Raw genomic sequence first — 56,680 nt, 5'->3', positions numbered from 1 at the left:
GGGTAATGCACTGAACAGCCCCGCTACGTGCGGGGCTGTCGTTGATTGCGTATCAGCTCAGGTTCATCGCCAGGAAGGCGGCGCCGGTGGCAGCGGCGAACAGGCCGCCGGTGCTGCGGGTAAGTCTCTGGGCGCGCTGCGAATGCTGCGCGATCATCGACAGGCCCTTGACGGCGGCAGCGATGATGGCGAACTGGATCAATGCGAAGCCGGCCAGATACGCCAGCAGCGGCGTCTGCTCGGCACCGACGATCGATTCGCCGTAGGCGTAACCGTGGAACACGCCGATTACGGCGAACAAGGCCCCCATCAGCAGTGCCGACACGCTGTGTTTGAGCAACACGGCGACGCCGCCGAGCAATACCGACAGGGCGATGACGGTCTCGACCAAGGGCAGGTCGGCTGCGGTCAGGTGGTACAGGGTGCCGGCCACGGTGGCGCCGACAAATGCCAGCGGTACCAGGTAACGGGCCTTGCCGTTCAACGTGAAGGCCATCAAGGCGGCGACCACCAGAAACGCAAAGTGGTCGACGCCGATCACTGGGTGGGCGAGTCCGGACAGAAAGCCCTCGAACAAGTTGGTGGGGGTGGCGCCATCCATCGCGTGGTGCGCCTGTGCGACAGGTGCTGTCAGCGCGATGCCTGCAAGCGCGATCAGGCTGTTGCGACGGGTAGTTGCGGAAATACGGTCGGCATTATGGGTCATCTCGATTACCTCGATGTCGTAGGTGCGTTCGGTGATTGCGGGCTTACCAGGATTTGTACGGGAGGAACTTCCCGTTCATCGTCACGACGACGCGGTCACCGGCGGGGTTCTCTTCCTTGTCGATGTGCATCGAGAAGTCGATGGCCGACATGATGCCGTCACCGAACTTCTCGTGAATGATCTCTTTGATGGTGTCGCCATACACACCGACGATCTCGTACAGGCGATAGATCACCGGGTCGGTAGGCACCAGCTTGTCCCAGCTCTTGTGCGGAAACTCCTGCAGGGCAGCGCTCACGTCACCATCCAGCCCCAACGTCTCGGCGACCTTGTCGGCGAACTCAGGCTTAAGGCTGTTCATACCGAGACAGGCGCTGGTCAGAAAGACCGGTGCCAGGCCGACCTTCTCAGACAGTCCTTCCCAGCTCAGGTCCAGCTTCTTGCGCGCGGCCAGAATGGCCATGGTCATATCGTCTTTAGTCAACGTGTGCCTCCTCGTCTGGCGACGTCGTGGAAGTAGGGGGATTGGCGCGGTTGCGATCGACCAGGTGCAGGGCACCGCCGGTATCGCCGACCGCCAGCACGAGGCTGTCGTTGCGCCATCCCAGGGTAGAGATCTCGTGGTCGAGCTTCTGGCTGAACACCGGGTCGCCTTCGCTGTCCCAGATACACAGCCGCCCGGCGCGGTCGCCGGAAGCCAATAGCGTGCCGTCGGGCGACCAGGTGATTGCGGTCACGGTGCTTTGATGGTGACGCAGGGGGTTGCCCTTGGTGCCCTTGTGGGTGAGTTGCCACAGCACCACGTCAGGTCCGCCGGCGGTCGCGATCGTGGTCGTTGTCGGGTGCCAGGCAAGGCAGTTCACCTTGCCGGGATAGCCCCGCATCGTAAGCTGCTTGGCCGACTCATTGCGTTTACCGCCGGCATTGTCGGCCGGACGCCAAATCTGCAGAAAGCCATCCTGGGTACCGACGGCCAGCGCCTTGCTGTTGGGTTGCCAGGCGAGTGAGACCGGCGCACCCGGAAAGCTCAGCAGCTGCATCGGTTCGGAACTGTCGTTGCCGGCATCCTGCATGCGCCACAGGTAGAGACCTTTGTTGGCGGCAGTTGCGAGGCGCTTGCCGTCGGGTGCCCAGGCCATCGCCAACACCTGGCGACGTGCGTCGTACCACATGCCCAGCGACTCAGCGCCACGCCACAGCGAGATGGTCTTACGCGCGGCCGCAGCCAGCACGTTGCCGTCGGGCGTCCAGTCGAGGTGCTCGATCCAGTCGCTTTCGTTGATCAAGGTTGACTGTTCACTGCCGTCGGTGCTGTTCCACAGCACCACGCGGCCATCTTCGCCGGCGCTTGCCAGCACGTCGGGATGGTTGGGTTGCAAACGCAAACGGGTGACCCCGCCCTGGTGTGCCTGCCATTGGGTCAGCAGCTTGCCTTCAGTGTCCAGGTATTGAATCTCGCCGGCTGCACTGGCGGCGTACAGTTTGTCGTTCAGCGGTGACCACAGGAGATCGGTCACTTCGTCGCTCAACATGCGTGGTTCGCGCATGGAGAACAACATCGGGGTTTCGATGGCCGCTAGACCAGGCACGCCCGCAGTCCTTCGGTGAGTTCGGTTCGGTCGAGGTCGCGGCCGATGAACACCAGCTGGCTCTCTCGCGCGACGCCTTCTTCCCACGCTCGTCCCGGTTGGCCGTCAAACAGCATATGCACGCCTTGAAAGACGAAACGCTTGGCGTCGCCGGCCAGGCTCAACACGCCTTTGGTGCGGAAGATGTCGGTGCCGCGACGACGCAGCAGGTCGACCATCCAGGTCTCGAAGCGATTCGGATCGAGGTCGCCCGCCAGGTTGATACCGACCGAGCCGACGCTGTCGTCATGTTCGTGCGGGCTGGCGTATTCGAAGGCTTCAACCGGCTGTTCGATATCACCTTCGCGCACCAACTGCAGATCGAATTCCTCGGGAAGATGCTGGGTGAACAACACGTAGCGTCCGGCGACCTCGATGTCGATCTCGACTGCGGCGCCGGTTTGTTCATCGACAGGGAGTCGGTACAAGGTGTCGCCCGGCGTCATCGGCGTTGCCGCATTGACGAATGTCGGATCACTCGAATACAGCACGATGCTGTTGCGTTTCCAGGCATCGAAGATTGCATTGTCTTCGAGGCCGGGGCCTCCGAGCACCAGGTCGATCGTTGGGTCCGGCCCGGGCTTGAGCTCAAGACGATAACGGCCGGGCGATAGTTCGTACTGGCCGGCCCATTCGAACGGCAGTTCTTCTTTCAGGAACTCGGGCATCTCGGCGGCGCGCGATTCGAGGTCGAACGCGTTCACGCCGAGCAACAGCTCGATGTCGAGTCCGCCCTGTACGGTGCGGTGGATGCCGGCCAGCTTGTTGATGCCGCGGATGTGATCTTCCAAGCCCACAAGCGCGCTGTCGTCGACCAGGTCGGACTTGTTCAGCAACACGATGTCGGCAAAGGCGATCTGCGCATGGCACTCGTCGCTGTCCATGTGGTGAACGACGTGCTTGGCATCGACCAGCGTGATGATCGCATCCAGTCGCAGCTTCTCTTTCATCTCCTCGTCCATGAAGAAGGTCTGCGCGACCGGGCCGGGATCGGCCATGCCGGTCGTTTCGATGATGATGTGATCGAACTTGTGCTTGCGCCGCATCAGGCGACCGAGGATGCGGATCAGGTCGCCGCGCACCGTGCAGCAGATGCAGCCGTTGTTCATCTCGAAGATTTCTTCATCCGACTGCACGACCAGTTCGTGGTCGATGCCGATCTCGCCGTACTCGTTTTCGATAACCGCGATGCGCTTGCCGTGTTCTTCGGTCAGGATGCGGTTGAGCAGCGTCGTCTTGCCCGACCCCAGAAATCCGGTCAGCACGGTGACCGGCACGCGACTGTCGGTGCTGCTGCTTTGCGGTGCTTGTTTGAGTTGACTGGTTTCTTGGGCACAGGCTGTCATAACGTTTCTCTCGACTGTCGGGTTGCGCACTCAGCCGGCGCTGGCTGACGTCATTGCTTCTTCGTTGCCGCCGGATGACTTGGCGGGGTTGACCTCGCGCGGGTAGCTCGCGGCATCATCCGGGTTGTTGTCACCGCTCGGTCCGCCGGCGAGTTCCTCGGAGCGACGCACGAGGAAATCAACCAGGTGGTTGCGGATGGGGTAGTACGCCGGGTCGTGAATGATCTGACCGCGCGTGCGCGGCTTTGGGATATCGACCAGCACCGACTCGGCGACACGCGCATAGGGGCCGTTGGTCATCAGCAGGATGCGGTCGGCCAGAAGGATCGCCTCGTCGACATCGTGGGTGATCATGAATACCGTTTGATGCGTTGCATCGCAGATCTTCAGCAACTCGTCCTGGATGGTGCCGCGGGTCAGCGCATCGAGGGCACCGAACGGTTCGTCGAGCAGCAGCAACTTGGGTTGAATGGCGAATGCGCGCGCGATGGATACGCGCTGACGCATACCGCCGGAGAGCTGCGCCGGTTTGCGCTGTTCGGCACCGCCGCCCAGGCCGACCATCTCCAGGTACTTGTAGCTGTGTTCGCGAACCTGTTCTTTGCTCCAGCCCGGCCAGCGCGAACGCACGGCGAAGGTGACGTTATGCAGCGCGCTGAGCCACGGCAGCAGGGAGTAGTTTTGGAATACCACGCCGCGGTCGAGACTCGGACCGGACACCTCGGTGCCGTCCATGAAGACGTTGCCGTCGGTCGGTGCATCGAGTCCGGCGAGCACGTTCATGATGGTCGATTTGCCGCAGCCCGAGTGTCCGATGATGCAGACGAACTCGCCCTTTTCGATGCCGAAGTTGGCGTTCTCGAATACCGTCAGTTCACCTTCCTTCGAAGGGAAGCGGCGCGCGAGGTTTTCGATTTGCAGAAATTGATTTTGCTTCATGGCGTAGGTTTTATTCTTCGTACTGCACGAGTCGGGTGGCCGCCGACAGGGCGAGGTCGAGCAACATGCCGACCACGCCGATCATCAGGATGGAGAAGATCACGCTGGTGAGATCGAGGTTGTTCCACTCGTTCCACACGTAGTAACCGATGCCGGTACCGCCGACGAGCATCTCGGCCGCGACGATCACCAGCCAGGCGATGCCGATGGAGATGCGCATGCCGGTCAGAATGGTTGGTGCGGCCGCCGGCAGGATCACGGTCATGGCAGTACGCAGTGCAGAGAGTTCGTGTGTGCGCGCCACGTTCACCCAGTCTTTGCGCACGCCGGCGACGCCGAAGGCGGTGTTGATCAGCATCGGCCAGATCGAACAGATGAAGATGACGAAGATCGATGAGGTCTCCGAATCCTTGATGATGAACAGCGCCAAGGGCATCCAGGCGAGCGGCGATATCGGTCGCAGCACCTGGATGAAGGGATTGAGCGCCTTGTACATCAACGGCGACATGCCGATCAGAAAACCGATCGGTATCGCGATCAGCGCGGCCAGGAAGAATCCGGTCAGCACGCGGTAGATGGAGTAGGCGAGTTGGATGCCGATGCCCTTGTCGTTGGGCCCGGCGTCGTAGAACGGGTTCGACAGTTCGTCGATAGCGAGGCGGATGACGTCGGACGGCGGCGGAACACGCGCCTCCTGGTCGGCACCGCCCATCAGTATCTCGTACTCGGTGAGCGCTTCACTGGTCTCGGGGGGGCGGTTGAGCAACTCCCAGACACCGAGCAACACGACCAGTAACCCGATCGAGACCAGTGCAGCGCGCAGATTGAGTGATTGCAACATCGGTAACGTGTTCCATTGCGGGAGCAGGCCAAAGCCCGCTCCCGCCTTCTTGGGTTAAGTCCGCTTGATCGCGAAGCTGTTGACGTATTCCTCGGCCTTGTCCGGGTCGAACTCCTTACCCATGATCGTGTACTTCTCATAGGTGTGATCCGGTGCGGCGTAACCCAGATCCGTCATGATCTTGGTGGCATCCGCGGCCAGGTAGACCTCTTCAGCGATCTTCTTGTAATCGATGTCGCCCTTGATGTAGCCCCAACGCTTCATCTGCGTGAGGATCCAGACACCCATCGAGTGCCAGGGGAAGGGATCGAAATCGATACGCTTCGGATCGTTCATGACATTGCCCAGGCCGTCGGCATACTTGCCGGTGAGCACCTGCGCGATAACCGCTTCGGGTTGGTTGAGATAGTTCTTCGGCGCGATGGCCTTGGAGATCTCCAAGCGGTTTTCCGCCTTTTGCGAATAGGCCGTCGCATCCACGATGGCCTTCATCAAGGCGCCGTAGGTGTTGGGCAACTCTGTCGTGAACTTCTCCGAGCAGGCGAATGCACAGCACGGATGACCTTCCCAGATGTCCTTGGTCAAAGTGTGCAAGAAGCCGACCTTTTCCCAGACCGCGCGTTGGTTGAACGGGTCGGGCGACAGGTAACCGTCGAGGTTGCCGGCACGCAGGTTGGCGACCATCTCCGGCGGCGGCACGACACGGATCTGGATGTCCTTGTCCGGATCGAGCCCATGCTCGGCCACGTAGTAGCGCAACAGGAAGTTGTGCATCGAGTAATCGAATGGCACACCGAATTTGAAGCCCTTCCACATCTTCGGGTCGCGCTTGTCCTTGTGCTTGACGTGCAACACGATCGCCTGGCCGTTGATGTTCTCAACCAGTGGCATGCGGAACGGCATCGCCGTTGACCCGGCGCCCATCGACATTGCCAACGGCATCGGCGTGAGCATGTGCGAGGCGTCGTATTCGCCCGACAGCGACTTGTCGCGTGCCACGGCCCAACCGGCCGTCTTGATCACGTCGACGTCGAGGCCGTACTTGTCGTAGAACCCCATCGGGTGCGACATGATGATCGGTGTGGCACAGGTGATCGGTACGAAGCCGATCTTCAGTTTGGTTTTTTCCGGTTTACCGAGGCTGTCTTTGATGGCCGCCTTGGCGGCATCCAGCGGGAACATGGTGGCCAGGATGCCGGCTACGGTGCCGCCACCGACCATGCGCATGAACTGACGACGGCTCGGTTCGTGATGGCCGAACATCGAACGCACGATCGCGCTCTCGATGACCCGGTCCATGACGTCTTCGGAGTTGTCGAGACTGTTCGGATCTTCCACCGAGGTCTGCTTGGTCTCGACTGGCTGCATCGACAGATCGGCCTGCGGCTGATCCGGGCCCTCGAATACGGCCTTTTCGAGCTTGGCGGTCAACTCGGTTTCGGAGCACTCGTATTCGGCTTGCGCCTGTTCTCGCGCGAACACACAAATGGGACACGAACAACCCGGGCCATGGGTTAGGTCCGATTCCCCGTCGAAGGGATTTCCCAGACTTTTAAAGGACATTGCTTTCCCCTAATCGATCGTTACAAGACGTGAATCGCGGCCAGTGACGACACCGGTCGGCCCCGTATTGGCACGACCCCTGCTCGTAATCCCTCCGGCGTGCACATCCGCGTGTGTATGGCGCCCCGACGGATCGATAACGGCGCAAGGAAGCGCCACACGCTGCGATGTCTGCACCACGAAGGTGCGTCCAGGCGACCAGAGCGTCGTCGCTTGCAACGAACAACAACCGGTCACCAGGGATAGAGCAGGCTGCGTGCCAATGCGGTGACAACGAAATAACGTGCTGAAATGTCGAAAGAAAATGCCTTTACCCCTGCGCACTGTGGCATTACGCAAATGCGTAACTTACGCAGATGCGTAGTGCCCATTACGCAGTTGCGTAGCCAGTCGATGGCGGTGCGTTGCTGATGGATCGCCTGGATTATGCGATTGCCGCCTCGGTCGACCGCTTTGCAACGGCGGCGCCGGCAGGTGACGATCTATTTGAACTGGCGCCCGAGGCGCAGGTGGTGATCGATCCTTTTGCGGACCGCTTGTTGGCGGCGAACGCCGCGTTTCGCCGGATGATGGGTTTCTCCACCGATGAGGTGTGCGAGGTGGTGCCCAGTCACTGGCTCGGTGAAGCCATCGCGGATCTCATCGTATTCACCCAGGCGGTGATCGAAACGGGCAGCGGCTGGACGAACAGCCTGCGTTGCCGAGACTGTCATGGACGCAGTCGGCGCATGGAATGCCATGCGGTACGCATCGGCACCGCAGACGCGCCGGCGATGCTGGCGACCCTCCGCGATCTGCGCGCTTTGCACAACCAGGAGGCCGAGTCGCAGGCCAACGAGTTCGTACGTCGCGGCCTGTCTGAATGGCGGCGGGTCGAGACCCTGTTCGAAGAGATCGAGCAAGAGAACAAGCTCATCCTGCAGGCGGCAGGCGAGGGCATCTATGGCGTCAATGCCGAAGGCGCGACCACCTTTGTGAACCCGGCGGCCGAACGCATGCTTGGTTATTCGGCCGACGAGCTGGTCGGTAAGAACATGCATAGCCTGTTGCACCATTCCCACCCCGACGGCAGTCACTATGCCGCATGTGACTGCCCGATCTATGCCGCCTTCAAGGACGGTGCGGTACACCAGGTGACCGACGAGGTCTTCTGGCGTAAGGACGGCGGTGCGTTCCCGGTGGAATACACCAGCACGCCGATCCGTGAGAAGGGCAGGTTGGTGGGAGCTGTGGTGGTGTTTCGTGACGTCAGCGAACGCAAGGAAACCGAACAGAAGCTACATCAGGCGCTCGAGGAACTGGAGCGCCTCAAACAGCGCCTCGAACTCGAGAACGCCTACCTGCAGGAAGAGATCCGCGAAGAATACAACTATCAGGAGATCGTCGGTCGCAGCGACGCGCTGCGCAAGACGATCCAGAAGATCGAGATGGTCGCACCGACCGATGCAGCGGTGTTGATCACCGGCGAATCGGGTACCGGCAAGGAGCTGATTGCGCGTGCTATCCATCAGAGCAGTGCGCGTTGTGACCGGCCACTGATCCGCGTGAACTGTGCCGCGGTACCGCGTGAGTTGTTCGAGAGCGAATTCTTCGGCCATGTGAAAGGTGCCTATACCGGCGCCGTGCGCGATCGTGCCGGACGCTTCGAACTCGCCGATGGTGGCACGCTGTTTCTTGATGAAGTGGGCGAGATCCCGCTCGAGTTACAGAGCAAGTTGTTGCGCGTGCTGCAGGAGGGTCAATGCGAACGGGTCGGCAGCGATCGAACGATTACGGTCGATGTGCGCATCATTGCCGCGACCAATCGTGATCTGAGCGAGGAGGTGGCCGAAGGCCGTTTCCGTGAAGACTTGTTCTTCCGACTGAATGTGTTCCCGATCGAATCGGCACCGTTGCGCGAACGCCCTGAAGATATTCCCTTGTTGGCCTCGCACTTTCTGGCCAACGCCTGCCGACGCTTCGGTCGCGAGGGTCTGCGACTCTCCGGGGCCGATGTACAGCGCCTACAGGCTTATGACTGGCCGGGCAACGTGCGCGAACTCGAGAACGTGCTCGAACGTGCCGTCATCATCTCGCGCAACAATCAGCTGCGTCTCGAACTGCCCGATGTCGAACGGCCGGCGAGCAAGCCGATGGCGCCGTCGCCGGAGATCAACGACGGCCTGATGACCGAGCAGCAGAAGCGCGAGCGCGACCGGCGCATGATCATGCAGGCGCTCGAGGCCAGTGGCGGCAAGATATTCGGTGCGGGCGGGGCGGCCGAACTGCTCGGCGTGAAACCGACGACGCTGGCGTCGCGCATCAAGCGTTGGGGTATCGACAAGAAACCAAGATCGGGCTGACGCCGGGGATTACTCCTGGCGGGCCAGCAGCTGGTCGGCGTTGTCGATGATCAGGGGTTCGCCCTGAGTGGTCGCTCCCTGGCGCAACCACAATACGAGATTCTGCCAGTCGATCTGCGACAACCGCGACAGCGTCGGCATGCTGACCTGGACATAATTGCCGCTGCCGTCGATCTGCACACTGCTGTTGGTGTCCGCTGAGATCGGCCGGTTCGCCATCAGGTTCCAGTCAATCGAATAACCGCTTGACCGGGTCTTTTGCAGTGCGGCGATCAGGTGCTCGAGATCAAGCGCTGCGCCGTGGCAGGTCTGTGCCTTTTTCAAGCGGTCGAGCAGGGTCTCGAACTCGCAACGTACCAGCTTGTTGACTTCGTATGCAGGGCGGTGGTGCTGCCGAAACACCCAGTTGCCGCCTTCCGGCGTCTCCCAGCCATTCGCGCTTTGCGTACCCTGGTTGAGGAAGCTGCAGTCGTGGTAGGCGCAGAACTGGCTCAGCGTATAGCGTTCGAGTTCGCGTTCGGCATCCGGGTGGGGACCGGAGATCGAGATCGTTTCGCCGCCTACGACCAACAGCACCTGGTTCTGTCCGTCGACGAACAAGGTAAACGGCGAGCCCTCGCTGAGTTGTGTACGCAGCCCCTCGATCTGTTCCATCAGGCTTGCCGTGGCCTTCTGCCAACGCGCCAGCTTGCGCTTTTGGCGAGTCGTTTCGGCACGGTCATCCTTGGCTGCTCGCAGCTCAATAGAGTACATGTGCAGCAGTGCATCGAGTACGACCGCAGCGAACTCAGATTGCTGAGTCGCATCCCCGCGCAATACCGAGCGCGCCAGTTGGGCGATACGCGGCGGCTCCAGTTCGACCTGGTCCACTACCGGCTCTTCGGGTGCTGCAAGGCAGGTTGCCGCGAACAGACTCAGTATCAGGGTGCAGGCGAGGTGTCGGATTCGGATCGGGTCGAGAAACATGAAATGAAATGCGCAACAGCGGGTGCGGGCATTCTACCCTGCCTCGGCGTCGATTGCTGCAACTGCACTGCCCAAAATGTGCGCCGATGCCGCCCGGGCACGGTCTCTACCCGAAGCGGGTTATGTCGCACATGGCGCGGCGGTTCGTCGTCGGCGGGAATGCTATGCTCAAGCGTTGAGACCGAAGCCGGCTCGGTACGCGGCAAGGCATTCGGCGCCAAGGGGAGAATCACACGTTTTGAGCATTCAACCGCATGCCTTCGTGGCCATGCCGTCGGGTTTGCGCACCTGTCCGGACGGAGATGCGATCGATTTTGAACGCATCTACCGGGAACTGATCAGACCGGCCCTGGAAGACGCGGGTATGCACATCGTGCGCGGTAGCGCCGGGTTTCCCGGCGGCGAGAGCGGCCGTGCCGATCTGCAGTCACTGGTGATAGCCGACTTGGTGCTGTTCGATCTGAGCACCGACGATCCTGACGTGTGGTACCAGCTGGGTATTCGCCATGCCCTGCGTCCGCGGGGTGTTGTCCTGGTCAGCGGCGGTCGCCCGCTCGATGCCTTCACGCACTATACCGACCGAACATTGATCTATCGTCTGCGCGACGCCGTGCCCGATGCCATGCGGGTGCGTGCAGATCGCGAACGCCTGTGCGACATGGTCGAGGCCACCCGGGAATCGTGGCACGGTCACAAAGGCAGCCCGGTTTTCCACCTGATGCCGCATCTGCCTGAATCCGGGCTCGAAGAGTTGCGGGTGGACGCTGCGGGCGAGTTCTGGGAACAGCACGGACGTTGGCAGCAACGGCTTGACCACGCGTGTCGACATGGACGGGTGGGGGACCTGCTGGTGTTGGCCGATGAAGCACCGGTGGCGGGGTTTCGTGCCGCTGCCTGGATCCGCGCAGGCGAGGTGCTGCGTCGCCAGCAGTGCTGCTCCTTCGCCTTGGAGCAACTGGAAAAGGGTTTGGCGATAACGCCGCACGACCCGAAGGGGTTGCATGAAAAAGGCCGCTGCCTGCACCAGCTGGCACTGGATCCGGATACGACTCTGGATTTCGACGCGGTGCGTTCGCACTTTCGCGCGATGCTGCAGCAGGCGCCGAGCGACGCCGATACCTGGTGGCTGCTCGGGCGCGTCGAGGAAGATGCGTGGCGCGCTGGATGGCAGAACGAAACCGACAATGCAGAACGCTGCCGTGAGCTGGCGCGTGCCGGCGACACGGTATTGCGCGCGGCCATCAATTGCTATGAGACCGCCTTTCGCGGCGACCACAAGCACTATCGCGCAGGCGCACGCGCCCTGTTGCTGATGCGATTGTACGAGCACCTGACGGGTGCGACCTTTTACCGAACCACGTTCGACGACATGCTGGGTGCCGTGCGCTTCGCGGCGCAATGTGAGAACGGCGCGGCGGCGCTGTACCAGGCACGGGCATGCCTGGCCGAGCTACAGATGTTGTCTGGATCCACATCCGCCAGCCAAAAGGCCTACGAGGGCGCGGCGGCGATTTGCGACAGCGACTGGCATGCCTTGGACGCGACCCGCTCGAGTCTGCAATTGCTGCGCACTATGGGCATCGAAGACGAGCGTATCGAAACCGGTATGACGGTATTGGACCGCTCCATGGAACGCCTTGCCCGTCCGCAACGTGATTGGCAGCCGCGCCAGGTGTTTCTGTTCGTCGGGCATCCTGCCGTCGAGGGGGCGGTGGCCGATGATGCCCACCTGCCGGCGGACAAGCTGGAGACGGCCAAGGCACAGATCACCGAACTACTGAGTGAACTTGGTGGCGGCGCAGACGACCTGGGGCTGACGCAGGGTGCCTGCGGGGGTGACCTGCTGTTCACCGAGGTCTGTCAGGCGCAGGGTATTCGGGTTTCGTGGTTACAGCCGCAGCGGGAAGCGGATTTCACCAGGCACATGGCTGCCGATCCCGATAGCAGCTGCCACGAGCGCTACCTGGAGGCGCGGCAGAAACTGGGTCGACCGATCCTGTCGATGCCGCAGGAACTCGGCGAGCTGCCGGCGGAGACCGACGACGACTACCGGCGCGAGCGCTGCAACCTATGGTTGTTGAACACCGCGCTGGCATGGGGACCGCAGAAAGTGCAGTTCATCTGCCTGTGGAACGGTTCGCCGAGCGACGGGCCGGGTGGCATGGCGCGCCTTTATGAAGAGATATCGCGACGTACCGGCCAGGTACACTGGATCGACACGCGAAATCTATAGGGCGTTCCTATCCTAGCCGGCAATCGGCAGGCACCCATCTGTCCGGTGATTCGATCGCATGCCGTCAGAGGTAACTGCGCGCTCCGACCAATTGCTCCCGCCAATAGGGATTGTCGAGCGACGCGCGACCCACGCGTTTGCCGGACGACGGCGCATGGATGAACAGGCCGTCGCCTTCGTAGATGCCGACATGCTGCGCCTTGCGGCTACCCAGGTCGAAGAACAAGAGATCGCCCGGCAACAGGTGCTGGCGCTGCAGCTCACGCCCATTGCGCCACTGCGACGTGGTCGTACGCGGCACACTGATGCCGATCTGGCGATGTGAGTATTGCACCAGGCCGCTGCAGTCGAAGCCGCGTCGCGTCGTGCCGCCATAGCGATACGGGGTACCGATCAGGTCGGCGGCAACGCGCACGACCTCATGGCGTTCCTGGGAAACCTGTTGCCCGGATGGTGGTGGCGCATAACGATACCGTTGCGGGGCACTGGAACAGGCGGCCAGCAGGATGATCAGGGCAACCAACAAGCCGAGCCGGGTTGCGCGCTTTTTGGCGTAAGTAACTGACATTGGATCGAGAAAGCGTTGCTATGTCGTTGAGTATAGGCGACTTTCGCAGTGATTTCTTTAGCCGCAAGGGAACTGCGGCAGACCGGGCGCTGCCGCAATCGCCATCTGCTCGGCTACTGGCGGATACCCTCAACGCCCAGCCACAGCTCCACCTCTTTCGACGCCGGCCCGAGGTTGTAGTCGATGCCGTAGTCGGCCAGCGTCAGCGTCGTGCGTCCCTCAAAGCCGCGACGGTAGCCGCCCCAGGGGTCGTCGCCCGCCCCGATGTGGGTGACGTCGATCGTGATTGGGCGCGTGACGCCGTGCAAGGTCAGGTCTCCCTTGAGTTCGCCTTTGCCATCGCCTAAGTCCTTGTAACCGGTGCTGACGAAGGTGGCCTGCGGAAATTTCTCGACATCGAGGAAATCGGCATTGCGCAGGTGTTTGTCACGTTCGGCATGATTGGAATCGATGCTCGCGGTATCGATGGTGACCGTAACCTTGGATGCCTCGGGCTTGGCTTCGTCGTAGCTGAATTCGCCGTTGAAGGTGTTGAAGCGGCCGACCAGCCAGCTATAGCCCAGATGCTTGATCTGAAATTGAACGAAGGCATGCGCGCCTTTCGTGTCGATCATGTAGTCGGCAGCGTGCGAAACGCTCGACAACATCAGCAGCAGGCCGGCTCCGAGGGTGTAGGTGACGGTGTTCTTCATGCTTGTTCCTTCCGTTTTTCGGGTTTCAACATACGAATCAGGGTGCGGTCGCCGCGTTTGAAGTGGTGGTACAGGGCGGCCGCCACGTGCACAACGACGATGGCGATCAACACCATCGCCAAGACGAAATGAATGTCTCCGGCGATGTCTTCCTGGCCTTCAACACCTTGCAGGGTGGCCGGAATCGCGAACCAGCCGAACACGTCGACCGCGCGGCCGTCGGCGGTCGAGATCAGGTAGCCGCTGATTACCAGCAGCAACGGTATCAGGTAAAGCAATGCGTGCGCGGTTCGAGCGGCAATCCGTTCCCGGCGCGACGTTGTCAATGCGCGAGGGCTGGGCTGCAGCGAACGCCAGGCGAGCCGGATCAGCAACAGGATGGCAAGCAAGACACCGATCGCCCGATGCAGGTCCGGTCCTTTCTTGTACCAGGGATCGTAGTAGTCGAGGCTGGTCATCCATAGGCCGAGCGGCAGCAGCCCCATGATCATCACTGCCATGAGCCAGTGCAGGGCGATGTGGACCCAACCGTAACCAAACTCGGAATTGTTCCAACTCATGTCATCGACTACCTGGTGAATCCTAACGATCAGGCGCTGTGCTCAGGTGCTTGACGCAACATCATTGTCAACATGGTCAGCACTCCCAGCAGGCAGAGCAACAGGATGACGAATGCCGTCCAGCCGACGTATTGGTAGAGAAAGCCGGGCAGATAGGATCCGAGCGCACCGCCTGCGTAGTACGCTGATACATACAGACCGTTGATCAGGCCCTTTCGTTCCGTTTCGAGGTGATTGAGGAAGGCCGACAACACGCTGTGTAAGGTGAACATGCCGGCGGCGAAGATCAGCATGCTGAAGTAAGCGAGTTCGTTGCTCGGCAGGGCGAAGGCTGCGGTGCCGACCAGGTAGACCAGGCTGCCGATGACCAGGGTGCGGCGTTCACCGCCGAACCAACGTACCAGGTGCAGCGAGGCCAACGCGATAGCAACGCCCACCAGATAGCCGGTGTACACCAGGGCGATGGCGCTCTGTGAAATGTCCGGGTTGTTGTCACGCATGTGGAACGGCAGAAAGTTCAACATCGCGGCAAAAACGAAGAACAACAAAAAGGCGCCGATTAATCCTTCCGCATACACCGGCCTGGCGGCGAGTGCGCGGATCTCCGCCAGCTTGATCTTGCCCAGTCGTAACCGCGGGTCGGAGTCGAGACGCAGCGTCAGCAAAGTGGCGATCAACGCGGCCACTGCCCAGAACAGGAAGGCGTGCTCCCAACTGAAGGCATCCGTCAGCAATCCGCTGAACACCCGCCCGCTGTAACCGCCCATGATGGTCGCAGCGATGTAGATGGTGATGTTGCGTCGCGTCTTGCTCGGCCCGCCGGCTGCCGAGCTGTAGGTCATCAAGGCAGTGAAGATCGCCGGCAGCATCAGGCCTTCGATCGTGCGCAGCAGGAAGAACACCGGATAGTCCGGGCCGAAACTGATGGCGAACTGCGCCAGGGTCAGTACGCTGAAGCCCGCAGTCAACATGTGCTTGGTCGAGATGTGTTCGAGGATATAACCGTACAACAGAGGGCCGAGTGCCAACGGCACCATGGTCGCCGTCGTCAGTAGCGCGGTATCGCCGATCGGCCGGTTCCATTGCGCAGCGAGCAGCGGCAGCAGAGGCTGGGTGGCGTACAGCACCGCAAAACCCACCACGGCGCAGTAGATGACAATCGCCAGATTGCGGAACCCCATTCGCCTCTCGAAGCAGTGCAGCAAATCCCAGAGTATAGGGCGGCAGCCTTCAGCATTGGCGGGTAAATATTTCAATCGTCATGTGCCGGAAATCAGCGCATGCTTATAATCTTCGCTGGTTTGTCATGGGAGAGGGTGGATGTCCGCGCTTCGGTTGCGTTTTCTCGGGGTCGGCAACGCGGCAGCCCATGCCTTGGGGAACGCTGCTGCGGTACTCGAGGGTGGTAAAGGCGCGCCGCTGCTGTTGATCGACTGCGGTCCGACCGTGTTGCCTGCCTACTGCGCGCGCTACCAGGCATTGCCGACCGCTATCTTCATCACCCACACGCATCTCGATCATTCTGGCGGACTGGAAGGCCTGTTCTATCGCCTGGCGTGTGAGCAGCCGAATGCACCGGCGGTGAGGCTGTATCTGCCGGCGGCGATCATCCAGCGCCTGCAACAGCAACTGGCAGAAGATCCCTACAAGCTCGCCGAGGGCGGTCTGAATTTCTGGGACCGCTTCCAGGTGATTCCGGTCGGCGATCATTTCTGGCACGCCGGGTATCTGTTCGACGTGTTCGCGGTGAGCCACCATGCCTACCGGGCGGCGTACGGCTTGGGTTTGCGCGACCGCTTCGTCTACACCGGCGACACCCGGCCGATTCCCGAGGCGCTGGCGCAGTTCGCGAACGGCGGCGAGACGGTGTTTCACGATTGCGCGCTGCACAGCAACCCGTCGCATACCGGCGTCGATGACCTGTCGATCCATTACCCGGACGAACTGCGCGCGCGACTCGTGCTGTATCACCACGAATCGGCCGACGCGGCGGCGACTTTGCGCGCCATGGGATACGACGTGGCCGATCCCGGAAGCCTGTACCACCTGCCGGCAGGGACTAAAGGTAGCGAGACCGAATTGCGCAGTGCCTGATCGCCCGCGGCCCGCCCGGTTTCCACCGGCGGCGCGCTTGGCGGATAATAGCCGGCTTTGGTCGTTCTGACGGAGCCTGCCGTGAAGTTTAGTGTCGAAGATTTCCGCAACTGGAAGCACAAGCGCATCACCCTGCTTGGAATGTCGGGCGTGGGTAAAACGCACATCTCGGCGCTGCTCCGCAAGCATCAGTGGTACCACTATTCCGGCGACTACCGCATCGGCACGCGCTATCTCGACGAAAGCATCCTCGACATGATCAAGACGCAGGCGATGCAGGTGCCGTTCCTCAGCGAGCTGCTGCGCAACGACTGGATCTATATCCGCAACAACATCAAGATCTCGGATCTGGGTCCGGTTCTGTCGTTCGTCGGTAAACTGGGTGATCCAGAGCAGGGAGGCGTGCCGCTGGAGGATTTCGAGCGCCGCCAGGCACAGTATCGCGACGCTGAAATCGCCGCGATGTACGACGTGCCGGCATTCATCGAGAAAGGTCAGGCGATCTACGGCTACCCGCATTTCATCAACGATGTGGGCGGTTCGCTGTGTGAACTGGATGAGCCGGGTGTGATCGATCTGCTGGTGAAACACACCCTGATGCTCTATATCCAGGTAACGGACCAGGAAGAAGAGCAGAAACTGATCACGCGCGCGCAGAGTGATCCGAAACCGCTTTATTACAGACCGGAGTTCCTGCGCGAGCATCTGGCGGTGTATCTTGAAGAGAACGGCCTGCAGTATGCGGCGGAAATGGATCCGGACGCATTCACCCGCTGGGTGTTTCCGCGCCTGTTCCACTCGCGGGTGCCGCGCTATGAAGAGATCGCCAAGCTCGGCTACACGGTAACGTCGCGCGAGATCGCACAAGTGCGCGATGAAAACGATTTTCTGAACCTATTGGAAACGGCTATCGCCAGAACGACCTAAACCCATGCCTATTGTCGCCCACAACAAACTGCCGACTTTCGAGCGCCTGCGCCAGGAAGGGCTGAACGTGCTGCCGCCCGATCGGGCGCTGCACCAGGATATCCGCGAGCTGCATATCGGTTTGTTGAACATGATGCCCGACAAGGCGTTGGCCGCGACGGAGCGCCAGTTCTTCCGCCTGGTGGGCGACAGTAATCCGATTGCGCAGTTCTATGTGCATCCGTTCACTTTGCCGGAACTCGACCGCGGGCCCGAGGCGCGTGCCCATATCGATCTCTACTACGACACCTTCGATCAGGTGCGTGAACAGGGACTGGATGCATTGATCATCACCGGCGCCAACGTTATCGGCCCGAGCCTGGCCGAACAGGCGTTCTGGAAGCCGTTGATCGACGTTATCGATTGGGCCTACGACAACGTGACCTCGACGCTCTGCAGTTGCCTTGCCACGCATGCGGTACTCGAGTTTCGCTACAAGCAGAAGCGCGTGCCGCGGCCCCACAAGACATGGGGCGTGTTCGCGCACCAGGTTGTCGAACGCACACACCCGCTGGTGTATGACGTGAACACCCGTTTCGATGTGCCGCATTCGCGTTGGAACGATGTCTCACGTGCCCAGTTCGATGCCGCAGGTCTGCATGTGTTGGCGCAGAGCGACGTTGGCGTTCACCTGGCAACCAGCCCCGATGGCTTCCGCTTCATATTCTTCCAGGGGCATCCCGAGTACGACACGATCTCGCTGCTGAAGGAATACAAGCGCGAGGTCATACGATATGCGACCGGCGAGACCCGGGTGTATCCACCGTTCGTCGACAATTACTTTTCGGAGCGCAACAAGGCGGTTCTCAATGAATACCGCTGGCGCCTGCAGTCGGCCAAGAAGACCGGGGAGGCCGCGCCGGCGTTTCCGGACGAATTGGTCATGGCCGATCTCGACAATACCTGGCGCGATACCGCGCATGCCGTGATCGGCAACTGGATGGGCCTGGTGTATCAGCTCACGCATAGCGATCGCACCAAACCCTTCATGGACGGTGTCGATCCGAACGATCCGTTGTGCCTGGGACTGACGCAGCGCTGATAGCAAACATGCGTCGCGCCCTTGCGGGCGCGACCTGAAGCGTAATCAGTCTGGACCGCAGTCAGTCACGAAAACGCTGTGCGATCCAGTAGTCGACGCTGACGTATTTGCCGGCGCCGATGAAGAACAGCACCAGCAGCATGATGAAGTAGGTGGTGGCGAACTCGATGCCATTGTTCAGCACGACGAACTCACCGGTTCCGGTAAGCCAGTCGTAGTTGCCGTGCTCTCGCAGCAGGCCGTTTGCCGCCGAAAGGCGCTCGGCCGATTCCGGCGTTTCCGCGATCGCCGCCCAGCCGTGTTGCCAGTGAACGGTGACGGCGGCGACGACCATCGTGATCATCAGCGGGATCGCAACCCAGCGGGTCGCCAAACCGATCAACAGCAGAATCGCCCCGCCGACCTCGGTCAAGGTGGCGGCCCATGCCATGAATTCCGGCATCGGCAGGCCCAGGCCCCAGTCCGGATTGCCGAACCAGGCGATGATGCTGTCCATGTCGTCGAGTTTCTTGGTGCCGGCCATCCAGAACACAGGAACCAGATACAGCCGCATCGCCAGCGGGCCGAGAAAATCCAGTGCACGCAGGCTGTCGAGTATGTCTTGCAGGCGGTTGAAAAGTCCGATCATTGCGGTCCCCGAATTGGTGTTGTTACTTCGGCCGCAACGATGTGCTCTTACAAGAACGGTGATCGAGTCGCGCTAGACGCGGGTACCCAGGATCACGTTGCGGCGGTGAAGATCGTTGAGGAGTTCAAGTCCTCCCGCAATCACGGCATCCGGTTGCGGGTGGCCAAGCTCGTCAGCAATCGTCTTCAGTACATCGAGACCGGTATGCTCCGGGTTTTCTTTCAATAGCTGCAGCAGGCGCTGCGTCACCGCGTTGATCTCGAGAAAGTGCATCTCGTCGAGACGGTCACGGTAGACGACCAGGTGGGTCGGTTCGGCCGGGAGTTCTTCCGGCAGGTATTCCGGGCCGATCTGGTGCACCGGCCATTGGTAACTGAGATTCCATGCCGTCGGGCCGACCAGGGGGCGCCCGTGCAGGAGGTCACCGTTCGGATCGTATTCGACCGCTTCTTCGTCGGCGGTGCTGATCGCCACCGCCAGCTCGACGTACTCGTAGTGCGCCAGTTCGACCATGAACGGCCAGTCGCCGGGTTGAGGCTCGCGTTCCTGCTGCAGGTACTCGATAAATTCCAGGCCAACTTCGGTGAACAGCGGGGTTGCTGCGCGATGCCGGATCATGAAATCGCGCACCATGGCATGCCAGCGCTCGTCGGCGGTGATTCGCCGCAGAACCGGGAAGTTTCCCGAGAGCTGGTCGTTGAAGTTGTTGAAAAACAACTCGGTATAGACGCCCATGCGGCGCGACGTAACGCCGTCGGGCAGCGGGTTGTTCTCGGGGTCGCGGATGTGCGCAGTGAACGCCATCTGTTGGCGTTGAAAGGTGTGCATCGGCGACTCAGGCGACGTCGACATCAGCGGACTCCTGCCAACGTTGCTGGCGGCTGACGATCTGATCGACCTCGCCGAGAAGTTCGTCGAGCGGCGGGATATTGAAATCGCGCTCGAGCAGGGTGGGGAACACGCCGTAGCGTTCATACGCCGTATCCAGCATGTCCCAGACCTCGGGCAGCACGTCTTCGCCGTGGGTGTCGACTCGCAGGTTGTCGGCCTCTTGGTAGTGCCCGGCAATATGCGCGTACATGATGCGTTCGGCCGGGATGCCGGCCAGATAGGCATACGGATCGAAACCGTGGTTGACGCTGTTGACGAAGATATTATTGATGTCGAGGTGCAATCCGCAGTCGGCCTCTTCGAGCACTGCGGTCAAGAAATCGAGTTCGGTCATCTCGCCCGTCGGCACGGCGTAGGTCGAGACGTTTTCCATGCCGATGCGTCGCTCGAGCACGTCCTGCACATGGCGGATGCGCGCAGCAACGTAGTGAACCGCCTCTTCGGAAAACGGAATCGGCATCAGGTCGTAGAGCTGGCCGCTGTCGCCGCAATACGACAGGTGTTCGGTGTAGACGCGCGCCTGGTTCACGTCGAGAAAATGCTTGAGGTCGTGCAGAAAGCCGTCATCAAGCGGTGCCGGACCTCCGATCGATAACGAAAGCCCGTGACAAACGAGCGGGTATTGCTCTGTCAGTTCACGTAGCGCCTTGCCGCGCGAGCCGCCGACCCGAATCCAGTTCTCCGGCGCGACTTCGAGAAAGTCGACCTGTTTCGGCGGATCGGTTCTGAACTGTTCGATCAGCTCAAAGCGCAAGCCCAGTCCGGCGCCGGTGACCGGGTATCGGGCATGGGTGTTTTTGTGCTTGGACATCGCGGATCCCATCGCATTGAATGACAGACCCCGTTGCCGGGGTCTGTCGGGATGCGGTCACGCGGCACGAACAGTGAGTTCTACCGCGATCACGCCGGCTGGTGTCGGATTACTTCGAGCCGCCGCACTTACCAGCGCCGCACTTGCCTTCGGCATCCTTCTTCGAGCCGCCGCACTTGCCGGCGCCACACTTGCCTTCAGCGTCTTTCGAGCCGCCGCACTTGCCAGCGCCGCACTTGCCTTCAGCGTCTTTCGAACCGCCGCACTTGCCTTCGGCGCCCTTGGAGCCGCCGCACTTACCGGCACCACACTTGCCTTCTTCGCCCTTCGAGCCGCCACACTTGCCTTCGTGGTTGTCGGCGATCTGGGTGTAGCCGCCGTTGAGCTCGTTCAACGAGAACGGGTTTGCGGCAGCGTTGGCAGCACCGGCCATCAGCATCGAACCTGCGAAAGCAGCACCAATAGCAGCAACAACCGGTTTCATGGTTTTCTTCGACATTTCACTCTCCTAATGAGTTGCAGTGGTCTGGGACGCCGGAAATTTTTGTGCCGGATGGTCGCCAGTTTTTCCAAACCGTGCGCTGCTGGTCTCCCGGCTGCGTCCGGCAAAAAGTTTCGTTTTTTGTACCCGTCGGGCGAGTCGTCACTGTTCGACGCGCTTTTGCGCCCTGGGTTCACCGCCTAAGACCGGGCTTGCTCCGGAGTTATTTCATTTCGACAGTTTTCTAAGACATTCGAGATAAGCCGCTTCGTCCGGCATGCTGCCGGCGCGCTGTGCCTCCCACAGCACCACGCCGAGACAGTCCATCATGGCGTGTTCGGCTGCGTGCTGGTCGGCGAACTGTTTCACCAATTGCTGATATTGCGTGCGGATGCCCGGCGGTCGATCGCTCGCCACCTGTTCGCCGAGGGTGATATGCATGCCCATGTGCAGCCAGGGGTTGGTCTCGCCGTCGTCGGGGGTGAAATCACGCTGCAACTGGCGTTCGTCGGCGAGATGCCGGTGGTATTCGGGATGCAGTTCGATCACCTGGGCCACGAGCTGTTCAAGCGGCTGTAGGGGGAGGCCCTGCGTGCGTTTCTCCCAGGCTTGGCGAAAGAAGCGACGCAACTCGTCGCGATTCTGTCCGAACATCGAGACCAAGGTATGTTATCGGCGATGCCGCATGGTGCCACAGCAACTGTCCCTGTGCGAAATCAAAGTGGTCAGGGCAAGCATAGACAGAGATGTGCGCGATGACACCCCGCGCGTTTTCGGCGTGCAGCGTTCAGGCGGTTTTGTGACGGTATTCGCACAGGTCCTCGATCAGGCAGGAGCCGCATCGCGGCTTGCGCGCCAGGCAGGTGTAACGGCCGTGCAGGATCAGCCAGTGGTGGGCATCGTGCAGGAATTCCTTGGGGATGAGTCGCAGCAGGCGTTTCTCGACCTGCAACACGGTCTTGCCAGGCGCGATACCGGTTCGGTTGGCGACGCGGAAGATGTGCGTATCGACCGCCATGGTGGGTTCGCCGAACGCCGTATTGAGGACCACGTTGGCGGTTTTGCGGCCGACACCCGGCAGGGCTTCGAGATCGGCGCGGTTGTCGGGCACCTCGCCGGCGTGTTGCTCGATCAGCGCCTGGCACGTCTTGATGACGTTCTCCGCCTTGCTGTTGTACAGGCCGATGGTCTTGATGTATTCCTTCAATCCATCGACACCGAGCGCATGGATCGTCTCAGGCGTGTTGGCGACCGGAAACAATTTGGCGGTCGCCTTGTTGACACCCTTGTCGGTCGCCTGGGCAGAGAGTATGACGGCGATCAGCAACTCAAACGGTGATGAATAAACCAGCTCGGTGGTCGGCGCGGGGTTGGCGGCTCTAAGTCTTTCGAAAATTTCCTGGCGCTTGGCCTTGTTCATGTGCTTTACCGGGGTACTGGCTCTGGTCGACGAAGGCGGTCACGCATCAGGTGTCCGCGGGTTGCTATCATCCTAGAACTGTTGCGCTAATGCCATGTATGGCGGTCCTTCCCGGGGTCGCTTCGGCGCGCCGCGCGTCTACCGCTTGCGGCGTGGCGAGCGACGTGGCAGGTTGTGCTCTTTTGCCGGCAAGGCGCTCAAGCCCCGATCACAACATGTCCGCTGGGGCAGCCGGGCTGGTTGACAATGACGTCTCCGGATCAGAGACAAAGAAAAAATTAACGGTAGTCGGGTCACGATGGGGAGGTGGCCGGCTGCGGCAGGGACAATCGATGCTTCGCATGCAAATACCCGCGCAGATACGTTCGTCGCAGGAGTTTCAGTCGGCGCTCGTGCGGCTGGCGATCTGGGTGTTCATGGTCACGATGGTGGGTATCGCTGGGTGGATCGGCAGCTACGACTTCACCTGGCAGCAGTATGCCTTGTTGTTCAGCATCCATTTCGTCTGGTTCGTCACCATCCTGATCAGTACGATCCTGCGGCCCGAAACGCTGCGCTGGCGTACCTACGCCAGCATTCTGGCTGATCTGAGCGGCACGACGGGGTCGATCTATCTCACCGGCGACGCGACCGGCCCTTACTATCTGCTGTACGCGGTATCGTTCCTGTCGCAGGGCATGCGTTACGGCAAGAACAACCTGCTGGTCGCCTCGGTCGGCAGCCTGATTTCATTTGCGGTCGTAGCCGCCTTGTTGGGTGACTGGCGAATGCAGCCGATCGAGGTGCTGTTCGTGTCGCTGGTGTTGGTGGTGTTGCCGGCCTACGAGTACACCCTGTTGCGCAAACTGCAGTCTGCCAAGCAGGCGGCGGAGGCTGCGAACCGGGCGCGCGGCGATTTTCTCGCCACCATGACCCACGAACTGCGCACGCCGCTGTCCGGTGTGATCGGTATGGCGGGGCTGCTCAAGCGCACCAAGCTCGACGACGAGCAACGCGAGTACCTCGATTCGATCAACACCTCGGCCGATGTGTTGCAGGCACTGATCGGCGACATTCTCGACCTGTCCAAGATCGATGCCGGCAAGCTCGAACTCAAGCCGGGCAAGTTCGTGATTCGCGATTCGATCAACGAGACCTGTTGGGCGTTGAGCAATCAGGCGGTCGAGAAAGGCGTCGAGCTGATCTGCCAGATTGCCCCCGACGTTCCTGAATATGTGTACGGTGACGAACTGCGTTTCCGCCAGATCCTGTTCAATCTGGTCGGCAATGCCGCCAAGTTCACCGATGAAGGTTTCATCGTCGTTTCGGCGCGCGTCATGCCTGCCGACGACGACATTGCCAAGCCCTATCTGCAGGTGGTTATCCGGGATACCGGTATCGGCATCTCCGCCGACCGTGTGCGGCACGTGTTCGACAGTTTCTGGCAAGGTGATCTGTCGTCGACACGCCGGCATGGCGGCACCGGTCTGGGCACGGCGATTGCGCGCGACCTGGCGCGCCTGATGGACGGCGCAATCGGTGTTGAGAGCGAGGAAGGCAAGGGCAGTACCTTCTGGGTGAAGCTGCCGTTCCTGCAGTCGTCCTCGTCGACGCCACCCAAGGCGCCCGGCGTATTGCGCGGTGTGCGGGTATTGATCTTCGAGCAGAACCGGGAGAGCGCCGACGCGATCGCCGAGACCTGCGAAGCCGCCGGCATGCATACCGAGATTGTCGGCAGCATCGATCAACTGGGTGCCTTGTCCGGCGAGAGCCAGGGTCCGGGGCGTCGCCTGGTGCTGGTCGTCGATGAACCGCGCGGCGTCGACCTCGATCGGGTCGGCAATCTGGTACACAAGGTGCTCGGCAGCGACGCGCCGATCGTTTACCTGCACTACCCCCGGCGTAAGCCGCCGATCGGCGGCATGATGTCCGGGCGCGCGTTCAAGCCGATCAATAGTGTGCAGTTGTGGCAGGCCATGGCCAGCGTCGTGGCGCCCGAGAGTGTCGAAGATTTTGCCGCCGATCTGACTGCGCCGATGCCGCAGATCACCGGTGTTGTCGGGCGCCTGCTGGTCGCCGAAGACGACGACATCAATGCCAAGCTGATCTACAGCCTGTTGCGCAAGGTAGGCTGCGACGTGACGCTGGTGCGCGACGGCAAGGCGGCATTCGAGGCGGCGAAGTCCGGAGACTTCGATCTGGCATTCATCGATCTGCGCATGCCCAAGATGGACGGTATCGACTTTACCCGCGCCTATCGCAAGCAGGAGGCTGTGGGCGACCACCTGCCGATCATTGCGCTGACCGCGAATGCCGCTGAAGACGCCAGATCGGAATGCATGCTGGCCGGCATGGACGACTTTCTGACCAAGCCGGTCGACCCGCATGTGCTGCAGGAGCTGATTCTGCGTTACGGTATTCCGTGCCGTTCCTAGGCCGCCGAGTGGGGCTCAACTCGAGGCGTGGTTGCTTGAGAAGCGTTGGTAGACCTGTTCGTCGACCGCGATGGGGTGTCTGCTGACGGCATCGATCGGCCGCCACAAGGTGCGCGCTCTGGCGAGTAGCTTGTTGTCGCGTTTGCGGATGATCTCGGTGTGGCGTTCGAACGTACGCTGATCGGCTTCGCCGACCCAGGTGCGGGCGATGACCACATCCGCGGCGGTCGCCGGTCGCTTGTAATCGATCTCATGGCGAACGACCACCCACAGCAACGCCGCTTTCTCTTCATCGTTGGCGGCCGCAACCCAGTGTGCAACTGCGGCGTCCTGAACCCAGCGTAGATAGATCACGTTGTTGACGTGGTCGAGCAGATCGATGTCATCCGGGCAGACGGCAATCTCGAGCTCGAATGGCTGGTGTGGGTCGAGCGAGGTCATTCGCTTTTGCGTTGTGCCTTCACCGCTTGCATCTCGGTGGCCATCTCTACACCCAGTGACTGAATCTGCGGCAGGATGTCCCTCATCTGTTGCTGTGAGATAGCCAGCGAGGCCTGCATGATCTGCGGCATCTTCTCCAGCATTTTCTGCCCGAGCGGCGTGCGGTAGAACGCGATCAGGTCGCGCAGCTCGTCTTCGCTGAACACGTCGACGTAGATCTGCACATAGTGCGGTTCGAGCTTCTCCCAGCGCATTTCCTGTTTGAGGAGATCGACCATGCGTTCGCTGTACTTGTCGAACACGACCAACAGGTCCTCATCCAGTTGCTGGTTGCCCAACATCTGGCGGAACATTGTTTTCATCTGGGTTTTCACTTGCGGAATCATCTGGTCGACCAGCTTGCGCGATTCCGTGATTTCCAGCAGTTCTACGGCCAGCGCGTTTTTCGCTGCGTCTTGGGCTGTTGGCTGCGTCGTGGTTTGGGTCGCATCCTGCGCCGTTGCGACCAAGGAGGCCAAGCAAAGGGACAGGACCGTCAAAAAGAGGGTGAATCGTAGCGACACGGGTATCTCCTTTCAGCCGTTGACTCGAGTGTGCGCGAACCGAGCGGCACAGGGGACGACCGCTCAGGCGATTTGCGACGGGCCCCGCACTAACGGGCAGCGATGCGGCGTCGCCGCCGTCGCTATGAGCTTGTCGCCACCGGCTCGGTCGTCGTGACGACCGCCGCTTTGCGCTGGCCGAACCGTTTGTCGATGATGTTCTTCAACGCGATCATCATGCCCAGGCCCATGAATGCTCCGGGTGGCAACACCGCCAGCAGGATACCCGGGTATTCGTCGTCGATGGTCCAGCGCCAGTCACGCGCGAACTCGCCGAACATCAGGTGCGCGCCATCGAACAGGGTGCCTTGCCCGATGAGTTCGCGGCTGCCGCCCAGGACGACCAGCGCCAGTGTGAAACCGATGCCGATCGACAGGCCATCGACCAGCGCGCGCGGGACGGCGTTGCGCGAGGCGAAGGCCTCGGCGCGGCCGATGATGGCGCAGTTGGTCACGATCAGTGGAATGAAGATGCCCAGTACCTTGTACAAGCCATGAAAATACGCGTTCATGACCAACTCGACGGTGGTGACGAACGACGCGATGATCAGAACGAATACCGGTAGACGGATCTCGGGACGCACCCAGTTGCGAATGATCGAGACCGATACGTTCGACAAGGCAAGTACCGCGGTGGTAGCCAGCCCAAGACCGAGCCCGTTGATCAGGGTATTCGACACTGCAAGCAAGGGGCACAAGCCGAGGAGCGCGACCAGCGCCTGGTTGTTGGTCCAAAGACCGTCGACGACGATCCTGCGATAACCGTCACTCATCGCTTTTCTCCACAGCAGCCTGTTCGAGACCGAACAACTGCAACTTGTGCTCATTGAAATAGGCGAGCGTTTCGCGCACGCCTTTGACGACTGCGCGCGGCGTGACCGTCGCGCCCGTGAACTGGTCGAACACGCCGCCGTCACGCTTCACCCGCCATTGTTCTGCGGCCGTGTCGAGCAGCGACTTGCCGTCGAAACCGGTGATCCAGTCGGTGCGTTCGATCTCGATCTTGTCGCCGAGCCCGGGTGTTTCACGGTGCGACAACACGCGTACGCCCGACACTGTTCCATCGTAGCGCACGGCAACGATCAGTCGAATGGGGCCGCTGTAGCCTTGCATGACCACCGGGCTGAACACGGCAGCGACCGGCTTGTCGCCCAGACGGGCCAGATGCACCTGGGTGGACTCGGCGCCGAGTGTTTCCGGCGCCGAAATCTGTACGACATCATTGAGAATGTCATTGTCGATGGATTTGCCCGGTACCAGCACCTCGAGTTGCTGCAGCAGGGCCTCGCGTTCGTTGTGCGCGATCTGCTCGGCGGTGCCTTCGTAGCTCACGCCGACCAATGCGGCCCCCAGGATGCCGAACAGGCCGAGCAACACGCCGGACATCAGGATCGGCAGGTTACGCATCGTCATCGTCCCGCTGACCGAAGATGCGTGGCTGGGTGTAGTAGTCGATGGTGGGCGCGGCCATGTTCATCAGCAACACCGAGAAGGCGACCGCGTCGGGATAGCCGCCCCAGGTGCGGATGATGAACACGAACAGTCCGATCAGCGCACCATAGATCAGTTGGCCGCGCGGCGTCGTGCTGGCGGTGACCGGATCGGTGGCGATGAAGAAGGCGCCGAGCATCGCGCCGCCGCTGAACAGGTGAAATGCGGGGAAGGGGTGAGTCTGTGAATCGATGGCCCAGAACACGCCGGCGACCAGCGCCAGTGAGGCCAGCATGCTGACCGGAATACGCCAGTTGATGACACCACGCCACAACAGGAACAGGCCACCAAGCAGAAACCAGTTGCCGACCCATTCCCAGCCGCGGCCGCCGAAGTCGCCCCACAGCGGGCTCTCGCGGATCTCGCTGATCATCTGGTTCTGCGACAACTGGGTGCGCATCTGATCGAGCGGTGTCGCACTGGTCAGTGCATCCCAGGTCTGGCCCGCCGGCGGCGAGTTGCTCCAGATGATGTGCAGCGAGTCGGCCAGCGACAGTCCCTGGCTGCTGATCACGTCGGGTGGCAACCAGCGCGTCATCGTCACCGGGAACGACACCAGCAGCAACACATACCCGGCCATCGCCGGGTTGAAAGGGTTGTAGCCAAGGCCGCCGAACAATTGCTTGACGATCACGATCGCGAAGGCGGTGCCCATCACCGTCTGCCACCAGGGCAACAGCGGCGGCAGCGCCAGCGCCAGCAGCCAGGCGGTGACAACCGCGCTCAGATCGCCCAGCGCATAACCGATGTCCCGCCGGCGCAAGCCCACCACTGCAGCCTCGGCGACCACGGCCGTGGTGATGGCGATGGCAATATTGATCAGCACGCCCCAGCCGAAGTACCAGAATAGCGCAGCCGTACCCGGTATCAGCGCCAACAGCACCATGCCCATGACCTTGGTCACGCTCTGTGGGCCGCTGAAATGGGGAGAGCTTCGGGTTTCGAACAACATGTTTATTCTTCGGGGGTCTGTTCAGCGGTTGCGCTCTGTGCCGCCTTCTTATCCGCGACGCGCTTCATGGCTGCGGCGATGGCGGCCTTTTTCGGATCGTCTTTGGCATCGGTGGATTTCTTCTCCAACGCCTCTTTCTTCTGTCGCAGGCGTGCCTTGCGCTCCTGTTCCAGGCGCTCCAGGCGCGCCTGGCGGGCCTCGTGGCGACGCCGCGCGATGTCGGACCTTTCGCGATCGCGTTCCTGCGTCCAGATCTCGGTCTTGGCGAAGCGGTAGTAGTGCACCAAGGGAATGTGCGAGGGGCAGACGTAGGCGCAGCAACCGCACTCGATGCAATCGAACAGGTGGTAGTCCTGTACCTTGTCGAGATCGCGTGAGCGCGCATACCAATAGAGTTGCTGCGGCAGCAATTGCGCCGGACAGACGCGCGCGCATTCGCCGCAGCGGATGCAGGGTCGCGCTGCATCTCGCGGACCGGGCACCTCGGCTTTGGCAGCGGCAAGCAGACAGTTCGCGGCCTTGGTGACGGGCACCTCATCGCTGTGCAGTGCGAAGCCCATCATCGGCCCGCCAAGGATCAGGCGGTCGACGTCGCTGCTGTAGCCACCGCTCTGCTCGACCACGAAGGCCGCGGGGGTGCCGATCGCAACGCGGTAGTTGCCTGGGTTCTGTGCGCCCCGGCCGGTCACCGTGACGATACGTGAGATCAGCGGGCGTCCACGCAACACCGCATCCGCGACAGCGGCGCTGGTGGCGACGTTCTGGCACAACACACCGATTGACGATGGCAGGCCCTGCGACGGTACTTCCTGTCCGGTCAACAGTTGGATCAACTGTTTCTCGCCGCCGCTCGGATACAGGGTAGGCACCACGACGACATCGATGTTTGCGGCGCCGCGTTCGGCAATCGCCGCACGTAAGGCCTGCGCCGCCTCGGGTTTGTTGTCTTCGATGCCGATCAGGCATTCGCGTGCGCCGGTGATGTGCTGCAAGATGGCGATGCCGTCGACGATGTCGGCCGACTGGTCGCGCATCAGGCGATCGTCGCAGGTGATGTAGGGCTCACACTCGGCGGCGTTGATGATCAGTGTGTCGATCGGTCGTTGTCCGCTGGTGTTGACCTTGACCGCAGTCGGGAAGGCGGCGCCGCCCATGCCGACGATACCGGCCCAACGGATACGCTCGCGCAGATCGGCCGTGCTGTAGCTCGTGTAATCGGTCATCGGTTCGGGCAACTCGTCCCATCGATCTTCGCCGTCCGCCGTAATCACGATGCAGGTATCGCTGAGGCCGGAAGGGTGGGGAATGGGGCGGTGTTCGATCGCGGTGACCGTGCCGGAGGTCGGCGCATGCACCGCGGCGCTGACGAAATCGATGGCGCGCGCGATCATCTGGCCTTTCTTCACGCCATCGCCGACCTGCACGATGGGCTCCGCGCTCTGCCCGATGTGCTGCTGCAGCGGAACCGTTAGTATTGCCGGAATCGGCAGATCGACGATCGGCCGGCCGTTCGATTCCGATTTGTGGTCGTCGAGATGCAGGCCGCCGTTAAATGACCAGATGGTGCGGCTTTCGCTCATGCCGAAGCCTCGCTGACCGCCGGCACGGGGAACGGCCACTTCCAGGTCTGCGGGGTCGCTTCGAGCGGGTGCATATGGATGCATTCAACCGGACAGGGCGGGATGCACAACTCGCAGCCGGTGCATTCCTCGATGATCACCGAATGCATCTGCTTGGCGGCCCCCATGATCGCGTCGACAGGGCAGGCCTGAATGCACAGCGTGCAGCCGATGCATTCCTCTTCGACGATATACGCGACCGACTTGGGTTTTTCTGCGGCCTCTTCGTCTTCCAGCGGCACCGGGTCGCGACCGAGCAATTCAGCAAGGGCGATCATCGTCGTCTCGCCACCGGGAGGGCAACGATTGATCTCGGCCTCGCCGGCGGCGATGGCCTCGGCATAGGGCCGGCAGCCGGCGAAGCTGCACTGGCCGCACTGGGTCTGTGGCAGCAATGCGTCGATCTGGTCGGCGATCGGGTCGCCTTCGACGCGAAAACGGATTGCCGAGTAACCGAGTATCAGGCCGAACAGTGTGGCCAGCACGGCGATGGTGATGATGGCGGTCAACATCGGCGTCAGGTCATCCGCTCACCAGGCCGGCGAACCCCATGAACGCCATCGACATCAGGCCCGCCGTGACCAGGGCGATCGCGTTGCCTTGAAACGGTTCGGGCACATCGGCCACTGCAACGCGCTCACGCACCGCGGCGAACAGCACCAGCACCAGCGAGAAACCGACCGCCGCGCCGAAGCCGTACAGCGCCGATTCGACGAAGCTGTGCTGTTCCTGGATGTTGAGCAGCGCCACGCCGAGCACGGCGCAGTTGGTCGTGATCAGCGGCAGGAAGATACCGAGCACCTGGTACAGCAGCGGGCTGGTTTTGTGCATCACCATCTCGGTGAATTGTACGACCACCGCAATGACCAGGATGAACGCGACGGTGCGCAGGTAGGCAACACCGAGCGGAACCAGGATGTATTCGTTGACCAGGTAACTGCTGACCGAAGACAAGGTGAGCACAAATGTGGTCGCCAGACCCATGCCCATGGCCGTTTCGAGTTTGCGCGAAACACCCATGAACGGACACAGGCCCAGGAACTTGACCAACACGAAGTTGTTCACCAGGACGGTGCTCACCAGTATCAGCGCATATTCGGTCATCTGGCCTCAGCGTTATTGAATGCGATGGAAATGGTCTTGCCGGCCCATCGCGGGCGGCGTGCCGGGCGATTGTTTACCCCATCGGGTGTGATGATGCCTTGCGCGAGCGCAATCCAAGCGCAAAGTTCCTGCAACACACCTTGCCTAAAGTTTACCAATCTCGCGCCCTTGTGTCGGCGGAAATGCGCGCTATAGCCCGGTTCTACCAGGGTTTTTTCGACCTTGACCCTGCCTGGCGGCTGGTGCAGGGTGGGTGCAGGTTGCTCAGGGCTTGCAGTAAAAAAGGCTGCGCGGCGGTCCTGTACAAGACAACCATTGAGGAGAAATCACATGCCAGGAGCACACAGCGCCGCGCGGCGTCTGTCGTCGTCGCGTGAACCCTTGCGCAGTCACTTCGAGCGGGTGCGCTCCGCAACCGAAGCCTTGTGCCGCAGTCTGCAGATCGAAGACTACGGTATCCAGACGATGCCCGATGTCAGTCCCGTCAAATGGCACATCGCTCATACGAGTTGGTTCTTCGAAACCTTTCTGCTGGTACCAAACCTCGACGGCTACAAGCCGTTTCATCCGGCATTCGATTATCTGTTCAACTCCTATTATGTGACCCACGGCAAACCCTATCTGCGTCCTGAGCGCGGCCTGTTGTCGCGCCCGACGGTGGCCGAGGTGTACGAGTACCGCCGCGCGGTCGATGAACAGATGTTGCGATTGATGGAAATGTCGTCTGATGACGCCTGGTCGACGCTTGAGCCGTTGATCACCCTCGGCCTGAACCACGAGCAGCAACACCAGGAGTTGATGCTGACCGACATCAAGCATGTGTTTGCCCACAATCCACTGCGTCCGGTCTATCGTGGCGACCTGCCCGAGGCGCCACGCATGGCACATGCACAGCCCCTTACATTTCACGATTACGCCGGCGGTGTGCACGAGATCGGCCACGCCGGCAGCGGCTTCGCGTACGACAATGAAGCACCGCGACACCGCGTGTGGCTGGAGGCCTTTGCGTTGGCCAGCCGTCCGGTAAGCAACCGCGACTACATCGAGTTCATCGAAGACGGCGGCTACCGCGAGCCTCGATGGTGGCTGTCGGAGGGCTGGTCGACCGTACAGAACGCCGGCTGGCAGGCGCCGCTCTACTGGGAGCAGCGAGATGGCGCGTGGTGGCATATGACACTGGCCGGCATGCGCCCGGTCGACCTGGATGCACCAGTGTGCCACGTCAGTCATTTCGAGGCCGATGCCTACGCCGCATGGGCGGGCAAGCGCCTGCCGACCGAGGCGGAATGGGAACATGCGGCCGAGTCTGCATTGGCGGCGGATGCCGATCTGCTGCAAGGCGCGAACCTGCGCGACGCCGGCTATCTGCAGCCGGTGGCGGCGCAAGCCGTCGGTGGTGTGCAGCAGTTGTTCGGTGATGTCTGGGAATGGACGGCGAGCCCGTACACCGCTTACCCGGGGTTCCGCGTGCCAGATGGTCCGGTCGGCGAGTACAACGGCAAGTTCATGTCCGGGCAACTGGTTTTGCGCGGCGGTTCCTGTGCAACACCGGCGGACCATATACGGTCTACCTACCGCAACTTTTTCTACCCGAAAGACCGGTGGCAGTTTTCGGGGATACGCCTGGCGGAGGATCGATGAAAGCCCAAGCTGTAAACTTTTTCGATGCCCATCCGGGCACCGCAGACCTGCGTCGCGAGGTGATCGATGGCCTCAGCGAGCACCCACGCGCGATTCCCGCAAAGTTTTTTTACGACGAACGCGGCTCGGCCTTGTTCGACCGGATCTGCGAGCTGCCCGAGTACTACCAGACGCGCACCGAGATGAAGATCCTGCAGCGCGCCTTGCCGGAGCTGGTCGATTTGATTGGCGACGAATGCCTGCTGATCGAGCTGGGCAGCGGGGCGAGCAAAAAGGTGCGCCTGCTGCTCGAACAACTGCGACCAAGCGGCTACGTGGGCGTCGACATCTCCAAGGAGTTTCTACTGGCGTCGACCGAGACGCTGGCGCGCGATTACCCCTGGTTGGAGGTGCACGCGGCCTGTGTCGATTTCAGCAGCGGCCTGGAGATCCCACACTGCGACCCGTCGGCGCACAAGGTGGCGTTCTTTCCCGGCTCGAGCATCGGCAATTTCGATCCGGCCGATGCGATTCATCTGATGGCCGACGTCGGCCGACTCGTCGGGCCGGGCGGACACCTGTTAATCGGCGTCGATCTGAAAAAGCCGGTGGGGGTGTTGAATGCGGCCTACAACGATGCCGCGGGTGTCACTGCGGCGTTCAATCGCAATCTGTTGCACCGGATACGCGATGAGTTGGACGCAGATATCGACCCGGCCGCGTTCGATCACTATGCCTTCTACAACCCGGACGAAGGGCGCATCGAGATGCATCTGGTCAGCCGGATCGAGCAGGATGTGCATGTCGCCGGTCGTTCATTCGGTTTCGCACCGGGCGAGGGTATCCACACCGAGAACTCGTACAAGTACACGGTCGAGGAGTTTGCTGAGCTGGCCGGCGAGGCCGGTTTCCGGCAGCAGGCCGTGTGGCGCGACGACAACGATCTGTTCAGCGTGCAGTTGCTGCAGTTCGGCGACGCGGCAGTGGTCCCGTAGGACGTACCGCCGGGCGATCGCCTGCGGCTGCTAAGATCGGCACCGACCATCCACCGAGAGCGAGAGGGTTTGAAGGATGCTAATCAGCAACATGGAACTGATACCGGGGCGCAAGGTTGTCGAGCACCTTGGGTTGGTGCAGGGGAGTTCGGTCCGGGCCAAGCACGTCGGTCGCGACATCATGGCCAGTCTGAAGAACCTGTTCGGCGGCGAACTCAAGGCTTACACCGAGCTGTTGCAGGAATCGCGTGAAGAGGCGATGCAACGTCTGCAGCAACAGGCCGAGGCAGTTGGCGCCAATGCGATTCTGAACGTTCGGTTCTCGACGTCCAGTGTCGCCCAGGGTGCCTCCGAGATCTACGTCTATGGCACGGCCGTGATCCTGGAGTGAAGCCATGATCGAACTCATTGTCTTTTTGATCCTGCTGACCCTGGGTTACTTCTTTGGGCAGAGTGCCGAGAAGCGCCACTACCGCTCGATCATCGAGCGCGAGGCCCGCTACAACGCCCTGCCGGCGATCGCGTCACGCTATCCCCCGGACGACGTCAATTACCGCCAGGCATTGGTGACCGGCAACACGGTTATCTCGGTCGACTACTTCAAGCGCTTCATCGCCGCATTGCGCAACCTGTTCGGCGGGCGCGTGACGTCCTACGAAACGCTGCTCGACCGCGCGCGACGCGAATCGCTGCTGCGCATGAAGGCCCATGCCGATGCCTTGGGTGCGTCGATGGTGTTCAATGTGAAGTACGAAACGGCGTCGATATCGAAAGGCGCAGGCAATGCGATCGGCAGTGTCGAGGTGTTGGCTTACGGTACGGCATTGATCGAACCACGCGATTGATGAAGTACAGCAACCCGCAGATTCCGGAGGGCATCAACGTCTCTGATCGCCATCCGCTGAAAGAGTTGCTGATTCTGCTTGGCGGCGCGCTCGTATTGGTCGTCGTGTTGAGTTGGATACTCGCCGAGTTCGGCGGACGCCTGGCGCGCCTGGTGCCGTTCGAACACGAGCTGTCGATGGCGCCTGACAGTTTGTTGAGCAGCGATGCGCCGCCCGCCTTGCAACGTTATCTCGACGATCTGGCGCAGCGCCTCCAGACACAGATGGATCTTCCGAAAGGTATGACCATCAAACTACATCTGAGCGGCAGCGATACCTTCAACGCCTTCGCCACCCTGGGGGGCAACATCCTGCTGTTTCGCGGATTGGTTGAGAAGCTGCCGAATGAGAACGCTTTGGCCATGTTGTTGGCGCACGAGATCGCGCATGTGCAACACCGTGATCCAATCGCCGGCGTTGGGCAGACGGCCGCGGTGCAGACCATGTTGAGCCTGCTGTTCGGTAGCGCCGATCTCTCTATTCTGGGCAGTGCCGGGCTGCATACCCAGTTGAGCTTCAACCGCGACATGGAACGCGCTGCCGACGCCACGGCATTGGCCGCGGTCTACCGGGTCTACGGCCACCTGGCCGGCGCTAATGACCTGTTCGCCGCGATCCAGGCGGAACGCCGGCGCACCGGCGATGGCGAGTTGCCGGCCATTTTCAGCAGCCATCCGCTGGACCAGGAACGCCTCGACGCCATCATCGCCACCGCCAAGGCCAATGGCTGGTCGACCGAAGGCAGCGTGACGCCCTTGCCGAGCCAGTTTTTGGCGTGGCTGCGTCAATCGCAGCAGGCAAGCATCCTGCACGATGACGCGCCCGCCAAGGCGATCCCGGAGTCGCCGCCGGTCCGCTGACTGTCACTCGCCAGGCCGCGGAAAGAAGGCCATCACTATGACTGTCCGCGGCGTTATGCGTAATAGAGGAAACTACAGAAAGTGAAGGCAAGGATCAGCATGATCACGCTTGGGGTTGGTGATCTGGCTAAGTCAATTCGGTTCTATGAGAAAGGTTTGGGTTTCCCGCGAATGGATTCACCTCCTGAAGTCGCATTTTTCACGTTGAATGGCACATGGCTTGGTTTGTATGGTCGAGAGGCATTGGCGGAAGATGCGCAAGTCTCACCGGAGGGTACTGGCTTTGAGGGCTTTTCTCTCGCGCATAATGTTGAGTCTGAAAGTGAAGTCGATGAAGTCATGGCGCAAGCGATAGAGGCCGGTGCAACATTGGTCAAACAACCGCAGAAAGCGTTCTGGGGTGGCTACAGTGGGTATTTCAAAGATCCCGATGGTCATCTTTGGGAGGTTGCCCATAATCCATTGTTCTGGGTTGGCCCAAACGATGAAAGCGCATAACAAGACGTTCAAGCCGCTCGTTATGCTCGCTCGGTACTCCGTGCCTTGTTACGCATGACTTAGCCATTGTTGCGCAAACGGCGCTCCCTACCGAGCGCCGCTTGACTGGGTGTTTGATCGAAATCCTCCCGCAGTAACCTGTCCGTGTTCGAGCGCCGCGGCGTTGGCCGTGACAGCGCTCGACCTCATTTCTCGTCCTGCGTTCTGGCAGCCGGACCATTTCCTACCCAACAACCCGATGCTTAAGGTCGGCTTAAGACTGGCTGGTCAGGCTTGCCGACGATGACCTGTATCACCGGCCGTGTCCGGCGGATGCTCAGTACCGCCGTGCGGCCTCGCGGAGCCTGAAATGAGAAAGCGTTTTGTGTTGTTGTTCGGTGCCTGGGCGATGCTTGCACCGTTCGTTGTGTCGGCAGCCAACGATCCCGTGATGACGCAGATTGAAGAACTCCAACGTCAGTGGGCGATCGTCAACTACCAGACAGGCGATGCTGACAAGCAGGCTGCTTTCGAGCAGCTCGTGGCACAGGCGGAAAAACTCACCACGGACAATCCGCTGCGCGCAGAGCCCAAGGTTTGGGAAGCGATCATTCGCGCAGGGCTGGCCGGAGCGATGGGCGGACTGTCGTCGCTGTTTAATGCCATGCCGCAGATGGAGCAAGGACGTGACCTGTTGCTGGCGGCAGAAGGCATCGACCCGACCGTGCTGAACGGTTCCGTGTACACGACCCTGGGTAGCTTCTACTACATGGTGCCCGGCGGCCTTTTGGGTTACGGCGACGACGACAAGGCGCAGGCTTACCTGGAAAAGGCGTTGCAGATCGCACCCGACGATATGGACGCGAATTACTTCATGGGCGACTACTGGCGGGACCAAGGCAAGCCGGAACTGGCCAAACCCTATTTTGAAAAGGTGCTCACCCTGCCGGATGTGGCCGGCCGACCGGTGTATTCGCAAGGCCGAAAGGCCGAAGCAACAGCCAAGCTCGCCGAGGTGAACGCCAAGCTCGGCTGATGGAGACGGGATACCTATCTGGGATGTAGGTGACGGACAACGGTTTGCCGACCACCAGTCTGTGACCTGCTGATTGACGTCCGCCTCCGTGCGGACGTTTTTTTTGTGCAGCTTATTTGACCTTCATGCCCGGCTGCGCGCCGTCATCCGGGTGCAATACGAAAAGATCTTTGCCGCCGGGGCCGGCCGCCAGCACCATGCCTTCGGAGACACCGAATTTCATCTTGCGCGGTGCCAGGTTGGCGACCATCACGGTCAGCTTGCCTTCGAGATCTTCCGGTTTGTAGGCCGACTTGATACCGGCGAATACATTGCGCGTCTCGCCACCCAGGTCGAGCGTCAGGCGCAGCAGTTTGTCGGCACCCTCGACATGTTCGGCCTTGGCGATGCGCACGATGCGCAGGTCGACCTTGGCAAAGTCGGCAAACTCGATCGTCTCGGCGATCGGGTCTTTGGCCAGCTGGCTGTCGGTCGATGGTTTGGCCGCCGTGGTCTTGGCCTCGGCCGCGAGGTCTTCTTTCGAATCTTCGATCATGGCCGCGATCTTGTCTTTTTCGACACGCGTCATCAGCGGTTTGAACTTGTCGATGGCGTGGTTGAGCAGCGGCTCAGCCTGCGAATGCCAGTTCATCGGTTCGACATTCAAAAAGGCCTCGGCCTGTTCCGCCATCTGCGGCAGTACGGGTTTCAGATAGCCGAGCAACACGCGGAACAGGTTGATGCCGAGCGAACAGACGGCGTGCAGTTCGGCGTCGCGTCCTTCCTCTTTGGCGATGACCCACGGCGCTTTCTCATCGATGTACTGGTTGGCCAGGTCGGCGAGTGCCATGATCTCGCGGATCGCGCGGCCGAACTCGCGCTTTTCGTACAGGTCGGCAATCTCGTCACCGGCCTTGGTGAAGGTGTTGTACAACTCGGGCTGGTCGAGCGTGCCGTTGAGTTTGCCGTCGAAGCGTTTCTTGATGAACCCGGCACAACGGCTGGCGATGTTGACGACCTTGCCGACCAGATCGGCGTTCACGCGCGCCGCGAAGTCTTCGAGGTTCAGGTCGAGGTCATCGACCTTCGAGCTCAACTTCGCGGCGAAGTAATAACGCAGGTATTCCGGGTTGAGATGTTTCAGGTAGGTGCGCGCCTTGATGAAGGTGCCACGCGACTTCGACATCTTTGCGCCGTCGACCGTCAGGAAGCCGTGCGCATACACGCCGCTGGGTTTGCGGAAACCGGCGCCATGCAACATCGCCGGCCAGAACAGTGCGTGGAAGTAGATGATGTCCTTGCCGATGAAATGGTACAGCTCGGCGGTCGAGTCGGCGTTCCAGTACGCGTCGAAGTCGACGCCGGTCTTGTCGCAGAAATTGCGGAAGCTCGCCATGTAGCCGATCGGTGCGTCCAGCCAGACGTAGAAGTACTTGCCCTCTGCATCCGGGATCTCGAAACCGAAGTAGGGCGCGTCGCGCGAGATGTCCCAATCGTTGAGCCCGGCCTCGAACCACTCGTTGAGCTTGTTGGCGACCTCGGCCTGTACGTGGCCTGCCTTGTGCCAGTCCTTCAGAATCTTTTCGAAGTCACCGAGCTTGAAGAACAGGTGCTCGGAGTCCTTCTCGATCGGCGTGGCACCCGATACGGCCGACACCGGGTTTTTCAACTCGGTCGGCGAATAGGTGGCGCCGCAGACCTCGCAGTTGTCGCCGTACTGATCCTCGGCGCCGCACTTCGGGCAGGTGCCCTTGATGAAGCGGTCCGGCAGGAACATCTTGGCCTCGGGGTCGTAGGCCTGCGAGATGGTGCGCCGGGCAATATGGCCGGCATCGCGATTGCGCTCGTAGATGGTCGTCGCGCACACCCGGTTTTCTTCCGAATGCGTCGAATGGTAGTTGTCGAAACCGATCGCGAAACCGGCGAAGTCTTCGGTGTGTTCCTGCCACACGCGATCGATCAGCGCTTCGGGCTCGATGCCCTCGGCGCGCGCGCGCAGCATGATCGGCGTGCCGTGGGCGTCGTCGGCGCACACGTAGTAGCACTCGTGGCCGCGCATCTTCTGAAACCGGCTCCAGATATCGGTCTGGATGTACTCCACGAGGTGACCGAGGTGGATCGACCCGTTGGCGTAGGGCAGGGCGCTGGTGATCAGGATTTTGCGTGGGGTGGCCATTTGTGTCCGTTGCTGCGAGGAGATCAGAACCAGAAATTATGTCACGTTGCGTCCATCCGCGGGATTCCAGCACATAGAACGTTATCTGGGTGCGGCCATAGGATCTTAAAGATTAATGTGTCCGTTGCATTTACATTTTGTGGCTGAGAAACAAATTACTATTCCGGATTAAATATTTAAATCATCAACTTATATTTCATGGCACGTTAATTGAATGAACATTTGGCAAATCGTTTTGCTGCGTGCAAAACAGGGAAATGATAGGGAGGTTCCCATATGAAACAGCTTTTGGCTGTCGCTTTGGCGCTGATTTCCAGTGCCTCGTACGCTGTTGAGTTTAAGTTCGACGTTTACGCGCTGGCAAACAGCAGCACGGGCGGTACAGGATTGAACACGGGGCTGTTCTTCAATGCAGGTGATTCGCTCAACGTTTCCGTAGATCCCAACGACATTTGGAGTGCGGGAGCGCTGCCGCGCTGGTCCAACGCTAATGGCCTGGTGGCTGATCTCCTAGCAACGGGTCTTGATGAGTCAGGTCAGCCGGCTGGGACACAGATCGGGACGACATTTTCGTCTTACACCAGCAACGGCCTGACCGCCCCATTTGGCACATTGGTCGGCTCGCTTGGTCCCACTTTCTTTGAGCTTGGCACCGAATACGCCGGTACCGCACCGGACTCGGGTGAGCTATTGCTGTACTACTGGGATTCCAACGCCGCCGATAATGCTGATTTCGTGACGGTTACGGTCGACGACGGCACCACCCCGGCTGCAGGAGAAGTGCCCGCCCCTGGTATTCTGGCGCTCTTCGGCTTAGGTGCGATCGGCATGGCTTGGCAGCGCCGCCGCGCTGGTTGAATCGCGTTTTTCAGTGCCCTGAAAGCCCGCCTCTGGCGGGCTTTTTTGTGCCCTACGTTTTTTGGTGATACCCCGCTTTCTGAAAGGTAGATTGGGGGTACAGGTACAACCATGTATAGAAAACCCGAAAAACTCGATCAGAGTTTGCCGTTTTCTTTCGTGTATTATCCACCGACTTCTCGTATCCCGCCCCGCTTTCAAGCCGACATCGCGTGACGGGGATATGGCAAACACTACGCAGGACAGGACCATGGCAGAACTCACAAGAGAGCAGGTCGAAGAGGCCATCAAAAGTTACGTCGAACCCCACCTGGAAACCGATCTGGTTACCGCAAAGTCGATCAAAGATATTCAGGTCGACGGCGACAAGGTCAAGGTCGACATCTTGCTGGGCTTCCCGGCTAAAGGTGTGCAGGACGAGATCGCCGCGGCGGTCAAGTCGGCGGTTGAATCGGCAGACGGCGTGGCGGCCTGTGACGTGAGTATCTCCTCCAAGGTGGTCGCGCACTCGGTGCAGAAGTCGCTCAAGCCGATAGACAACGTCAAAAACATCATCGCCGTGGCCTCCGGCAAAGGCGGCGTCGGCAAATCGACCACGGCGGTCAATCTGGCGCTGGCGCTGTCTGCTGAGGGCGCGCGAGTCGGTATCCTCGACGCCGATATCTATGGCCCGTCGCAGCCGCGCATGCTCGGCATTACCGGTAAGCCGGAATCGAAAGACGGCAACACGCTCGAGCCGATGATGAGCTACCACCTGCAGGCGATGTCGATCGGTTTCCTGATCGACGAAGAGACGCCGATGATCTGGCGTGGCCCGATGGTCACCCAGGCGCTGGAGCAGCTGCTCAACGACACCAACTGGGACGAGCTGGACTACCTGGTGATCGACCTGCCGCCGGGCACCGGTGACACCCAGCTGACGCTGGCGCAGAAGGTACCCGTGTCCGGTGCGATCGTGGTCACCACGCCACAAGACATCGCGCTGCTCGACGCCCGCAAGGGTTTCAAGATGTTCGAGAAGGTCGAGGTACCGGTGTTGGGCATCGTCGAAAACATGTCGATCCACATCTGCTCGAAGTGCGGTCACGAAGAGCACATCTTCGGTGAAGGCGGCGGGCAGCGCATGGCAGAGCAGTACGGCGTGACCTTCCTTGGCGCCTTGCCGCTGGAGACCCGCATCCGCGAAGAGACCGACGCCGGCAAGCCGACCGTAGTGGCCGAGCCCGAGGCGCGTCCGTCGCAGATCTACCGCGAGATCGCGCGTAAAGCGGCAGCCAAGTTGTCGCGCCAGGCAAAAAGCTACGCCGCCAAGTTCCCGAATATCGTTATTCAGAACAACTGACCCCGGTCGGGTACAAGGCGAGAAAAAGCCCCGCTTCGGCGGGGCTTTTTGTTTTTCTCGGGTGGCAGACGCTTTCAGCGACTTCCTGGCGCGCCGTCGTTGCTGCCTGCGTCTTAAGAATTAAAGAACAAAAACCCTAGGTCGCTACCGTACGCATGGCGCACGAGTGGTTCTGCACGCGTGTTCAATTGTCAAAATTCGTAGCGGGATCAGTCACATGTTGAGCATTCTTTCAACAATCAAAGGAAAACTCGCCGTCGTCATCGGTCTGTTCGTGGCCGTCGCCGTGGTGCAGGCCGTTGTCCTGATGAGCAAGGCGGACGAGGTGAGTGGCAACATCAGCTTCATGCGCGACACGAGCTCGGCCATCGTCAGCAAGTCGTACGAGCTGAAATTGGCCGTCGTGCAGGTTCAGCAGTGGCTGACGGACATCAGTGCTACGCGCGGACTCGACGGGCTCAACGATGGATTCGACCAAGCTGCCACGCACGCAGAGGATGCAGAGCGCCTGATGGATGAGCTGGCTGCACTGTATCCTGCCAAGGCCGATCTGTTCCGCGGGATGCACGACAAGTTCGGCGACTATTATGCGACCGGCAAGCGGATGGCCGAGGCCTACGTGGCGGAAGGCCCACAAGGCGGCAACCAGTTGATGGCTTCCTTCGATGCCGCCGCCGAAGCGATCCAGGCGGATGTTGAAAGCGTCATCGAGATCGCCCGCAACCTGTCTACCGAGAGCCTCGACGATGCGGTGTTGCACGCCCAGCAGGAGAGCAACTGGGTGTTGATCACCTCGATCGTGATCGCTGCATTGGCGCTGGTCGCCGGCGTCTTCCTGCGCGTGGCCGTGCTGCAGCCCATCGCGCATGCTGCTGAACTTGCCCATGAACTCGGCGCCGGTGATGGCGACCTGACGCGTCGCCTCGACGAGTCGCGTGGCGACGAAATGGGGGATGTGGCGCGCGGTATCAACCGGTTTGTCGAAAAGATCCAGACGGCCGTCGTGTCGATGCGTTCCGTGGCGTCGCAGCTGAGCGAGTCGGCCGGGCATCTGACCGGGTTCGCCAAAGACGGAGAGCACAAGGCCAATAACCAGCTTACCGAGACCGAGGCCGTTGCGGCGGCGATGACCGAACTGCGCGCCAGTGCCGACGAGATCGCCAACACCGCGGGCGAAACGGCTGGGTTCACGCAGTCAGCCGGGGAGCAGACCTCGGTCGGCAACAAGTCGGTGCAGCGGGCGGTCGGCGTGATTCGCTCCTTGGAATCGGAGATCGGTCGCGCCCAGGGCGTGATCAACGAACTGGGTGAAGAGAGCAACAGTATCGGCTCGGTACTCGAAGTGATCCGCGGGATCTCGGAGCAGACCAACCTGCTGGCATTGAACGCGGCGATCGAAGCGGCGCGCGCCGGTGAGCAGGGCCGGGGTTTTGCCGTCGTTGCCGACGAAGTGCGCACACTGGCGAGTCGTACTCAGCAGTCGACGGAAGAGATCCAGGCGATGATAACGAAGCTGCAGACACGCGCCGGCGAGTCTGTGAAGGTGATGGCCGGCAGTCGCGATATGGCGACGGAGAGCGTCAGCGAAGTCGAGAACGCACAGAATGTTCTGGTATCGATCCAGGACGGTGTCGACGGCATTCAGAATATGACGCACCGCATTGCCGCGGCCGCGCAGGAACAGAGCCAGGTTTCGGGCGACATGGACCGCAACGTGGTGCAGATTGCCGATCTTGCGCGCGACACGGCGTCGAGCGCCGGGACCATTTCGGCGGCCAGCAGTCAGCTCGACACGTTGGCACGTGAGATCAACAACCTGATTGGCGGCTTCAAGACCGGCTGACCGGCTCGCCCGTTCTGCGGGTCAGGGCGTCTCGAGCGCCGGTAGCGACTTGAGGAATTTCGCCATGGCAGTGCGATCGTCCGGCGTCAGTTTGGAGGTCGTGTTGTCGATTACCTCAGACATCGCACCGCCGGTGTAATCGCCATCGGGCAACTCGCCGGATTGCAGGAACCACTTAAGGTCGTCGGTATCCCATTTGCCGATGCCGTTGCTGCGGTCCGGTGTGATGTTCGGGACCTTCTCGCCGTCAGGTCCGTCCGGATTGCCGGCGAGGTAGTACGAACGATCGGCGACACCGGCCCAATCGCGTGACGTATGACACTCTCCGCAGTGACCGAGCGCATCGACCAGGTAGCGACCGCGCGCAAGTTGCGCATCGTCGGGTGCAGCGGGCGGTTCTTCCTCAAACCACCATTGCCAGGGTGTCATCATCCACCGACCCAGCCACCACGCCGTGTCGTGCTCGCGGTTCGCGCGCTGTTGAGGCTCGCGCTGCATCAGGTAGTCATAGATGGCGCCGGCGTCTTCGTCGGTCATCAACTGGTAAGACGGGTAAGGAAACACCGGAAAGTACGGATCGCCCCGTGGCGAAGTGCCGTGCTTCAGCGCTTCGATGAACTGCTCTTTCGACCAGTTGCCGATGCCGGTCTGTTCGTCCGGCGAGATGTTCGGTGAATAGAAGGTGCCGTAGGGTGTTTCGAACGCGCGCCCCCCGGCGAGTTCCGGCCCATCTTCGCTTGTGTGACAGGCGAGACAGCCGGCGGCGTTGAACAGGTACTCGCCGTCGGTTGCGGCATGGGCCACACCGATCAGGCTGCTGACAACGATGGCCGCCGGCAGGTTGCGCATTTAGTGTTCTTCCTCCTTACGGAAGTCTTCGTGACAGCCCTTGCACGCTTGTCCGACATCCTTGAAGGCGGCAGCAATCTTGGCTTCGTCGCCCGAGTCGACGGTCGCCGCCAGCGTGGCCGTTGCCTGTTTGGCTTTATCCGCTGCCTGTTGGAATTTGTCCCATTCTTTCCAGATCTCTTCTTTCGCTTCGGTCTCGCCGAAATCCGAACCTTCCGGGAACATACTGGCGATGTCGCTGCTCAGTTCAGCAAGCGACTTGGCGTGCATCTGCAGGTGCCCTTCGGGCGAAACCTTGCCGCGCACGATCTGGCTCATCGCGCCGGAGTGACCGGCCATTGCTTTCATCATGGCCTCGCGGTACTTGATGAAGTCCTCCGGTTCTTGGGCGTGGGCGAGGGTCGCGCCGCCGAGGGTGGCAGCGAGTATTAACGACAGGGTTGCTTTCATGGTTGGCTCTTTGGCGGTGTGAACGACGGATCGAAACGTAACATTTAGGGCAATGCAGGCTGTGAACCCTGGCACGTATCCGGCCAGGCCGCGCCGATTGTAATGCAGTGGCGCGCCCGGTATTCGACTGCGCGATCTGCGGCTTGTTCCGTACTCGGTTCAGGTCCCCCTGGAACAACCACATGTAGCTGCGGTACGGTTTGCATTGCCAAGTGTCGATGATCCAGTCGTGAAACAGCGTGAGTGTCCCTATGCCCAACACTGCCTTCATCACGGGTACCAGCTCCGGTCTCGGCTATGCCCTGGCCAATCGTCTGATCGAAGAAGGACATGAAGTCTATGGTTGCAGTCGGCGCGGCTGTCATCCGCCCGACATGATCGATTGCCGACTCGATCTGACCGCGTTCGACGAGGTACCGTCCGCGCTCGGTGAATTGCTGTCGAATGCCGAGCGACTTGACCTGGTGGTGCTCAATGCCGGCGTTCTCGGCGATATCCGCGATATGACGGCCACATCTGTCGACGCCTTAAACCGTGTCATGGAGGTGAACGTATGGGCCAACAAGGTGGTGCTCGATGCCTTGCATGCCATCGCTATACCGATCGGGCAGATCGTCGCCATTTCCTCCGGTGCGGCGGTACTGGGTAATCGTGGCTGGAGCGGATATTCGCTGTCGAAAGCGGCATTGAACATGCTCATGAAGCTCTATGCCCACGAGTTTCCGCAAACCCATCTTTGTGCGCTCGCGCCGGGCATCATCGACACGGCGATGATGGACTACCTGTGTGATACCGCTGATGCCGAGCAGTTTCCGGCCTTGCAGCGGCTGCGCGATGCACGCGGCACCGAACGCATGCCGAATGCGGCGCAGGCGGCCGAACGCGTGTTGTCGGTTTTATCGTCGTTGCGCGACTATCCGAGCGGGAGCTTTGTCGACATCCGCGCGATTCTCGAACCGCAGGAATACGCGAGACTGTTCGGCAAACCGCCTTCGGCCGATTGAGGTCGCGACCTTTTCCGTCAGCGCAAACGGCGCACTTGTGACAACTCAGAAGAAACCCTTGGGCAACTCGAAACGTTCGTTGACATCACGGTTGCGCACGGTGAACGACTCCCAGGTGGTTTGGTAGCCGTTGAGCCGGAGCCGGACGGTGTATTCACCCGGCGGCAGGCGCATGCCCGGTTCGTAGTCGCCCACGCCGCGTATCCAGATCTGTGCACCCGGAGGAGAGCTGCGCAGATTGACTGCATAGGTGCCGGGCACCTGCTCTTCCAACTCGGTAGGGCTGGGCAACGACGAGCGGGTGTCGACGCTCGACCGCGGAGGCGGCGTGCGTTGTGTCGTCTCTTGTTGTTCCACTTCGGGCAGTGGCAGGGGGTCGACTGCTGGTTCATCGATCTGGATGCTTCTGACCAATTGCACCGGAAGCTTCAGGTCGGCCTCGCCAAGGTGAACCACTTGTTGCTGTGGTTGAAACCCAGGGCTCGATACCTCGATCTCGTAGCGACCGGGAGGCAACTGCATACCGGGTGTGTATGCGCGGTCGAGGCCGATGATATTGACATTGGCATCGGCTGGCTCGCTGATGATCGTCAACGCGTAGGTTTCACCTTGTACCAGCGCAGGCTCGACAACCTGTTTGGTCGGTTCGATCAATAGGATCAGACCAAGCAGTGCAAAGCCGCCCAGCAGGGCGAGTGCCGGCAGCCAGCTGCGCCGGCGCACGATCGCTGCGTCGCCTTTGATGCGCCGGTTATCGGCGACCGCCACAGGCGGCACGCTCGCGACCTGTTCGAGCACATCGTCGTCGTGGTCGCGAATCGCCAGCCTGCCGAGCGCGATACCCTTGGCAAACTCGATGCGACCGGGAAGCTCGCCTTGCGCCGAGTCCGATTCCCACACCTGGATCTTGCCAACGGAAACACTGCCTTTGACACTGCCGCCACCGGTGTCGAGCGCCCGAATCACGCCGCCGCGCAGTTCGGCGACCGCCGCCTGCAGTCGGAAATCCAGGCGCAGAACCAGTTCGATCGCGCCCGCATCGACGCCGCCGACGGTGATCTCAAGGCGCGGTTTGTGTGTCGATGAAAACTTGTACTCGCCCAGCGGTACCTGCACCGACCGGTCGGCAGGGTATTTTTCCAGGTCGGTGTAGCGGTGCAGCTCGCGACACTTGTTCAAGGCGCCCGCCAACACGTCGGTGAGCTTGATGCTGAATAACTCGGGCAGCTTCTCTTCGACCTTCTCCCAAACCGCGGTCCATTCCGCACCGCCGACCGTCTCTTCGATATGGTCCCTGGTTTCCTGGGTGGTGCCGACGTGCTGCACCCGTTCGACCATCAACGGCGGCGGCAGGCGTATCGCGCCGAACATCAGGTCTGCAACATCAGTGTTTTGGAATTCAGGCATGCTCGTCCTCGTTCGTCGTGTCGAGCGGTGGGCTTTGCTCACCCGAGTCGTTGACCACGGTGATCCGAATGTCGGGTGTCTGCGGTTCGGTCTGGTTCAATGTCATGATCGGTGGCGCGCCCTGCGGCACGGCGGTGACATGGATTTCAGCCGGTGCGGGTGCAGGGCGCAACAGGCGATACAACAATACCGCGCTGCCCAACAGGGCAAGCGGTACCCACCAGAACGGCAACCAGGATGGCTGGCCGTCGTCCTCATCGAAATCTGCAACCGGCGGCACGACGTCGCTTGCCACACGTATTTCGACCGGGTTGCTTTCAAACGTCTGGCCGTCGATGACGGTGGCCAGATGCGCACGGTACAGACCTTCGTCGAGATAGCTGTGTTGCACCACGGACTGTGTCCCGTTGAGGGCCGCCATTGCGTTGTCGCCGAGATACAGGGTGTACTCATGGTCGGCCGCCAGTGATGGCAGTTCCGCGGTGAACTGTACGACCTGCTGTGGCGAAGCGCGCAGCTGATCGGCGTTTAGTGCGAGCCGCGGAGGTGCAACGGTGAGGTGTGCGGTGACCGTATCGCGACGACCGTCGTCGAGGCGTGCGCTCAGTTCGATCAGATGGTCGCCGGGGGCGAGGGCAGTGGTGTCGATGGCGAGCTGCGGTTCGGTCGAGACACGGCCGGTGGGTGACTGCCAGTTGAACGAAACCGTGTGTTCCGGCGGTATGTGCGATTCATCGCGGAAAACCGCCGGTTCACCCCACGGCACAGTCTGGCGTTGCGGGTTGATCGTCGCCATGAAGTCCTGACTGGGCGGCAATATCTCCAGGCGCGCCTGCGCTCTGCTGCTCAGGCCGTTGGTATTGGTGACGGTGACGTCGACCGTGTGTTCGCCGGGCGGCAGGTTGCGCGTATCGATGTAAAAACTCGCACGATTGCTGCGTGCACCCTGCGGCCCTTCCCACTGCCAACGGAGTTCGCGTTCTTCGGCTTGGCCGATGAATCGGGCCGGTTCGCCCTGGCGCACCGCGCGGGTTTCCGGTTCGATACGCACGCTCGGGGCCGTGCGCCGCGCCAGGATCTCCAGGTTGGCGGTGGCCTTGACCTGGTTGCCGCGCGCATCCAGCACAAGCAGGTTGATGTCGTAGAGTCCGGGTTCGAGTTCGTCGGTGCGCGGCTCGTACGTCGGAGCCGTCGAACGCTGGTCGCCGACACCGCGCCATTCGTAACGCCGGATCGATGCCGAACCGCTGCCGGGGACTGCGGTGAATATGGCGCCGGCGCCTGGGTACACCGACACCATGCGCGGTGAAATCTCGATCTGCGGGGCTTCGGTTGAAGCCACTTCGATGACCATGGGGTTGCTGGTCAGCACCGGCTCATCGGGGCCGAGGTTGGCCTGTACGCTGACGGTGTAGCTGCCGGGCTGGTCGAACCTACGCTGGTAGCGCCGCGGATGCGGGGCGCCGGGATCCTGCTTGTGGTTGACGCTGAAGTAATACAGCACCGCGCGGTCGCCTACATTGCCGAGTTGGGCGGTAAACATCACGGTCTCGCCCATCGTGATACGCGTGCGATCGGCATACAGGCGCAATTTGCTTCGAAGCGGAGCCGGTGCGACCTGTATCTGCGCAGGCGCACGGGTGGCGGATTCGAGCGGCGTCACGTCGACTGACTGGCCCAGCGCCAGCGGGCTCATCATCAAGATCAGACACAGTCCAATCCAAGAGCACCTGATTTTTGTTGCCACGTCTCTCACGACGCCCACCATCTGCGGAGTTTCTCCGGTTATCTGTCGTATCGCCTGTCTTCCCTGGCGACTTTAATTGTAGGGGTTGTTCTTTGATGTTGGTCGCACTGGAAGGTTCAGCAGCGCTTTCCTGACCGGCAACAAGCCTTCCCCTGCCGACTTGCGGTATGCTACGGCGCAGCCGTTGTGCGCCTTGCTGCGACTTGGCAGGCCGTGACACCGGCGGCGAATCGTTCGCAATAAGCAAAAAAATTTTCGCTCGTCGCGAGCGCTGTTTACCAAAGAAGAGTAATGGGGGAAGAACCATGAGTGACTACCTGTCCGACGTCCAACGTTATGACGCAGGTGCCGACGCCGACGTCGTGCAGAAGATCGTCAAGCACCTGGGTATCGCTTTGCAAAGCAAGGACGCCTCGCTGGTGTCGTGTTCCGACAAGTCGGAACTGGATCGTGTTCGCGAAAAGTGGTGCATGAAAAAACTCGGTGAAAGCGACGGCAGCGCGGCTGACGGTGTGGTTGCCAAGGTCTGCGAAACCATGAAGGGCGACCGCCAGAAACAACGTGTGACCTTCTACTACCTGGTCGCCAAGGAAATGGGCAAGCTCGGCGACCTCTGAGGACGCCAATTGCCGTAGCAGTGCCCCGGCAGCACGTCGGGGCATGATTTAAAATCCTAACGTCGAGCCTACGCGGTTCAGAATCGCTCCTCTTGGGCCGGTCATCCGGCAGGTTCACGGCATTTGGCGCACAGGGCGAAGCTGTCGCAATGTCATTTCCTCTCCGAATCTCAGTGCAATTCAGGCATCTGCGCATGTTGCCGTGGTTCTGCCTGTGGCTGATCGGCATGCTTCCGGCGGGGCCGGCGTACGCGGCCGACGAGCTGCAGACCGTCACGGTCGCCACACGCGCGGTACCGCCGTTTGCCTACCGCGGCGAGTCGGGCGAGTGGCAGGGCATCGCGATCGAACTATGGGAACGGGTCGCGGCAGAGCTGAAACTGCGCAGTGAATACCGCGAGGTGAGCCTCAGGGACATGCTCGGTGCGGTCGAGACCGGGACGATGGACGTTGCCGTCGGCGCGCTGTCGGTGACGCCGGAGCGCGAGATCACGTTCGATTTCACTCATCCCTTCTATCACACGGGTCTGGGCATCGCGGTGCCCATGGAAGAGTCGTCCGGTTGGCTGCCTGTGTTGCGTAGCCTGACATCGCCGCAGTTCCTCGGCGTGGTCGGCAGCCTGTTGACCTTGCTGGCGATCGTCGGTGCGGTGGTGTGGTTTCTCGAGCGGCGTCGCAACCCGCAGTTTCCGAGTGATCCGGTAAAAGGCATCGGTGCCGGTCTGTGGTGGTCGAGTGTCACCATGACCACGGTGGGATACGGCGACAAGGCGCCGACCAGCTTCGGCGGTCGGTTCGTCGCACTGATCTGGATGTTCGTCAGCGTGGTGTTGATTTCAACGATAACCGCAAGCCTGACGACCTCGCTGACCCTCGGCGCACTGTCGGGCAAGGTGTCTTCGGAAGCGGATCTGGCCAACGTGCGTACCGCGACCGTGGTCGGATCGACCAGCGAGCGCCGGATGCAACGTAACGGCGTGCCCGCCAAGGCGTACGACGATCTGGGCGCAGCGCTGTCTGCGCTCGACGCCGGCGATGTCGACGCGGTCGTGTACGACAAGCCGCTGCTGCTGTATCGCGTGCGCACCGGCTACGCAGGCAAGCTGTACGTGCTCGAGCTGGATTTCGAACCGCAGGACTATGCGATAGCGCTACCCACCGGCAGCCGCTGGCGCGAACCGGTCAACCGGCTGTTGCTCGAATTCACCCGTGGAGATGCGTGGGAGCAGCTGCTGCGCCGGCACCTCGGGGGTTGAAAGGCATCCGCCGGCGATAGCGATTAGTTAAGAGAAAAAGAATATGCAGCTTATTAGTTCTTCGGCCCGACGGATTGTTTGGGCCGCGTTATGGATCTTGTTGACGCAGCCGTTCGCGATGTCGGCGAGCGCAGCCGAAACGGTCGAGGTCGTTACTGTCGAGCGCAAGCCCTTTGCGATGAACGTGGATGGCGTGCTGACCGGGTTCAGCATCGATCTGTTGCAGGCGCTGGCCGCCCAACTCGGGTGGGAGGCGCACGTATCGGCGGTGCCGTCGTTCGGCAAGATGCTGGAGAGCGTCGACGGCGGTGGTGTGGATCTCGCCGTGGGCAATATTTCGATCACGGCGGAACGCGAGAACCAGTTCGATTTCTCTCACCCGGTGTTCGACGCCGGGTTGCAGATACTGATCCCGCAGGAAGGCACCGGTGGCGGCGTACTCTCTGCCTTGTTCACCTGGGAGATGGCGGCATGGATTCTGGGTGCCGTACTCGTGATCTTCGTCATTGCGAACCTGATGTGGTGGTTCGAACGTCGACGGGCCCCTTACTTTCAGCGCAGTTATCGTGAAGGACTCTGGCCATCGTTCTGGTACACGATGCACGTGATGATCAGTGGCGGTTTCGAAGAACATGTACCGCGCAGCCTGCCGGCGCGCGTGCTGGGCATCGCCTTGGTGGTCGGCAGTCTGTTCCTGGTGTCGGCGTTTGTCGCCAAGATTACGTCGACGATGACGGTCAACGAGCTGCGGGCCGATATCGAGTCGTACACCGATCTGTATGGCAAGAAGGTCGGCACCACGGCCAACTCGACGGCAGCGGCGTTTCTGCAGCTCAAAGGCATCCGCTATCAGGCTTACGACAACATCGACGATCTGTTCGACGGTCTTAAACGCGGCAAGCTCGATGCCGTGGTGCACGATGCGCCGATCCTGCGCTACTACGCGGCGGACGAGGGCAGGGGTACGACCCGTGTCGTCGGTGAACCGTTCAAGCGCGAGAAGTACGGCATCCTGTTTCCGCAAGGCAGTGGACGGGTCGAAGTCGTGAATCGCGCGCTGTTGAGTCTGCGCGAGAACGGCACCTATGACGAAATCTATCAACGCTGGTTCGGACGCACCGGTTCGGGTCTGTAGGCCGCATCGCGATTCGCCACCGCCCATATCGCCCGCCGCCATCGGTTGATGCCTTGGCGGTTTGCGCCAAAATTCGTGTCTTATTTATTCCCATGTCAATGGCAAGGTACTTGCGTCGAATGACCAAACCTTGATTCAAGCCTCGCATCGTGCGCCGAACTGCTCCACATTGGTGCGATCAGCCGTCCGGCCGGTAAGGTTTGGAGCAGGGAACCGGTCTACCGCCTGCAATTGCGATTGCAGGCTGAGATTTTTCAATCTTTGGGGATAACGATGCACGAAAGCGACGTATCGCAGTTCACCGGCGGCCTGGAAGCCCACGGTCTGTACAACTTGAACGAGATCTTCTGGAATCTTCCAACGCCTGCGCTGTACGAACAATCACTGTTGCGTCGAGAAGGGTCGCTATCCCACCTCGGTCCACTGGTGGTGCGGACCGGGCACCACACCGGTCGTTCGGCCAACGACAAGTTCATCGTCGACGAAGCCGAGAGCCATGACCAGATCTGGTGGGGCACGATCAACAAGCCTATTCCGGAAAACAACTTCGACATCCTGCATCAGCGTATGGCCTCGTACCTGCAGATGAAGGACGTCTTTGTGCAGGACTGCTTCGCCGGTGCAGATGCCGACTATCGCATGCCGATCAGGATCATCACCGAGTACGCCTGGCACAGCCTGTTCGCGCGCAATATGTTCATCCAGGCGAGTCCGGAAGAACTGAAACATCACGAGCCCTACTTTACGGTGATCAACTCGCCGCGCTTCCACGCTATCCCCAGCCAGGACCAAACGCGCAGCGAAACCTTTATCCTGGTCAACTTCCATCAACGCCTGGTCCTGATCGGCGGCACCAGCTACGCGGGCGAGATCAAGAAATCCATCTTCTCAGTGATGAACTATCTGCTGCCGGGTAAAGGGGTGTTGCCGATGCACTGTTCGGCCAACATTGGCAAGGATGGTAAGACGGCGCTGTTCTTCGGTCTCAGCGGTACCGGCAAGACCACCTTGTCGGCCGACGCATCGCGCACCCTGATCGGTGACGACGAACACGGTTGGAGTGACAACGGCATCTTCAATTTCGAAGGCGGCTGCTATGCCAAGATGATCAAGCTGTCGCCCGAGAACGAGCCGGAGATCCACAGCACGACGCAGCGTTTCGGCACGGTGCTGGAGAATGTCACCCTGTCGTCGGATGATCGCCATCTCGACCTCGACGATGGAACGTTGACCGAGAATACACGCGGCGCCTACCACATCAGTGCGATCCCGAATGCCACCCTCGATGGCCGCGGTGGTCACCCCGAGAACATCATCTTCCTGACCTGCGATGCCTTCGGTGTGCTGCCGCCGGTGTCCAAACTGACCCCGGAGCAGGCGATGTACCACTTCATCTCCGGTTATACCGCGCGAGTCGCAGGCACCGAGAAAGGCGTGACCGAACCCTCACCGGTGTTCAGCGCCTGTTACGGGGCACCGTTCATGCCGCTGCACCCGCGGCGCTATGCCGAATTGCTCGGCGAACGCATCACCAAGCACGGTGCACGGGTCTGGTTGATCAATACCGGTTGGGTCGGCGGGCCTTACGGCGTCGGCGAGAGGGTTGCGATTCCGCACACGCGCGCTATGGTGAACGCAGCGCTCGACGGCAAGCTGGATGAGCTGCCCACATGGCGCGATCCGGTGTTCGGTTTCGAGGTGCCGGAAAGCTGCCCGGGCGTGCCGGACGAGATCCTGAACCCCAAGTCGAGCTGGAGCGATCCATCAGCTTACGACGCGCAGGCCAGGAAGCTCGCCGGAATGTTTGCCGAGAATTTCCGCACCTTCAGCGACGAAGTCACCGAAGACATCCGTGCTGCCGGCCCGCAAACCGGCTAGCTGCCACCGAACCGGAGGCTGTCGATATGACCGAATCGAAAAACGTAAACGGTCACTACTATCCGCAGTTCGACACTGGGTGGGGCAGTTTCGCCGAGGAACTGTTCCACTATACGTCGCGATATTATTTTGCCACCGAGGCGTTCTTGCGCAGCCTGGTGCACGACAACAGCTTTGTGATGAGCGGTTACAAAGCCGCGCGGCTCAGTAGCGAGCAACGTGATCTGCTGGCGGCCGTGTTGTCCTGTGCGCCCGACGAGGCCTCGGCCGCTGTCGTGATCAGCATTGTCGAAAAGGTGCAGCGCAAAGATCCGTCGATCGATGCCGAGGCACTTGAGCAGTACGGCGACCGGCTCAACTGCGAACACCAAAATGAAGCGGCCGATCGGCGCACGCATGCAACGGTACAGCAAGACGTGTCGTCGCTGGATCCGTTTCTCAATCTGGCAGAGCGATTGCAGATACCGGTTGCCGTTTGCGACCACCATGTGGATGTTTCGCTGCACGCCCTGGCGGAGCATCTGCAATCGCCCAACTCGGCATTACGCACCAATCTGCATAACGCGATTATCGGTCTGCATAGCGCGGGCTATGTGTTACGCAATCATCCGAACCTTACGCACTCGGAGGCGCGTGACATCTCAGATGACGGCGTGATTTGAAGCGGCGAGCAGGTCGTGTGTCAGGCCTTGGCGGCCAACACGCTGCCGGTGGCGATCATCACGCTGCCCGATGCGCGATTCAACACGGTCTTGGCGCGCGGTGTCTGAAACAGGCGTCGCGCGCTCGACGCGGCGTAGGCATAGCCGAGCATGGTTGCGCCGAGCACCAGTGATACGACCACCGCGATTACGGTAACGTCGGTAGCGGTCAAGGACGACAGGTCGACGAAGGCAGGCAGAAAGCCGAGATAGAACAAGATCACCTTCGGGTTGCCGAGGGTGATGAACAGCCCATTGGTGAAGCTGGCCTTGGCAGACGCGGTCGCCTGATTCGACGCTTCAGGGTCGCTTGGCTCACTGCGCCACAGTTTGATTCCCAGCCAGATCAGATAGACGGCGCCGAGCCACTTCACGATGGTGAACAGTCCGCCCATCCATTCGGCGAGAGCGCCGAGGCCGAAGACGGCCGCCATCAGAAACAGCAGGTCGCCGGTCACGATGCCCAACGCCACCATCGCAGCACGCGAAAAGCCGGAGGCGAGCGCGGTCGCTACGGTGGCGAATACACCGGGTCCGGGCGTGAGGGCCAATGCGAACATGGCACCGGCGAAAAGGGCAGCGGTCAGCAGTGTCATAAGGATTCACCGTTTCTTGCCAAGCCGACGGGAGTCGGCACAGGCTTGAACAAGCAAGATACACCGCTGGTGCCGATAGACCAACAACATCGCTCATACCCCTTTGGCTGTGTCCTCGATCCCTGTTGTCGCCGGTGCTGGTGTCTGCGCAGGCGCGGAGCGCTGCCGGCAGCGATCATGCGGGGAAGACAAGGTGCTTGAGTGGCGTCTTTTGGGGCGGTGATGTTGCCCGCTGCAGTTGAATCAACCAGCGGCTAAAAGCTGTGCGTCACCATCACGCAGTATTGCGTTGTTCGAAACGCCTGAGTTCGTCCAACAAGGTGCCCATGTCGTCATAGCCGTCGATGTCGATCACGCGGCCGCTGCGCAGCACCACCATGGCCTTGTCGTCTTCGGTATCGATGCGCACGACAGAGTGGCGCGGAATGGTCAGTACGCCATCCATGCTGTGCTCGATGATCGCATCGTCAGTGACTTCGATGGACTGATCGCCGGCATAGATCCGCCACGCCTTGCGATACGCAATCGCGTTCTTGATCATCAGGTACGCTGGAATACCGGTGATCAGCGCCGCCGGCACCGCAAACACCGGTGAGACGTAAAACGCGAATCCGGTGATGGCCACGCTGATGGCGATGATCAGCACGAACAACGTCGTCGAAGGGCTGTTGCCTGTGGAGATGGATCTTTTGCTCAAGGAGTGGCGCATACACCTCCAATCATAACCAAGGGCAGCGAGGTTTACGCCACCTTTCGAGTGATTGAGGAAGTTAGCGCCTGCGAACGGAGCCAAGCGTCATCCGCTGCCGACGCCGTTTGCGCCCGGGATCGCTTGCGTCGCCCGTTTCACATCAAGATGCGGCGGTCATTGTCGGTCGCGGTTCGCCAGCGCTGCCAGCACGCCGTCCCAAAACTCGATGCGTGCGAGCACGGCCTGTTCTGCCGCAGCCACGGCATTGTGAACACGTTGTTCATCGTTATCACAAAGACCGTTCAATAACCGTAGCGACAAAGGCGCGTGAAAGTCTTCGTCCAGGTGTATGTGGCGATTCAGATAGGCGTGGAAGATCGGCGCCTGCTTTTCATCGACGCCGGTGTTCTCAAGGATCGCGCGGAACATGCAGGGAATGATGTGTTCACGGCCGAGCGCGAGCGCGGCTGCAGCGATATGCGGTTCGCCGGAACGAATGAAACTGAAGGTAGTTGCAGTAAAACGCCGCGATGGTTCGGGAATCGCATCCGACGCCAGCGCAGCGGGCAGGCCTGAGGTTGCCACAAGTTCGACAAAACGGCGTACCGGTGCCGTGTCCGCACCGATCTCTTCCATGGCCGACAGGTAGAGAACGAAATGGCTCGAGAAACCGCCATCGACCGGGTGCTCGTCGGTTTCCTCTTCGAGTACCAGTTCGTTGATGAAGCGTTGCACGTCGGCATCGCCGCCCGGCACCCAGGGGTAGTTGGTCGGCGCCACGACCGACTGCAGGTACTTGATCAGCGACATGAAATCCCAGACGGAATAGACATGGTGCTGCATGAAGCACTGCAGGTCTTCGAGGGTGGCGACGGCGGCATACACCGGGTGGTTTTCGAGTCTTTGGCGGAAGTCGGCGACGATTTCGCTGGTGATGGC

The 56,680-nt window shown here is 60.9% G+C and carries 56 protein-coding genes (1 of these 56 running past the window's edge); 22 read left to right on the top strand and 34 right to left on the bottom strand.

Annotated features, from left to right (window positions below; translation table 11 throughout):
- Positions 1-52: 52 nt before the first annotated feature.
- The 7 genes from B1781_RS17240 to B1781_RS17210 are packed head-to-tail and all read right to left on the bottom strand — an operon-like array spanning position 53 to position 7,023.
- Entirely contained in the window at positions 53-706 is a 654-nt protein-coding gene (locus B1781_RS17240; RefSeq protein ID WP_078120846.1) for a HupE/UreJ family protein, read from the bottom strand.
- 43 nt (positions 707-749) lie between these two features.
- Positions 750-1,175, bottom strand: coding sequence for a cyanase (gene cynS, locus B1781_RS17235; protein ID WP_078120845.1), 426 nt, complete (start codon positions 1,173-1,175; stop codon positions 750-752).
- Positions 1,176-1,182: 7 nt separating this feature from the next.
- On the bottom strand, positions 1,183-2,295 hold the full coding sequence (locus tag B1781_RS17230) for a WD40 repeat domain-containing protein (protein WP_125932149.1): 1,113 nt from the start codon (positions 2,293-2,295) through the stop codon (positions 1,183-1,185).
- Positions 2,283-3,680: a CobW family GTP-binding protein gene (locus B1781_RS17225; RefSeq protein ID WP_078120843.1), complete on the bottom strand. Its 1,398-nt coding sequence runs from the start codon at positions 3,678-3,680 to the stop codon at positions 2,283-2,285. Before B1781_RS17225 ends, B1781_RS17230 begins: the two co-directional genes overlap by 13 nt.
- Before the next feature lie 30 nt (positions 3,681-3,710).
- A complete protein-coding gene (locus B1781_RS17220; protein ID WP_078120842.1) occupies positions 3,711-4,619 on the bottom strand; it encodes an ABC transporter ATP-binding protein in 909 nt (302 codons plus the stop codon).
- A gap of 10 nt (positions 4,620-4,629) precedes the next feature.
- Positions 4,630-5,460, bottom strand: coding sequence for a nitrate ABC transporter permease (gene ntrB, locus B1781_RS17215; RefSeq protein WP_334223758.1), 831 nt, complete (start codon positions 5,458-5,460; stop codon positions 4,630-4,632).
- A gap of 54 nt (positions 5,461-5,514) precedes the next feature.
- Positions 5,515-7,023, bottom strand: coding sequence for a CmpA/NrtA family ABC transporter substrate-binding protein (locus B1781_RS17210; RefSeq protein ID WP_078120841.1), 1,509 nt, complete (start codon positions 7,021-7,023; stop codon positions 5,515-5,517).
- A gap of 410 nt (positions 7,024-7,433) precedes the next feature.
- Here B1781_RS17210 and B1781_RS17205 point away from each other — a divergent pair, with 410 nt between their 5' ends.
- Positions 7,434-9,365, top strand: coding sequence for a sigma 54-interacting transcriptional regulator (locus B1781_RS17205; RefSeq protein WP_078120840.1), 1,932 nt, complete (start codon positions 7,434-7,436; stop codon positions 9,363-9,365).
- A gap of 9 nt (positions 9,366-9,374) precedes the next feature.
- Here B1781_RS17205 and B1781_RS17200 read toward each other — a convergent pair whose 3' ends face one another.
- Positions 9,375-10,331, bottom strand: coding sequence for a hypothetical protein (locus B1781_RS17200; RefSeq protein ID WP_078120839.1), 957 nt, complete (start codon positions 10,329-10,331; stop codon positions 9,375-9,377).
- A gap of 238 nt (positions 10,332-10,569) precedes the next feature.
- Here B1781_RS17200 and B1781_RS17195 point away from each other — a divergent pair, with 238 nt between their 5' ends.
- Positions 10,570-12,564, top strand: a complete 1,995-nt coding sequence (locus B1781_RS17195; protein WP_078120838.1) for a tetratricopeptide repeat-containing protein — start codon at positions 10,570-10,572, stop codon at positions 12,562-12,564.
- Positions 12,565-12,628: 64 nt separating this feature from the next.
- On the opposite strand, the gene B1781_RS17190 is transcribed toward B1781_RS17195, so the two are convergent.
- The 4 genes from B1781_RS17190 to B1781_RS17175 all read right to left on the bottom strand — a co-directional run bounded on the left by B1781_RS17190 (position 12,629) and on the right by B1781_RS17175 (position 15,565).
- Positions 12,629-13,132 (bottom strand): C40 family peptidase, encoded by a 504-nt coding sequence (locus B1781_RS17190; RefSeq protein ID WP_078120837.1) that lies wholly within the window; start codon positions 13,130-13,132, stop codon positions 12,629-12,631.
- A 113-nt stretch (positions 13,133-13,245) separates the two neighbouring features.
- Positions 13,246-13,824: a YceI family protein gene (locus tag B1781_RS17185; protein WP_078120836.1), complete on the bottom strand. Its 579-nt coding sequence runs from the start codon at positions 13,822-13,824 to the stop codon at positions 13,246-13,248.
- Entirely contained in the window at positions 13,821-14,384 is a 564-nt protein-coding gene (locus tag B1781_RS17180; protein WP_078120835.1) for a cytochrome b, read from the bottom strand. Before B1781_RS17180 ends, B1781_RS17185 begins: the two co-directional genes overlap by 4 nt.
- A gap of 29 nt (positions 14,385-14,413) precedes the next feature.
- A complete protein-coding gene (locus B1781_RS17175; RefSeq protein WP_078120834.1) occupies positions 14,414-15,565 on the bottom strand; it encodes an MFS transporter in 1,152 nt (383 codons plus the stop codon).
- Between the two features lie 139 nt (positions 15,566-15,704).
- On the opposite strand from B1781_RS17175, the gene B1781_RS17170 reads away from it, so the two are divergent.
- The 3 genes from B1781_RS17170 (at position 15,705) to metA (ending at position 18,486) form a co-directional block, all read left to right on the top strand.
- Positions 15,705-16,478, top strand: coding sequence for an MBL fold metallo-hydrolase (locus B1781_RS17170; RefSeq protein ID WP_078120833.1), 774 nt, complete (start codon positions 15,705-15,707; stop codon positions 16,476-16,478).
- Between the two features lie 81 nt (positions 16,479-16,559).
- Positions 16,560-17,405, top strand: a complete 846-nt coding sequence (locus B1781_RS17165) for an ATPase (RefSeq protein WP_078122114.1) — start codon at positions 16,560-16,562, stop codon at positions 17,403-17,405.
- 4 nt (positions 17,406-17,409) lie between these two features.
- Complete coding sequence (metA, locus tag B1781_RS17160) at positions 17,410-18,486, top strand: homoserine O-succinyltransferase MetA (protein ID WP_078120832.1); 1,077 nt, start codon at positions 17,410-17,412, stop codon at positions 18,484-18,486.
- 61 nt (positions 18,487-18,547) lie between these two features.
- Here metA and B1781_RS17155 read toward each other — a convergent pair whose 3' ends face one another.
- From B1781_RS17155 to nth, 6 genes are all read right to left on the bottom strand, one after another.
- Positions 18,548-19,114, bottom strand: a complete 567-nt coding sequence (locus B1781_RS17155) for an HvfX family Cu-binding RiPP maturation protein (RefSeq protein ID WP_078120831.1) — start codon at positions 19,112-19,114, stop codon at positions 18,548-18,550.
- A 72-nt stretch (positions 19,115-19,186) separates the two neighbouring features.
- Complete coding sequence (locus tag B1781_RS17150) at positions 19,187-19,966, bottom strand: HvfC family RiPP maturation protein (protein WP_078120830.1); 780 nt, start codon at positions 19,964-19,966, stop codon at positions 19,187-19,189.
- The gene (locus B1781_RS17145) at positions 19,950-20,816 is read right to left on the bottom strand and encodes an HvfB family MNIO-type RiPP peptide maturase (protein ID WP_078120829.1); all 867 of its coding nucleotides are present in this window, start codon (positions 20,814-20,816) and stop codon (positions 19,950-19,952) included. Before B1781_RS17145 ends, B1781_RS17150 begins: the two co-directional genes overlap by 17 nt.
- A gap of 109 nt (positions 20,817-20,925) precedes the next feature.
- Complete coding sequence (locus B1781_RS17140; protein WP_078120828.1) at positions 20,926-21,315, bottom strand: HvfA family oxazolone/thioamide-modified RiPP metallophore; 390 nt, start codon at positions 21,313-21,315, stop codon at positions 20,926-20,928.
- A 210-nt stretch (positions 21,316-21,525) separates the two neighbouring features.
- Entirely contained in the window at positions 21,526-21,951 is a 426-nt protein-coding gene (locus B1781_RS17135) for a DUF1841 family protein (RefSeq protein ID WP_078120827.1), read from the bottom strand.
- 133 nt (positions 21,952-22,084) lie between these two features.
- On the bottom strand, positions 22,085-22,717 hold the full coding sequence (nth, locus tag B1781_RS17130) for an endonuclease III (protein WP_078120826.1): 633 nt from the start codon (positions 22,715-22,717) through the stop codon (positions 22,085-22,087).
- A 332-nt stretch (positions 22,718-23,049) separates the two neighbouring features.
- Between nth and B1781_RS17125 the strand changes: the two genes are divergently transcribed.
- Entirely contained in the window at positions 23,050-25,131 is a 2,082-nt protein-coding gene (locus B1781_RS17125) for a response regulator (protein WP_164513440.1), read from the top strand.
- Between the two features lie 15 nt (positions 25,132-25,146).
- Here the strand turns inward: B1781_RS17125 and B1781_RS17120 are convergent, their stop codons facing one another.
- From B1781_RS17120 to rsxA, 8 genes are all read right to left on the bottom strand, one after another.
- Positions 25,147-25,572, bottom strand: a complete 426-nt coding sequence (locus B1781_RS17120; RefSeq protein ID WP_078120824.1) for an acyl-CoA thioesterase — start codon at positions 25,570-25,572, stop codon at positions 25,147-25,149.
- Entirely contained in the window at positions 25,569-25,934 is a 366-nt protein-coding gene (locus B1781_RS17115; protein ID WP_164513439.1) for a DUF2059 domain-containing protein, read from the bottom strand. Before B1781_RS17115 ends, B1781_RS17120 begins: the two co-directional genes overlap by 4 nt.
- A 323-nt stretch (positions 25,935-26,257) precedes the next feature.
- On the bottom strand, positions 26,258-26,947 hold the full coding sequence (locus B1781_RS17110; RefSeq protein WP_078120822.1) for an electron transport complex subunit E: 690 nt from the start codon (positions 26,945-26,947) through the stop codon (positions 26,258-26,260).
- Entirely contained in the window at positions 26,940-27,581 is a 642-nt protein-coding gene (rsxG, locus tag B1781_RS17105; protein ID WP_078122113.1) for an electron transport complex subunit RsxG, read from the bottom strand. The genes B1781_RS17110 and rsxG overlap by 8 nt, the downstream gene beginning before the upstream one ends.
- Positions 27,574-28,617 carry an electron transport complex subunit RsxD gene (gene rsxD, locus B1781_RS17100; protein ID WP_078120821.1) on the bottom strand — a complete coding sequence of 348 codons (1,044 nt, stop codon included), beginning with the start codon at positions 28,615-28,617 and terminating at the stop codon, positions 27,574-27,576. The genes rsxG and rsxD overlap by 8 nt, the downstream gene beginning before the upstream one ends.
- Before the next feature lie 2 nt (positions 28,618-28,619).
- Positions 28,620-30,197, bottom strand: coding sequence for an electron transport complex subunit RsxC (rsxC, locus tag B1781_RS17095; RefSeq protein ID WP_078120820.1), 1,578 nt, complete (start codon positions 30,195-30,197; stop codon positions 28,620-28,622).
- On the bottom strand, positions 30,194-30,748 hold the full coding sequence (gene rsxB / locus B1781_RS17090) for an electron transport complex subunit RsxB (protein ID WP_078120819.1): 555 nt from the start codon (positions 30,746-30,748) through the stop codon (positions 30,194-30,196). The genes rsxC and rsxB overlap by 4 nt, the downstream gene beginning before the upstream one ends.
- A 10-nt stretch (positions 30,749-30,758) precedes the next feature.
- Positions 30,759-31,340 carry an electron transport complex subunit RsxA gene (gene rsxA / locus B1781_RS17085; protein WP_078120818.1) on the bottom strand — a complete coding sequence of 194 codons (582 nt, stop codon included), beginning with the start codon at positions 31,338-31,340 and terminating at the stop codon, positions 30,759-30,761.
- Positions 31,341-31,670: 330 nt separating this feature from the next.
- Between rsxA and egtB the strand changes: the two genes are divergently transcribed.
- The 7 genes from egtB (at position 31,671) to B1781_RS17050 (ending at position 37,212) form a co-directional block, all read left to right on the top strand.
- Positions 31,671-32,981 (top strand): ergothioneine biosynthesis protein EgtB, encoded by a 1,311-nt coding sequence (gene egtB / locus B1781_RS17080; RefSeq protein WP_078120817.1) that lies wholly within the window; start codon positions 31,671-31,673, stop codon positions 32,979-32,981.
- Complete coding sequence (gene egtD, locus B1781_RS17075; protein ID WP_078120816.1) at positions 32,978-33,955, top strand: L-histidine N(alpha)-methyltransferase; 978 nt, start codon at positions 32,978-32,980, stop codon at positions 33,953-33,955. The genes egtB and egtD overlap by 4 nt, the downstream gene beginning before the upstream one ends.
- A gap of 76 nt (positions 33,956-34,031) precedes the next feature.
- Positions 34,032-34,346: a YbjQ family protein gene (locus B1781_RS17070; protein WP_078120815.1), complete on the top strand. Its 315-nt coding sequence runs from the start codon at positions 34,032-34,034 to the stop codon at positions 34,344-34,346.
- 4 nt (positions 34,347-34,350) lie between these two features.
- Entirely contained in the window at positions 34,351-34,800 is a 450-nt protein-coding gene (locus B1781_RS17065) for a YbjQ family protein (RefSeq protein ID WP_078120814.1), read from the top strand.
- Positions 34,800-35,699: a M48 family metallopeptidase gene (locus tag B1781_RS17060; RefSeq protein WP_078120813.1), complete on the top strand. Its 900-nt coding sequence runs from the start codon at positions 34,800-34,802 to the stop codon at positions 35,697-35,699. The genes B1781_RS17065 and B1781_RS17060 overlap by 1 nt, the downstream gene beginning before the upstream one ends.
- 81 nt (positions 35,700-35,780) lie before the next feature.
- Positions 35,781-36,197 carry a VOC family protein gene (locus B1781_RS17055; protein ID WP_125932147.1) on the top strand — a complete coding sequence of 139 codons (417 nt, stop codon included), beginning with the start codon at positions 35,781-35,783 and terminating at the stop codon, positions 36,195-36,197.
- Positions 36,198-36,546: 349 nt separating this feature from the next.
- Positions 36,547-37,212: a hypothetical protein gene (locus B1781_RS17050; RefSeq protein ID WP_078120811.1), complete on the top strand. Its 666-nt coding sequence runs from the start codon at positions 36,547-36,549 to the stop codon at positions 37,210-37,212.
- Positions 37,213-37,324: 112 nt separating this feature from the next.
- On the opposite strand, the gene metG is transcribed toward B1781_RS17050, so the two are convergent.
- Positions 37,325-39,367 (bottom strand): methionine--tRNA ligase, encoded by a 2,043-nt coding sequence (metG, locus tag B1781_RS17045; protein WP_078120810.1) that lies wholly within the window; start codon positions 39,365-39,367, stop codon positions 37,325-37,327.
- 276 nt (positions 39,368-39,643) lie between these two features.
- On the opposite strand from metG, the gene B1781_RS17040 reads away from it, so the two are divergent.
- The 3 genes from B1781_RS17040 (at position 39,644) to B1781_RS17030 (ending at position 43,410) form a co-directional block, all read left to right on the top strand.
- Positions 39,644-40,225, top strand: coding sequence for a PEP-CTERM sorting domain-containing protein (locus B1781_RS17040; protein ID WP_078120809.1), 582 nt, complete (start codon positions 39,644-39,646; stop codon positions 40,223-40,225).
- A 223-nt stretch (positions 40,226-40,448) separates the two neighbouring features.
- Positions 40,449-41,567, top strand: coding sequence for an iron-sulfur cluster carrier protein ApbC (gene apbC, locus B1781_RS17035; RefSeq protein WP_078120808.1), 1,119 nt, complete (start codon positions 40,449-40,451; stop codon positions 41,565-41,567).
- A 217-nt stretch (positions 41,568-41,784) separates the two neighbouring features.
- Positions 41,785-43,410: a methyl-accepting chemotaxis protein gene (locus B1781_RS17030; RefSeq protein ID WP_078120807.1), complete on the top strand. Its 1,626-nt coding sequence runs from the start codon at positions 41,785-41,787 to the stop codon at positions 43,408-43,410.
- A 21-nt stretch (positions 43,411-43,431) separates the two neighbouring features.
- On the opposite strand, the gene B1781_RS17025 is transcribed toward B1781_RS17030, so the two are convergent.
- Both B1781_RS17025 and B1781_RS17020 read right to left on the bottom strand, forming a co-directional pair.
- Complete coding sequence (locus B1781_RS17025; RefSeq protein WP_078120806.1) at positions 43,432-44,259, bottom strand: c-type cytochrome; 828 nt, start codon at positions 44,257-44,259, stop codon at positions 43,432-43,434.
- Positions 44,260-44,709, bottom strand: a complete 450-nt coding sequence (locus B1781_RS17020; RefSeq protein ID WP_078120805.1) for a c-type cytochrome — start codon at positions 44,707-44,709, stop codon at positions 44,260-44,262.
- Between the two features lie 251 nt (positions 44,710-44,960).
- Between B1781_RS17020 and B1781_RS17015 the strand changes: the two genes are divergently transcribed.
- The gene (locus tag B1781_RS17015; RefSeq protein ID WP_078120804.1) at positions 44,961-45,713 is read left to right on the top strand and encodes an SDR family NAD(P)-dependent oxidoreductase; all 753 of its coding nucleotides are present in this window, start codon (positions 44,961-44,963) and stop codon (positions 45,711-45,713) included.
- Positions 45,714-45,758: 45 nt separating this feature from the next.
- Here the strand turns inward: B1781_RS17015 and B1781_RS17010 are convergent, their stop codons facing one another.
- Both B1781_RS17010 and B1781_RS17005 read right to left on the bottom strand, forming a co-directional pair.
- A complete protein-coding gene (locus B1781_RS17010) occupies positions 45,759-47,120 on the bottom strand; it encodes a PEGA domain-containing protein (RefSeq protein ID WP_078120803.1) in 1,362 nt (453 codons plus the stop codon).
- Positions 47,113-48,819 (bottom strand): PKD domain-containing protein, encoded by a 1,707-nt coding sequence (locus B1781_RS17005; RefSeq protein ID WP_078120802.1) that lies wholly within the window; start codon positions 48,817-48,819, stop codon positions 47,113-47,115. The genes B1781_RS17010 and B1781_RS17005 overlap by 8 nt, the downstream gene beginning before the upstream one ends.
- Positions 48,820-49,172: 353 nt before the next feature.
- Here B1781_RS17005 and B1781_RS17000 point away from each other — a divergent pair, with 353 nt between their 5' ends.
- The 5 genes from B1781_RS17000 (at position 49,173) to B1781_RS16980 (ending at position 54,415) form a co-directional block, all read left to right on the top strand.
- Positions 49,173-49,484, top strand: a complete 312-nt coding sequence (locus B1781_RS17000; RefSeq protein WP_078120801.1) for a DUF2853 family protein — start codon at positions 49,173-49,175, stop codon at positions 49,482-49,484.
- Between the two features lie 149 nt (positions 49,485-49,633).
- Entirely contained in the window at positions 49,634-50,740 is a 1,107-nt protein-coding gene (locus B1781_RS16995; RefSeq protein WP_078120800.1) for a transporter substrate-binding domain-containing protein, read from the top strand.
- A gap of 118 nt (positions 50,741-50,858) precedes the next feature.
- Positions 50,859-51,875: a transporter substrate-binding domain-containing protein gene (locus B1781_RS16990; protein WP_125932290.1), complete on the top strand. Its 1,017-nt coding sequence runs from the start codon at positions 50,859-50,861 to the stop codon at positions 51,873-51,875.
- 273 nt (positions 51,876-52,148) lie between these two features.
- Positions 52,149-53,753 (top strand): phosphoenolpyruvate carboxykinase (ATP), encoded by a 1,605-nt coding sequence (gene pckA / locus B1781_RS16985; protein ID WP_078120798.1) that lies wholly within the window; start codon positions 52,149-52,151, stop codon positions 53,751-53,753.
- A gap of 26 nt (positions 53,754-53,779) precedes the next feature.
- Positions 53,780-54,415 carry a hypothetical protein gene (locus tag B1781_RS16980; protein ID WP_078120797.1) on the top strand — a complete coding sequence of 212 codons (636 nt, stop codon included), beginning with the start codon at positions 53,780-53,782 and terminating at the stop codon, positions 54,413-54,415.
- A gap of 20 nt (positions 54,416-54,435) precedes the next feature.
- On the opposite strand, the gene B1781_RS16975 is transcribed toward B1781_RS16980, so the two are convergent.
- The 3 genes from B1781_RS16975 to B1781_RS16965 all read right to left on the bottom strand — a co-directional run.
- Positions 54,436-55,050, bottom strand: a complete 615-nt coding sequence (locus tag B1781_RS16975) for a LysE family translocator (protein ID WP_078120796.1) — start codon at positions 55,048-55,050, stop codon at positions 54,436-54,438.
- A 274-nt stretch (positions 55,051-55,324) separates the two neighbouring features.
- The gene (locus tag B1781_RS16970; RefSeq protein ID WP_125932145.1) at positions 55,325-55,747 is read right to left on the bottom strand and encodes a hypothetical protein; all 423 of its coding nucleotides are present in this window, start codon (positions 55,745-55,747) and stop codon (positions 55,325-55,327) included.
- A 168-nt stretch (positions 55,748-55,915) separates the two neighbouring features.
- Positions 55,916-56,680: the 3' portion of a DUF3050 domain-containing protein gene (locus B1781_RS16965; RefSeq protein ID WP_078120794.1), read on the bottom strand. 9 nt of this gene lie beyond the right edge of the window; 765 of the gene's 774 nt are visible here — the last part of the coding sequence; its start codon lies beyond the right edge, outside the window; its stop codon occupies positions 55,916-55,918.

The organism is Thiosocius teredinicola (genome assembly GCF_002009425.1).
In the GTDB taxonomy this organism is placed as follows: Bacteria; Pseudomonadota; Gammaproteobacteria; order Chromatiales; family Chromatiaceae; genus Thiosocius; species Thiosocius teredinicola.
The sequence above is the reverse complement of the archived record's forward strand: the minus strand, read 5'-3'. Positions and strand labels throughout refer to the sequence as shown.

Coding starts and splice junctions, on each gene's coding strand:
- B1781_RS17240 (WP_078120846.1), bottom strand. CDS start 706: ATGACCCATAATGCCGACCGTATTTCCGCAACTACCCGTCGCAACAGC.
- cynS (WP_078120845.1), bottom strand. CDS start 1,175: ATGACCATGGCCATTCTGGCCGCGCGCAAGAAGCTGGACCTGAGCTGG.
- B1781_RS17225 (WP_078120843.1), bottom strand. CDS start 3,680: ATGACAGCCTGTGCCCAAGAAACCAGTCAACTCAAACAAGCACCGCAA.
- B1781_RS17220 (WP_078120842.1), bottom strand. CDS start 4,619: ATGAAGCAAAATCAATTTCTGCAAATCGAAAACCTCGCGCGCCGCTTC.
- ntrB (WP_334223758.1), bottom strand. CDS start 5,460: ATGTTGCAATCACTCAATCTGCGCGCTGCACTGGTCTCGATCGGGTTA.
- B1781_RS17210 (WP_078120841.1), bottom strand. CDS start 7,023: ATGTCCTTTAAAAGTCTGGGAAATCCCTTCGACGGGGAATCGGACCTA.
- B1781_RS17205 (WP_078120840.1), top strand. CDS start 7,434: ATGGATCGCCTGGATTATGCGATTGCCGCCTCGGTCGACCGCTTTGCA.
- B1781_RS17200 (WP_078120839.1), bottom strand. CDS start 10,331: ATGTTTCTCGACCCGATCCGAATCCGACACCTCGCCTGCACCCTGATA.
- B1781_RS17190 (WP_078120837.1), bottom strand. CDS start 13,132: ATGTCAGTTACTTACGCCAAAAAGCGCGCAACCCGGCTCGGCTTGTTG.
- B1781_RS17185 (WP_078120836.1), bottom strand. CDS start 13,824: ATGAAGAACACCGTCACCTACACCCTCGGAGCCGGCCTGCTGCTGATG.
- B1781_RS17180 (WP_078120835.1), bottom strand. CDS start 14,384: ATGAGTTGGAACAATTCCGAGTTTGGTTACGGTTGGGTCCACATCGCC.
- B1781_RS17175 (WP_078120834.1), bottom strand. CDS start 15,565: ATGGGGTTCCGCAATCTGGCGATTGTCATCTACTGCGCCGTGGTGGGT.
- B1781_RS17170 (WP_078120833.1), top strand. CDS start 15,705: ATGTCCGCGCTTCGGTTGCGTTTTCTCGGGGTCGGCAACGCGGCAGCC.
- metA (WP_078120832.1), top strand. CDS start 17,410: ATGCCTATTGTCGCCCACAACAAACTGCCGACTTTCGAGCGCCTGCGC.
- B1781_RS17155 (WP_078120831.1), bottom strand. CDS start 19,114: ATGATCGGACTTTTCAACCGCCTGCAAGACATACTCGACAGCCTGCGT.
- B1781_RS17150 (WP_078120830.1), bottom strand. CDS start 19,966: ATGTCGACGTCGCCTGAGTCGCCGATGCACACCTTTCAACGCCAACAG.
- B1781_RS17145 (WP_078120829.1), bottom strand. CDS start 20,816: ATGTCCAAGCACAAAAACACCCATGCCCGATACCCGGTCACCGGCGCC.
- B1781_RS17140 (WP_078120828.1), bottom strand. CDS start 21,315: ATGTCGAAGAAAACCATGAAACCGGTTGTTGCTGCTATTGGTGCTGCT.
- B1781_RS17135 (WP_078120827.1), bottom strand. CDS start 21,951: ATGTTCGGACAGAATCGCGACGAGTTGCGTCGCTTCTTTCGCCAAGCC.
- nth (WP_078120826.1), bottom strand. CDS start 22,717: ATGAACAAGGCCAAGCGCCAGGAAATTTTCGAAAGACTTAGAGCCGCC.
- B1781_RS17125 (WP_164513440.1), top strand. CDS start 23,050: ATGCTTCGCATGCAAATACCCGCGCAGATACGTTCGTCGCAGGAGTTT.
- B1781_RS17120 (WP_078120824.1), bottom strand. CDS start 25,572: ATGACCTCGCTCGACCCACACCAGCCATTCGAGCTCGAGATTGCCGTC.
- B1781_RS17115 (WP_164513439.1), bottom strand. CDS start 25,934: ATGAAAACAATGTTCCGCCAGATGTTGGGCAACCAGCAACTGGATGAG.
- B1781_RS17110 (WP_078120822.1), bottom strand. CDS start 26,947: ATGAGTGACGGTTATCGCAGGATCGTCGTCGACGGTCTTTGGACCAAC.
- rsxG (WP_078122113.1), bottom strand. CDS start 27,581: ATGCGTAACCTGCCGATCCTGATGTCCGGCGTGTTGCTCGGCCTGTTC.
- rsxD (WP_078120821.1), bottom strand. CDS start 28,617: ATGTTGTTCGAAACCCGAAGCTCTCCCCATTTCAGCGGCCCACAGAGC.
- rsxC (WP_078120820.1), bottom strand. CDS start 30,197: ATGAGCGAAAGCCGCACCATCTGGTCATTTAACGGCGGCCTGCATCTC.
- rsxB (WP_078120819.1), bottom strand. CDS start 30,748: ATGTTGACCGCCATCATCACCATCGCCGTGCTGGCCACACTGTTCGGC.
- rsxA (WP_078120818.1), bottom strand. CDS start 31,340: ATGACCGAATATGCGCTGATACTGGTGAGCACCGTCCTGGTGAACAAC.
- egtB (WP_078120817.1), top strand. CDS start 31,671: ATGCCAGGAGCACACAGCGCCGCGCGGCGTCTGTCGTCGTCGCGTGAA.
- egtD (WP_078120816.1), top strand. CDS start 32,978: ATGAAAGCCCAAGCTGTAAACTTTTTCGATGCCCATCCGGGCACCGCA.
- B1781_RS17070 (WP_078120815.1), top strand. CDS start 34,032: ATGCTAATCAGCAACATGGAACTGATACCGGGGCGCAAGGTTGTCGAG.
- B1781_RS17065 (WP_078120814.1), top strand. CDS start 34,351: ATGATCGAACTCATTGTCTTTTTGATCCTGCTGACCCTGGGTTACTTC.
- B1781_RS17060 (WP_078120813.1), top strand. CDS start 34,800: ATGAAGTACAGCAACCCGCAGATTCCGGAGGGCATCAACGTCTCTGAT.
- B1781_RS17050 (WP_078120811.1), top strand. CDS start 36,547: ATGAGAAAGCGTTTTGTGTTGTTGTTCGGTGCCTGGGCGATGCTTGCA.
- metG (WP_078120810.1), bottom strand. CDS start 39,367: ATGGCCACCCCACGCAAAATCCTGATCACCAGCGCCCTGCCCTACGCC.
- B1781_RS17040 (WP_078120809.1), top strand. CDS start 39,644: ATGAAACAGCTTTTGGCTGTCGCTTTGGCGCTGATTTCCAGTGCCTCG.
- apbC (WP_078120808.1), top strand. CDS start 40,449: ATGGCAAACACTACGCAGGACAGGACCATGGCAGAACTCACAAGAGAG.
- B1781_RS17030 (WP_078120807.1), top strand. CDS start 41,785: ATGTTGAGCATTCTTTCAACAATCAAAGGAAAACTCGCCGTCGTCATC.
- B1781_RS17025 (WP_078120806.1), bottom strand. CDS start 44,259: ATGCGCAACCTGCCGGCGGCCATCGTTGTCAGCAGCCTGATCGGTGTG.
- B1781_RS17020 (WP_078120805.1), bottom strand. CDS start 44,709: ATGAAAGCAACCCTGTCGTTAATACTCGCTGCCACCCTCGGCGGCGCG.
- B1781_RS17015 (WP_078120804.1), top strand. CDS start 44,961: ATGCCCAACACTGCCTTCATCACGGGTACCAGCTCCGGTCTCGGCTAT.
- B1781_RS17010 (WP_078120803.1), bottom strand. CDS start 47,120: ATGCCTGAATTCCAAAACACTGATGTTGCAGACCTGATGTTCGGCGCG.
- B1781_RS17005 (WP_078120802.1), bottom strand. CDS start 48,819: ATGATGAGCCCGCTGGCGCTGGGCCAGTCAGTCGACGTGACGCCGCTC.
- B1781_RS17000 (WP_078120801.1), top strand. CDS start 49,173: ATGAGTGACTACCTGTCCGACGTCCAACGTTATGACGCAGGTGCCGAC.
- B1781_RS16995 (WP_078120800.1), top strand. CDS start 49,634: ATGTCATTTCCTCTCCGAATCTCAGTGCAATTCAGGCATCTGCGCATG.
- B1781_RS16990 (WP_125932290.1), top strand. CDS start 50,859: ATGTCGGCGAGCGCAGCCGAAACGGTCGAGGTCGTTACTGTCGAGCGC.
- pckA (WP_078120798.1), top strand. CDS start 52,149: ATGCACGAAAGCGACGTATCGCAGTTCACCGGCGGCCTGGAAGCCCAC.
- B1781_RS16980 (WP_078120797.1), top strand. CDS start 53,780: ATGACCGAATCGAAAAACGTAAACGGTCACTACTATCCGCAGTTCGAC.
- B1781_RS16975 (WP_078120796.1), bottom strand. CDS start 55,050: ATGACACTGCTGACCGCTGCCCTTTTCGCCGGTGCCATGTTCGCATTG.